At 67.2% G+C, this 56,434-nt stretch carries 50 protein-coding genes and 1 tRNA gene (2 of these 51 running past the window's edge); 27 read left to right on the forward strand and 24 right to left on the reverse strand.

What is annotated here, in order from left to right:
• Positions 1-28, forward strand: the end of a protein-coding gene (locus tag ACM2ZB_RS16400; RefSeq protein WP_416056236.1) for a LysR family transcriptional regulator. 884 nt of this gene lie to the left of the window's left edge; the window shows 28 of its 912 coding nt (coding positions 885-912); its start codon lies beyond the left edge, outside the window; its stop codon occupies positions 26-28.
• A 76-nt stretch (positions 29-104) separates the two neighbouring features.
• The gene (locus ACM2ZB_RS16405) at positions 105-278 is read left to right on the forward strand and encodes a hypothetical protein (protein ID WP_416056237.1); all 174 of its coding nucleotides are present in this window, start codon (positions 105-107) and stop codon (positions 276-278) included.
• Positions 279-296: 18 nt separating this feature from the next.
• Here ACM2ZB_RS16405 and ACM2ZB_RS16410 read toward each other — a convergent pair whose 3' ends face one another.
• Complete coding sequence (locus ACM2ZB_RS16410) at positions 297-707, reverse strand: hypothetical protein (protein ID WP_416056238.1); 411 nt, start codon at positions 705-707, stop codon at positions 297-299.
• Positions 708-1,036: 329 nt separating this feature from the next.
• Between ACM2ZB_RS16410 and ACM2ZB_RS16415 the strand changes: the two genes are divergently transcribed.
• The 4 genes from ACM2ZB_RS16415 (at position 1,037) to ACM2ZB_RS16430 (ending at position 3,375) form a co-directional block, all read left to right on the forward strand.
• On the forward strand, positions 1,037-1,459 hold the full coding sequence (locus tag ACM2ZB_RS16415; protein ID WP_416056239.1) for a hypothetical protein: 423 nt from the start codon (positions 1,037-1,039) through the stop codon (positions 1,457-1,459).
• A gap of 71 nt (positions 1,460-1,530) precedes the next feature.
• Positions 1,531-2,220, forward strand: coding sequence for a ComF family protein (locus tag ACM2ZB_RS16420; protein ID WP_416056240.1), 690 nt, complete (start codon positions 1,531-1,533; stop codon positions 2,218-2,220).
• Between the two features lie 103 nt (positions 2,221-2,323).
• A complete protein-coding gene (locus ACM2ZB_RS16425; protein ID WP_313436872.1) occupies positions 2,324-2,884 on the forward strand; it encodes an HdeD family acid-resistance protein in 561 nt (186 codons plus the stop codon).
• Entirely contained in the window at positions 2,884-3,375 is a 492-nt protein-coding gene (locus ACM2ZB_RS16430; RefSeq protein ID WP_416056241.1) for a SecDF P1 head subdomain-containing protein, read from the forward strand. Before ACM2ZB_RS16425 ends, ACM2ZB_RS16430 begins: the two co-directional genes overlap by 1 nt.
• Positions 3,376-3,404: 29 nt before the next feature.
• On the opposite strand, the gene ACM2ZB_RS16435 is transcribed toward ACM2ZB_RS16430, so the two are convergent.
• The 6 genes from ACM2ZB_RS16435 to ACM2ZB_RS16460 all read right to left on the reverse strand — a co-directional run bounded on the left by ACM2ZB_RS16435 (position 3,405) and on the right by ACM2ZB_RS16460 (position 10,722).
• Positions 3,405-5,183 carry an MFS transporter gene (locus tag ACM2ZB_RS16435; RefSeq protein WP_416056242.1) on the reverse strand — a complete coding sequence of 593 codons (1,779 nt, stop codon included), beginning with the start codon at positions 5,181-5,183 and terminating at the stop codon, positions 3,405-3,407.
• 154 nt (positions 5,184-5,337) lie between these two features.
• Positions 5,338-6,465: an N-acetylglucosamine-6-phosphate deacetylase gene (gene nagA, locus ACM2ZB_RS16440; RefSeq protein WP_416056243.1), complete on the reverse strand. Its 1,128-nt coding sequence runs from the start codon at positions 6,463-6,465 to the stop codon at positions 5,338-5,340.
• Complete coding sequence (locus ACM2ZB_RS16445; RefSeq protein ID WP_313143266.1) at positions 6,462-7,238, reverse strand: DeoR family transcriptional regulator; 777 nt, start codon at positions 7,236-7,238, stop codon at positions 6,462-6,464. Before ACM2ZB_RS16445 ends, nagA begins: the two co-directional genes overlap by 4 nt.
• Positions 7,239-7,272: 34 nt before the next feature.
• Positions 7,273-8,607, reverse strand: a complete 1,335-nt coding sequence (locus ACM2ZB_RS16450; protein ID WP_416056244.1) for a D-tagatose-bisphosphate aldolase, class II, non-catalytic subunit — start codon at positions 8,605-8,607, stop codon at positions 7,273-7,275.
• A gap of 17 nt (positions 8,608-8,624) precedes the next feature.
• Entirely contained in the window at positions 8,625-9,563 is a 939-nt protein-coding gene (locus ACM2ZB_RS16455; RefSeq protein WP_416056245.1) for an ROK family protein, read from the reverse strand.
• On the reverse strand, positions 9,556-10,722 hold the full coding sequence (locus ACM2ZB_RS16460) for an SIS domain-containing protein (protein ID WP_416056246.1): 1,167 nt from the start codon (positions 10,720-10,722) through the stop codon (positions 9,556-9,558). The genes ACM2ZB_RS16455 and ACM2ZB_RS16460 overlap by 8 nt, the downstream gene beginning before the upstream one ends.
• 323 nt (positions 10,723-11,045) lie before the next feature.
• Between ACM2ZB_RS16460 and ACM2ZB_RS16465 the strand changes: the two genes are divergently transcribed.
• From ACM2ZB_RS16465 to ACM2ZB_RS16475, 3 genes are all read left to right on the forward strand, one after another.
• A complete protein-coding gene (locus ACM2ZB_RS16465) occupies positions 11,046-14,405 on the forward strand; it encodes a TIM-barrel domain-containing protein (RefSeq protein WP_416056247.1) in 3,360 nt (1,119 codons plus the stop codon).
• Positions 14,406-14,536: 131 nt separating this feature from the next.
• Entirely contained in the window at positions 14,537-17,512 is a 2,976-nt protein-coding gene (locus tag ACM2ZB_RS16470) for a TonB-dependent receptor (RefSeq protein ID WP_416056248.1), read from the forward strand.
• A 64-nt stretch (positions 17,513-17,576) separates the two neighbouring features.
• Positions 17,577-18,932 carry a Gfo/Idh/MocA family protein gene (locus ACM2ZB_RS16475; RefSeq protein ID WP_416056249.1) on the forward strand — a complete coding sequence of 452 codons (1,356 nt, stop codon included), beginning with the start codon at positions 17,577-17,579 and terminating at the stop codon, positions 18,930-18,932.
• Between the two features lie 88 nt (positions 18,933-19,020).
• Here ACM2ZB_RS16475 and ACM2ZB_RS16480 read toward each other — a convergent pair whose 3' ends face one another.
• The 3 genes from ACM2ZB_RS16480 to ACM2ZB_RS16490 all read right to left on the reverse strand — a co-directional run bounded on the left by ACM2ZB_RS16480 (position 19,021) and on the right by ACM2ZB_RS16490 (position 20,349).
• Positions 19,021-19,434: a DUF5615 family PIN-like protein gene (locus ACM2ZB_RS16480; RefSeq protein ID WP_049431911.1), complete on the reverse strand. Its 414-nt coding sequence runs from the start codon at positions 19,432-19,434 to the stop codon at positions 19,021-19,023.
• Positions 19,431-20,135 (reverse strand): DUF433 domain-containing protein, encoded by a 705-nt coding sequence (locus ACM2ZB_RS16485; protein ID WP_049431914.1) that lies wholly within the window; start codon positions 20,133-20,135, stop codon positions 19,431-19,433. Before ACM2ZB_RS16485 ends, ACM2ZB_RS16480 begins: the two co-directional genes overlap by 4 nt.
• 137 nt (positions 20,136-20,272) lie before the next feature.
• A tRNA-Arg gene (locus tag ACM2ZB_RS16490) sits at positions 20,273-20,349 on the reverse strand.
• 149 nt (positions 20,350-20,498) lie between these two features.
• Here ACM2ZB_RS16490 and ubiA point away from each other — a divergent pair.
• Together ubiA and ACM2ZB_RS16500 are read left to right on the forward strand one after the other, a co-directional pair.
• Positions 20,499-21,392: a 4-hydroxybenzoate octaprenyltransferase gene (gene ubiA / locus ACM2ZB_RS16495; RefSeq protein WP_049461703.1), complete on the forward strand. Its 894-nt coding sequence runs from the start codon at positions 20,499-20,501 to the stop codon at positions 21,390-21,392.
• A gap of 171 nt (positions 21,393-21,563) precedes the next feature.
• Positions 21,564-22,988, forward strand: coding sequence for a short-chain fatty acid transporter (locus tag ACM2ZB_RS16500; RefSeq protein ID WP_416056250.1), 1,425 nt, complete (start codon positions 21,564-21,566; stop codon positions 22,986-22,988).
• A gap of 105 nt (positions 22,989-23,093) precedes the next feature.
• Here ACM2ZB_RS16500 and ACM2ZB_RS16505 read toward each other — a convergent pair whose 3' ends face one another.
• Positions 23,094-24,758, reverse strand: coding sequence for an AMP-binding protein (locus ACM2ZB_RS16505; protein ID WP_416056251.1), 1,665 nt, complete (start codon positions 24,756-24,758; stop codon positions 23,094-23,096).
• 304 nt (positions 24,759-25,062) lie between these two features.
• Here ACM2ZB_RS16505 and ACM2ZB_RS16510 point away from each other — a divergent pair, with 304 nt between their 5' ends.
• Positions 25,063-25,230 (forward strand): hypothetical protein, encoded by a 168-nt coding sequence (locus tag ACM2ZB_RS16510; RefSeq protein WP_416056252.1) that lies wholly within the window; start codon positions 25,063-25,065, stop codon positions 25,228-25,230.
• A 54-nt stretch (positions 25,231-25,284) separates the two neighbouring features.
• Here ACM2ZB_RS16510 and ACM2ZB_RS16515 read toward each other — a convergent pair whose 3' ends face one another.
• Positions 25,285-25,911, reverse strand: a complete 627-nt coding sequence (locus ACM2ZB_RS16515) for a YiiX/YebB-like N1pC/P60 family cysteine hydrolase (protein ID WP_313436921.1) — start codon at positions 25,909-25,911, stop codon at positions 25,285-25,287.
• Between the two features lie 207 nt (positions 25,912-26,118).
• On the opposite strand from ACM2ZB_RS16515, the gene ACM2ZB_RS16520 reads away from it, so the two are divergent.
• From ACM2ZB_RS16520 to ACM2ZB_RS16540, 5 genes are all read left to right on the forward strand, one after another.
• Entirely contained in the window at positions 26,119-26,652 is a 534-nt protein-coding gene (locus tag ACM2ZB_RS16520) for a hypothetical protein (RefSeq protein WP_416056253.1), read from the forward strand.
• Positions 26,653-26,890: 238 nt separating this feature from the next.
• On the forward strand, positions 26,891-27,289 hold the full coding sequence (locus tag ACM2ZB_RS16525; RefSeq protein ID WP_313436927.1) for a hypothetical protein: 399 nt from the start codon (positions 26,891-26,893) through the stop codon (positions 27,287-27,289).
• A gap of 122 nt (positions 27,290-27,411) precedes the next feature.
• Positions 27,412-29,127: a peptidoglycan-binding protein gene (locus ACM2ZB_RS16530; RefSeq protein ID WP_416056254.1), complete on the forward strand. Its 1,716-nt coding sequence runs from the start codon at positions 27,412-27,414 to the stop codon at positions 29,125-29,127.
• 117 nt (positions 29,128-29,244) lie between these two features.
• Positions 29,245-31,086, forward strand: coding sequence for a M3 family metallopeptidase (locus ACM2ZB_RS16535; protein WP_416056255.1), 1,842 nt, complete (start codon positions 29,245-29,247; stop codon positions 31,084-31,086).
• A 22-nt stretch (positions 31,087-31,108) separates the two neighbouring features.
• Positions 31,109-32,488, forward strand: a complete 1,380-nt coding sequence (locus ACM2ZB_RS16540; protein WP_416056256.1) for a TPM domain-containing protein — start codon at positions 31,109-31,111, stop codon at positions 32,486-32,488.
• Positions 32,489-32,497: 9 nt separating this feature from the next.
• On the opposite strand, the gene ACM2ZB_RS16545 is transcribed toward ACM2ZB_RS16540, so the two are convergent.
• The 3 genes from ACM2ZB_RS16545 to ACM2ZB_RS16555 form a co-directional block, all read right to left on the reverse strand.
• Complete coding sequence (locus tag ACM2ZB_RS16545; protein ID WP_416056257.1) at positions 32,498-33,166, reverse strand: VOC family protein; 669 nt, start codon at positions 33,164-33,166, stop codon at positions 32,498-32,500.
• A gap of 121 nt (positions 33,167-33,287) precedes the next feature.
• Positions 33,288-34,358: an alpha/beta hydrolase family protein gene (locus ACM2ZB_RS16550; RefSeq protein WP_416058567.1), complete on the reverse strand. Its 1,071-nt coding sequence runs from the start codon at positions 34,356-34,358 to the stop codon at positions 33,288-33,290.
• A 19-nt stretch (positions 34,359-34,377) separates the two neighbouring features.
• Complete coding sequence (locus tag ACM2ZB_RS16555; RefSeq protein WP_416056258.1) at positions 34,378-35,205, reverse strand: AraC family transcriptional regulator; 828 nt, start codon at positions 35,203-35,205, stop codon at positions 34,378-34,380.
• Positions 35,206-35,388: 183 nt separating this feature from the next.
• Here ACM2ZB_RS16555 and ACM2ZB_RS16560 point away from each other — a divergent pair, with 183 nt between their 5' ends.
• The 3 genes from ACM2ZB_RS16560 to ACM2ZB_RS16570 all read left to right on the forward strand — a co-directional run bounded on the left by ACM2ZB_RS16560 (position 35,389) and on the right by ACM2ZB_RS16570 (position 39,597).
• Complete coding sequence (locus ACM2ZB_RS16560; protein WP_416056259.1) at positions 35,389-35,754, forward strand: hypothetical protein; 366 nt, start codon at positions 35,389-35,391, stop codon at positions 35,752-35,754.
• Between the two features lie 136 nt (positions 35,755-35,890).
• On the forward strand, positions 35,891-38,296 hold the full coding sequence (locus ACM2ZB_RS16565; protein WP_416056260.1) for a TonB-dependent receptor plug domain-containing protein: 2,406 nt from the start codon (positions 35,891-35,893) through the stop codon (positions 38,294-38,296).
• Entirely contained in the window at positions 38,296-39,597 is a 1,302-nt protein-coding gene (locus ACM2ZB_RS16570) for an aminotransferase class V-fold PLP-dependent enzyme (RefSeq protein WP_416056261.1), read from the forward strand. Before ACM2ZB_RS16565 ends, ACM2ZB_RS16570 begins: the two co-directional genes overlap by 1 nt.
• 201 nt (positions 39,598-39,798) lie before the next feature.
• Here the strand turns inward: ACM2ZB_RS16570 and ACM2ZB_RS16575 are convergent, their stop codons facing one another.
• Together ACM2ZB_RS16575 and ACM2ZB_RS16580 are read right to left on the reverse strand one after the other, a co-directional pair.
• A complete protein-coding gene (locus tag ACM2ZB_RS16575; RefSeq protein ID WP_416056262.1) occupies positions 39,799-40,371 on the reverse strand; it encodes a S8 family serine peptidase in 573 nt (190 codons plus the stop codon).
• A complete protein-coding gene (locus tag ACM2ZB_RS16580; RefSeq protein WP_313436977.1) occupies positions 40,371-42,137 on the reverse strand; it encodes a S8 family serine peptidase in 1,767 nt (588 codons plus the stop codon). The genes ACM2ZB_RS16575 and ACM2ZB_RS16580 overlap by 1 nt, the downstream gene beginning before the upstream one ends.
• 308 nt (positions 42,138-42,445) lie before the next feature.
• On the opposite strand from ACM2ZB_RS16580, the gene ACM2ZB_RS16585 reads away from it, so the two are divergent.
• From ACM2ZB_RS16585 to ACM2ZB_RS16595, 3 genes are all read left to right on the forward strand, one after another.
• Entirely contained in the window at positions 42,446-42,622 is a 177-nt protein-coding gene (locus tag ACM2ZB_RS16585; RefSeq protein WP_416056263.1) for a hypothetical protein, read from the forward strand.
• Between the two features lie 210 nt (positions 42,623-42,832).
• Positions 42,833-43,273: a DUF2231 domain-containing protein gene (locus tag ACM2ZB_RS16590; protein ID WP_313436982.1), complete on the forward strand. Its 441-nt coding sequence runs from the start codon at positions 42,833-42,835 to the stop codon at positions 43,271-43,273.
• A complete protein-coding gene (locus ACM2ZB_RS16595; RefSeq protein WP_416056264.1) occupies positions 43,266-44,576 on the forward strand; it encodes a PQQ-dependent sugar dehydrogenase in 1,311 nt (436 codons plus the stop codon). The genes ACM2ZB_RS16590 and ACM2ZB_RS16595 overlap by 8 nt, the downstream gene beginning before the upstream one ends.
• A gap of 259 nt (positions 44,577-44,835) precedes the next feature.
• Here ACM2ZB_RS16595 and ACM2ZB_RS16600 read toward each other — a convergent pair whose 3' ends face one another.
• Positions 44,836-45,498, reverse strand: coding sequence for an exopolysaccharide biosynthesis protein (locus tag ACM2ZB_RS16600; RefSeq protein WP_416056265.1), 663 nt, complete (start codon positions 45,496-45,498; stop codon positions 44,836-44,838).
• 168 nt (positions 45,499-45,666) lie between these two features.
• Here ACM2ZB_RS16600 and yidA point away from each other — a divergent pair, with 168 nt between their 5' ends.
• Positions 45,667-46,500 carry a sugar-phosphatase gene (gene yidA, locus ACM2ZB_RS16605; protein ID WP_416056266.1) on the forward strand — a complete coding sequence of 278 codons (834 nt, stop codon included), beginning with the start codon at positions 45,667-45,669 and terminating at the stop codon, positions 46,498-46,500.
• Positions 46,501-46,553: 53 nt separating this feature from the next.
• Here yidA and ACM2ZB_RS16610 read toward each other — a convergent pair whose 3' ends face one another.
• Positions 46,554-46,985, reverse strand: a complete 432-nt coding sequence (locus ACM2ZB_RS16610) for a hypothetical protein (RefSeq protein ID WP_416056267.1) — start codon at positions 46,983-46,985, stop codon at positions 46,554-46,556.
• 304 nt (positions 46,986-47,289) lie between these two features.
• Positions 47,290-47,781, reverse strand: a complete 492-nt coding sequence (locus tag ACM2ZB_RS16615) for a hypothetical protein (protein ID WP_416056268.1) — start codon at positions 47,779-47,781, stop codon at positions 47,290-47,292.
• A 342-nt stretch (positions 47,782-48,123) separates the two neighbouring features.
• On the opposite strand from ACM2ZB_RS16615, the gene ACM2ZB_RS16620 reads away from it, so the two are divergent.
• From ACM2ZB_RS16620 to ACM2ZB_RS16630, 3 genes are all read left to right on the forward strand, one after another.
• Entirely contained in the window at positions 48,124-50,442 is a 2,319-nt protein-coding gene (locus ACM2ZB_RS16620; protein WP_416056269.1) for a TonB-dependent receptor, read from the forward strand.
• Between the two features lie 551 nt (positions 50,443-50,993).
• A complete protein-coding gene (locus tag ACM2ZB_RS16625; protein WP_416056270.1) occupies positions 50,994-51,398 on the forward strand; it encodes a hypothetical protein in 405 nt (134 codons plus the stop codon).
• A gap of 58 nt (positions 51,399-51,456) precedes the next feature.
• Entirely contained in the window at positions 51,457-52,728 is a 1,272-nt protein-coding gene (locus tag ACM2ZB_RS16630) for a serine hydrolase domain-containing protein (RefSeq protein WP_416056271.1), read from the forward strand.
• Between the two features lie 43 nt (positions 52,729-52,771).
• On the opposite strand, the gene ACM2ZB_RS16635 is transcribed toward ACM2ZB_RS16630, so the two are convergent.
• The 4 genes from ACM2ZB_RS16635 to ACM2ZB_RS16650 all read right to left on the reverse strand — a co-directional run.
• On the reverse strand, positions 52,772-54,538 hold the full coding sequence (locus ACM2ZB_RS16635; protein ID WP_416056272.1) for a phosphoethanolamine transferase: 1,767 nt from the start codon (positions 54,536-54,538) through the stop codon (positions 52,772-52,774).
• 101 nt (positions 54,539-54,639) lie between these two features.
• Positions 54,640-55,041, reverse strand: coding sequence for a diacylglycerol kinase (locus ACM2ZB_RS16640; RefSeq protein WP_416056273.1), 402 nt, complete (start codon positions 55,039-55,041; stop codon positions 54,640-54,642).
• Between the two features lie 60 nt (positions 55,042-55,101).
• The gene (locus ACM2ZB_RS16645; RefSeq protein ID WP_416056274.1) at positions 55,102-56,355 is read right to left on the reverse strand and encodes a sensor histidine kinase; all 1,254 of its coding nucleotides are present in this window, start codon (positions 56,353-56,355) and stop codon (positions 55,102-55,104) included.
• Positions 56,356-56,364: 9 nt separating this feature from the next.
• Positions 56,365-56,434 carry the end of a response regulator transcription factor gene (locus ACM2ZB_RS16650; protein ID WP_416056275.1) on the reverse strand. Its footprint extends 626 nt past the window's final position, so 70 of the gene's 696 nt are visible here — the last part of the coding sequence; the start codon falls outside the window, past its right edge; it ends in the stop codon at positions 56,365-56,367.

Below are 56,434 nucleotides of genomic sequence, written 5' to 3' on the forward strand. Positions count from 1 at the left end.
GCCGGGGTTGCTGGCCGCCGGGGGCTGAAGCCGGCCATCGATGCGACCGGCTTCACGCCGGCACTGCTACCGTCGCCCCCTGCCTGCTGGTGGAGGGAACGAAGATGAGCCTGACCGACGTTCAGATCGCCGTCCTGCGTGCCATCGCCGCAGCCAAGGTGATATCGCCCGTGGAAACGCACTGGGCATTGGGTGAGGGCTACGCCACCGATGGCGATGCAGGCGAAATCGCCCTGACGCCGGTTGGCCACAGCCTGCTGGCCGACGGCAGCTGTTGACCGCCGGCCCGGCGCCGCTCAGTCCGGTTGCAGCTGTGTGTTCACGTGCGCAGCCAGGGCACGGCTGGCCATCAGCAGGCCATTGACCACGCCATCGCCCACCGCAGGATCCAGTTCGCCGCTGGCGCGGGCGTGTTCGGCGGCGTGCAGGGCGTCCAGCACGGTCAGCAGGCCGGTGCTGGCGCGGTCGGCGCGGGCCAGGGCAGCGCGTCTTGCCGGTGGCAGGTCGGCATCCGCCCAAGGCTGTTCGCCGCCGGTCGTCTCGCTGCGGATACGCTTCAGTTCACCCAGCAGGGTCACCCTGCCCGGCGTTGGGTGCTCATGCGCTGCGCGCAGCGTGCCTTCAAGGCTGGCCGCCACGTGCGCAGGCAGCACGGCCAGGGCATCACCGACGGCGTCATGCAGATGGGGGTAGTCAGGATGGGTCATGCGGGCGTCCTTGAAGAGGGTGCAGCGCCACGGCGATGAAAGCCGCAGGCAGCACGGGCGGAAAGCCGGATCTTGCCGTGGTGATCTCTGGTTGCGGGCGGCCGGCGTGCGGGGGCCGGCGGCGACCCCCTGTATCCGCGCGCTTCGCCGGAGTCGGCGACCCGACGCATCCGGCAATGACTGCGCTGCAGCGTGCAGATCACGCCATTCTGCGCAGCCGCAGTTGCGGGCGGGCACGATTGCCCACACCATCGGCGTAGCAGCGCCCCGTGGACCGGGCGCAGGCCCAGGGCAGGCCCTGGGCCACAGGCGCAGGAGGGCGCACCGGCATGAGCAAGGCAACCACCCCCCACGTACGCGGACGCCAGCCACGCATCGGGCTGCGCATGCTGCTGGCCGCCGGCATCGTTGCCGTCCCCACCTGTCTGATCTCCTACCTGCTGTTCATCGGGGTGGCGGCGCAGGTGAACGTCGGGATCACCACCCACGACCTGGTCGCCGGCCTGATCGGTTTCGTCCTGTCCCTTCTGGGGGGCGTGGTGGTGCGGCGGTACGCATTCCTCGCGGTGGCGGCAGCGCTGCACGCCCTCTGGTGGTCGCTGGCCATCCATCACCTGCTGCGCGTCATGGCGATCGCGACATTGCTGGACGTGCTGCACTGGAACGCGGCGGCCATCCTCTACGGTCTGTTCGCGGTGGTGGCGGGCGCCTGGCTGGGCGTGACCTACGGGCGCCGGCTGCTGGGCGACTGAGAGACATCCACTGACACCTATGCGGGGGAAGGGCCGATGGCCTGCACCCGCAGCCGCCGCAATGCTGCGGCATGCGCCTTTCCCCATTCCTTGCGGGTCCGCTGCAGTCCGCCCTGCGTCTGCTGCTGCCACTGCGCTGCCTGGTCTGCAGCGAACCCGGGCACGATGGCCTGGACCTGTGCCGTGCCTGCATGGCTGAACTGCCATGGTCCGGCTATGCCTGCCATCGCTGCGCGCTGCCGCTGCCCAAGGGGGCGCTGCCCGTCTGCGGCATCTGCCGCGACGAGTCGCCGCCGCAGACTGCCACCCATGCCAGCCTGTTGTACCTGCCGCCGGTGGACGCGCTGCTGCGGCGCTACAAGTTCCACCACGATCTTGCGGCCGGGCGGCTGCTGGCGCAGTTGATGCAGCGCCACCCGCCGCCGTGGTCGTGCCCGCCGCTGGCACCGGTGCCGCTGCACCTGCGTCGCCTGCGCCAGCGTGGCTACAACCAGGCCGCCGAACTGTGCCGGCTGCTGGACCAGCCGGTGTGGCGTGGCCTGCGCCGCCGTCGCCATACCGACCCGCAGTCAGAGCGCACCGCCGAACAGCGCCGCGACAATCTGTTCGACGCCTTCGAGGTACGCGGCGCGGTGCCGCTGCGGCTGACCGTAGTGGACGATGTGATGACCACCGGCAGCACCGTGCTGGAGATCGCCGAGACGCTGCGCCTGGTGGGTGCGCGGGAAGTGCGGGTGTGGGTCTGCGCGCGGGTGCCGTGACCGCTGCCACCTGCTGCGGCGTGCGCGTCGGGTCGCGGGCCTTTCATCCGCCTGTGCGCGTTGAACGCTAGGATGGAATCGGATCCTGATCGAAGGAGTGGTCATGCTGTCTCCCGAATCTTCCCCCTCGCCCCTGTTGTCGGCCATCGGCCGCAGTTGGCCGATCCTGCTGCTGTACGGCGTGGTTGCGCTGGGCTTCGGCATCACCGCCATCGGTTGGCCGCTGGCAGCGGCCACCGCGCTGGCCTGGGTGCTGGGCGTGATGGCCATCGCCGAAGGGGTGATCAGCCTGCTCGCCCTGATACGCGGTGGCGGTGGCGCCCCGCGCGGCTGGCTGCTGCTGTATGCGGTGGCGTCGCTGGTGTTTGGTGCACTGGCGGTGATCAATCCGCTGGCCACGGCCGGTGTACTGGTGCTGCTGCTGGCCGCATGGCTGCTGGTGGCAGGCATCTACCGCATCGTCTTCGCCGTGCGTGTGCGCAGGCACATCCGCGGCGAGTGGCTGCTGGTACTCAGTGGCGCGCTGGCCATCGCGCTGGGCCTGCTGTTCGCGGCCAACCCGCTGGCCGGCGTAGCGGTCACCACGCTGTGGATCGGTATCGGCAGCCTGCTGTACGGGATACTGCAGATCCTGGTGGCGCTGAAGCTGCGGAGGCTGCGTTGATGCGTACCGCGTTGTTGAAGATTGCAGGGCTGGGCCTGGCGGCCATCCTGGTGCTGTCCGGCTGCGGAAAGCCCGAACCGGTCACCGCTGAAGACCATCCACCGCATGCCAGCGTGCAGATCAAGTTACGCGTGGTCTCACAGCACGGCACGCCCTCGTTGGAATTCAACGGGCGCAGGGTGGCGGTACGCGAGCCGCCGGTGTTCACCAATGCCGATATCCAGAACGTGGCGGCCAGCTTCGATGGCAACGGGGTTTCGGTGATCAGCATGACCTTCAAGCCGGAATCGGTGCCGCGCATCCTGCGCGCCACCGAGGCGGCGGTGGGCAAGGAAGTGGTGCTGAGCGCCAACGACCAGGCGCTCACCCTGGCCAACGTGGCCGGGGCGTTTGGCCAGAGCATGCAGGTCACCCTGCCGGGCAAGGAGCCCGAGCAGGTGCAGGCCTTCGCCCGCTACCTGACCGAAGGCGGCGAGCCCGTAACCCTGTAGCCGGCGCGGAGGTCGACCAAGGTCGACCGCTACCGCGCGAAGCGTGCCTCGATTTCCTCCAGCGACCTGCCCTTGGTTTCCGGCAGCCACAGGGCGGCCACCAGGAAGAACACGAAGGTGCAGCCGGCCCAGAACAGGAACATGCTGGCGTAGCCGTAGTGGCCCACCGTGGGCAGGAAGAGGGCGGCGATGGTGGTGGATACGAACTGGTTGATCAGCAGCGCGATGCTCATGCCGTTGGAGCGGATGCGGTTGGGCATCAGTTCGGACAGTGCCAGCCATACGCAGACGCCGGGACCCACCGCGAAGAAGGCCACGAACACCAGGATGCAGGTCGCTACCGCCCAGCCGTGGGCCGGCGGCGGCACCGGGCCGATGCGCGCCTGCTCGATGCGCAGCGGCGCCTGCGCGGCACTGGCCGGATCGGCGAAGGGGTTCAGGTGCAGCCGGCGGAAGAAGGCGCCGATCACGCTGTCCGGCTGCACGGTGCCGGCGCGCTCGATGCGCAGCTCGCGGTCGCCCAGGTTGTCGCTGCGCAGGGCGCGCACATTGGTGAAATCGCCATAGGCGTAGGAGACGGTCAGCTGCAGCGGCCGGCCTTCGCTGTCGGTGCTGCCGGCCAGGCGCTGCCACTGGCCATCGTCCAGCACCAGCTGCAGGCCATCACCGCGCACTGCCGCCTGCAGCTGCGGCTGCACATCGGCGCGGCCGCGTTCGGCCTGGAAGAACAGCGTGGCGGCTGCCAGCAGGGCCACGCAGATGCCGCCGCTGCCCAGCATCAGCAGGAACTTGCGGCCCTTGCGGTCGACCAGCAGCAGGGCAACCACGGTCATCACCGCGTTGAGCAGCTTGATGGCCACGTCCGCACCATTGGCCAGCGAACCGGACAGACCCGCCTGGTTGAGGATGTTCACCGCATAGGCCAGCACCGAATTGATGCCGGTGGCCTGGGTGCAGGCCAGCACCACGCAGGCCAGCAGGAAGGGCACCACATAGCGGCGGCTCAGCAGCGGGTCGCGGCGGCCATCCCGGCTGCTCGTTTCCGGCGCCTGGATCTGCGCCAGGGTGGCTTCGACCTGCTCGGCGGGCAGCACGCGCTGCAGGCTGCGGCGGGCATCCTCCACGCGGCCGCGCTGCACCAGCCAGCGCGGTGATTCGGACAGCCAGAAGAGGCCGGCGCAGAACAGCAGGCCCGGCCCCAGGCAGCTCCAGAAGATGGTGCGCCAGGCATGGTCCTTCACCGTGAACAGCTCCTGCGCCTGCTGCGCCAGCGGCAGCGAGCGCACCGCTTCGGCGGCGGCATCCACCGCGTGCGCGTGGTACAGGCCGATCAGCGCGGCCAGCACCAGGCCGATGGTCAGCAGCAGCTGGAACATGGCCGCACCGCGCCCGCGCCGTTCCGGGCTGAGCACTTCGGCCAGGTACAGCGGCACCACCACGCCGATCAGGCCGCCGCTGATGCCCTGTAGCAGGCGCCCCAGCAGCAGCGGTGTGTAGCCCGACGCCAGCGCCATGACCGGAATGGAGGCGGTGAACAGCAGGCCGGCCAGCAGCATGGCGCCGCGGCGGCCGATCAGGTCGGCCACCAGGCCGGCGAACAGCGAGGACAACACGCTGCCCAGCAGCACGGCGGCGACCACGAAGCCGAGCTGCTGGCTGCTGAGCTGCCAGGCATGGCTGGCGGTGGCCTCCAGATAGGGCAGGGCGCCGGCGATGATGCCGATGTCGATGCCGTACAGCAGGCCACCCAGGCCGCCGATGAAGAGCAGGTAGCGTACGGGCCAGCGCGGGGCGGTGCGTGCAGTCATCGACAGGTTCCCAGGAGGCGTTTCGGTGCGGATTGCTTTCGTAGCGTCGAGCTTGCTCGACTGAGCATGCACGGCATGGCAGAGCAGTCGAGCAAGCTCGACTCTACGAAAGGCGGTACGTCAGACGTTTTCGGTTGTTGCGAGCGGCGGTATGTCAGGCGTGTGCAGCGTTGAGGTCAACCAGGTGCCCGCCGACCACCACCTGCTGCAGGCGCAGCCCGGCATCGAGCACCACCAGGTCGGCGCGGGCGTCGGGCGCGATGCGGCCGCGATCGCCCAGGCCCAGGTAGTCGGCGGGGAAGGTGGAAACGCGTTGCGAGGCATCGGCCAGATCCAGGCCCACCTGCACCAGGTTGCGCAGTGCCTGGTCCATGGTCAGCGCACTGCCGGCCAGCGAACCGGTGGCCAGGCGCACGCAGCCGCCACACTTGTGCACGCGCTGTTCGCCCAGTGCGTATTCGCCATCGGGCATGCCGGTGGCAGCGGTGGCATCGGTCACTGCGTACAGGCGCGGAATCGCGCGCGCGGCCAGGCGGATCACACCGGGGTGGATGTGCTGCAGGTCGGGAATGATTTCGGCGTACTGCGCATGCGCCAGCGCGGCCGCGGCGATTCCCGGGCGATAGTGATCGACGCCGGTCATGCCGTTGAACAGATGGGTGAAGCCGGAGGCACCGGCCTGCAGTGCGGCCACGCCTTCTTCGTAGGTGCCGGCGCTGTGGCCCAGCTGCACGCGGATGCCCATCGCCGACAGCGCGGGAATCAGCGCGGTGTGCTCGCCGATTTCCGGCGCCAGCGTCATCACCCGGATCGGTGCCAGCGCGTGCAGCTGCTGCACCAGGGCCAGCGTCGCCTCGATCGTCCGGTTGGGCTGCGCGCCCAGCCGCTGCGGGCTGATGAAGGGGCCTTCCAGATGTACGCCGGCAATGCTGGCCGCGTCGGCATCGGGGGCGGCCATGGCGGCGGCTACGCCCTGCAGCGCATGCTCGATTTCATCCAGGCCGGCGGTCATGGTGGTCGCCAGCAGGGTGGTGGTGCCGAAACGCAGATGGGTGCGGGCGATGGTGCGGGCCACGTCGCCGCCCTGCATCAGGTCCACGCCGGCCGCGCCATGCACGTGCAGGTCGATGAAGCCGGGCAGGATCACCGGCAGCTGCAGGTCGTCGGCGCCGCTGTGGTCATCCACCTGCAGCTGGCGCACCTGCGCATCGAAATGGACGTGGCCACGGCGCCAGCCGAGCGGGGTGAGGATGCGGCCGTGCAGGCTGCGGGTGTCGGTCATGGCGGTGTCTCGGCGATGATCACTTCGATGCCCAGCCGCTGCAGCCCCTCGCGGGTGGCATCGTCGATGCCAGCGTCGGTGATGATGGCGTGGATCTGGTCCAAGCGGGCGATGCGGTGCAGGCTGACGCGGCCGAACTTGGAGGCGTCGGTGAGCACCACGATGCGGCGTGCGCGCTCGACCATGCGGTGGTTGAGGCGCGCTTCGGCTTCGTCATGGGTGGTCAGGCCGAACTGCAGGTCCAGGCCGTCCACGCCCAGGAACAGGGTGTCGAAGCTGTAGGAATTGAGGCTGGCTTCGGCCTGGCTGCCCTGCAGCGAGAGCGACTGCTGGCGCAGCAGGCCACCGGTCAGCAGTACGGTGATGCCCGGCGCGTTGGCCAGTTCCCAGGCGATGTTCAGGCCGTTGGTCATCACCGTCACGTCGCGATGGCCGCGCAGGTGGCGGGCCAGGGTCATCGTGGTCGAGCCGGAGTCGATGATGATGTTGTCGCCGGCCTGCACCAGGCGCGCGGCGGCGGTGCCGATGGATTCCTTCAGCGGCAGGTTCAGCGCATCCTTTTCGTGGATGTCCTGCTCCTGCGGCGGGGTGCGCACCAGGGTGGCGCCGCCGTGGGTGCGGGTGGCCAGGCCCTGCGCTTCGAAGTGGGTCAGGTCGGCCCGGATCGTCACCGCCGACACGCCGAAGCGCTCGACCAGATCGGCCACCTGCACCGAGCCATGCTCGATCAGCAGCTGCAGGATCTGTTGCCGGCGGGAGCGGGTGTTGCGCATGGCCATCTCTCGGTTTCGTCGGGAAAGGTAGAGATTAGCCGTTCGCAAGAACGGTGGCAGCCGAACTTTCGTTCTGCTTGCGGGTGCCGGCCTGGTTGGCGCTGCAGGCGCGGGCGTATTCGCCCAGGCACTGGCCGATGCGGTGCTGCACCAGCGCGCTGGGGGTATTGGCCAGGGCGCCTTCGCGCACGGCGCGGTACTGCTCGGGCAGGTACTGGCTGAGCAGCACCAGCGGCGGCGCCTGCTGTTCCAGGTTGGCGAACAGGGTCTGCACCGCCTGCAGCAATGCCGGCTCGCCCCAGTAGTAGCGGCAGCGGTCGCTGAAGGAGAAGCGGCGCAGCAGGCGCAGCTCGGCCTCGTCGCCCTGGTAATACGGCTGCCAGTACTTCGGCTGCGCCTGCATCACCTCGTCCAGCACCTGCGGCAGGCGCGAGCACTGCGCGTCCGGCAGCAGTTCGGCTTCGATGGCGGCCAGCGCGAACAGCGCCTCGCGGTAGGCGAACGTCGCCGCCGGGCCCACCTTGAGGATGGCGAAGTGGTCGCGCACCAGCGCGTGCAGGCCGCTTTCGCGCTGGTAATCGGTGGAATGCGCCTCGAACACGATGCGCGGCTGCTGTTCGAGGAAATCGGCCAGCGCACTGGCGGCGGCCGGGTCGTATTCGTGCACGCTGCTGTGGTCGAAATCCACGCCGGGCTGCACCACCATGGCGATCACGCGCTGCCAGGCATCGCGCAGCTGCGGCGTATCGAAGGCCTGCTGGTGGATGGCCAGGGTCTGCGCGGCGGCGGCCGGCGTGGTCACCTGCAGGCCGCCGGCCAGCGAGGCTTCGCCACCGGGCACCGGCACTTCGGTGCCGATGACATAGACCGGCGGCGGCAGGCCGTGTCCGGTGGCGGTGCGCTCGGCGATTTCGGCCAGCTCGGCCGAGCGCGCGGCAACGATGGCATCGGGCAGCGGCACCGGGTCATCGGCGCAGGACATGCTGCAGTCCAGGTGGATCTTGTGGAAGCCCGCAGCCACATAGGCCTCGATCAGCACGCGCGCATGGGCCATCGCCTCGGCGGCCGGGCGCTTCTGCCAGGCATTGGGGCCGAGGTGATCGCCACCGAGGATCAGCCGCTCGCGCGGGAAGCCTTCTTCATCGGCCAGCGCGCCGACGTAGTCGCGGTACTGCGGCGGGGTCATGCCGGTGTAACCGCCGAACTGGTCGACCTGGTTGGACGTCGCCTCGATCAACAGCACGGTGCCGTGCGCCAGCGCCAGGTGCATGGCTGCGCGCAGCACCTGTTCGTTGCTGCAGCAGACGCTGTACAGGCCAACATTGGCACCGGCGCGGTGGGAAGCAAGCAGGGTCTGCAGCGGGGACATGGTCAGGCTCCGGTCGATCAGGAAAACGAGGGTTGGCAGGCGAGCAGGGCGGCACCGCGTGCACCGCCGGCATCGCCGAAGCGCGGCGGCACGATGGGCGGTACCTGCACGCCGTTGAACAGATGCGCGGCGATGGCGGCCGGCAGTTGCTGGTACAGCGGCGCGTACTGCGACAGGCCACCGCCCAGCACGATCACGTGCGGGTCCAGCGCCAGCACCAGTGCGGCCAGGCTGTGGCCCAGCAGGTCGCGGTGGATGTCCAGCGCCTGCACGGCACGGGCATCACCCGCCTCGGCCAGGGCGATCACCGCGCTGGCATCGCGCGCGCTGCCGCCTAGGTGGCGTTCGATCATCGCCACGCCACTGCCGGACACGTAGCGCTCCACGCAGCCCTGCAGGCCGCAGCCGCAGTCCAGCAGGGGCAGGCCGTGGCGCTGCAGCAGGTGGCCAGGCACGCTCCAATGGCCCCATTCGCCAGCCAGGCCGTTGAAGCCGGACAGCAGGCGGCCCTGCAGGCAGAAGCCGCCACCGGCACCGGTGCCGAGGATGGCGCCGAACATGCTGGGGTAGCCGTCGGCAGCACCGCCGTGCGCCTCGGACAAGGCGAAGCACTGCAGGTCGTTGCCGAAGTGCAGCGGGCGCTGCAGGCGTGCCTGCAGATCCTGCGCCACGCACTGGCCGGTCAGGGCCGGCACGTTCGCGCTCAGCTGGCGGCCACTGCGGCGGTCACGCACGCCGGGCAGGGCGATGCCGATGGCCGCATCACTGCGACCCAGCGCAGCATCGGCCTCGGCCACCAGCGCCACCACCGCCTGCAGGAAGCCGTCGTAGTCACCTTGTGGGGTGGCCACGCGGCGGCGCCAGGTGACCTGCATCGCCGCATCGCACGCCACCAGCTCGATCTTGGTGCCGCCGATGTCGATGCCGTAGCAGGCGTGGGCGATCAGCTCAGCCATGGTGGATGGTGACGCCCTGGACGACGCGGTTGACGGTGCCGTCCGGGAACGGGTTGTCCGGGGTCAGGCCCAGTGCGGCCGAGCGCTGCAGCGCAAACAACTGCGCGAAGCCCAGCCACACCGGTGCCAGCCACGGATCGTCCAGTGCCGGTTCAAGCACCGGCACGCTGAGGGTATGGTCATCCTCGGCGCCGATATCTGCATGCGGGCCGATCGCCAGCACCTGCCCGGCCACGCCGTCGCGGCGCAGTTCTTCCAGCAGATCCTGTTCGTAGCGGCGCGCCAGCGGCTGCACGCTGCGCAGCACGACCACCAGGGTGTCGCTGTCCAGCGTGGATTTGGGGCCGTGGCGGAAGCCCAGCGGCGTATTGGCCAGGGCCAGCACGCGGCCGGCGGTCAGCTCCAGCACCTTCAATGCGCATTCGCGGGCCAGCGCTTCCAGCGGGCCACTGGCCAGATAGATCACCCGGTTGAACGGGCGCTGCGCCAGCGCGGCGACCGGGGCATCCCACTGCGCCAGGCCTTCGCGGGCCAGCGCGGCAATCTGCTTCAGGCGCGCCACGCGCGCATCCCACGGCGAACGGTCGAACACGGTCAGCGCGGCCAGCAGCATGCAGGTCAGGCTGCTGGTCATCGCGAACGCGCGGTCGCAGCTGGCCGAGGGCATCAGCAGGGTGCAGGTATCGCTGCGGCCGGCGCCACGGCGGGCCAGTTCGCCATCGGCGTTGCAGGTGATGTCCAGGAAGCGCGCATCAGCCACATCGGCGCGCACGCGGTCCACCGCGGCCACGCTTTCCGGGCTGGAACCGCTGCGGCCGAATGACACCAGCAGGGTGGGGCGGTCGCGCTGCAGGTACAGCGCCGGGTGGGTCAGCAGGCTGGTGGTATGCACCACGCGCACCTCGGCCGGCCACTGCGCATTGATCGCATCGGCCACCATTTCGGCGATGAAGCCGGAGCTGCCGGCGCCGGTGAACAGCACGCGCTGGTTGGGGTCGTTCAGGCTGTCGCCGAGGAAGGCCTGCAGGCGGTCGCGGGCACGCGACAGGTCCTGCGCCAAGGCTTCCCACAGCGCGGGTTGCTGGGCAATTTCGGTAGCGGTATCGGCTCCGCCCCGGCGCTGCCAGGCGGACACATCGGAAAGCAGGGTGACGTCCATTCGGAGGTTCCAGTTGGGCCAGCGCACCATCATCGTTTTCTTTCGAAATGTCAAACATCGAAAGTAAAAAGAAAGATATTGCTGGGCCGGCTTTCCCACGGATGAGCCCGTTCGCGAAACGCAAGAACGGAGCGAATGCCGTATCGCACAATGCTTAACAGGGGGTTGCAAGCGCTTACACAAAGTATTGCGCCGCAACAACTTTCGTTTTAATAAAATATATCTTCCTTTTTCCTTTCAGTTTATTGACATCTTTCGAATCACTGCCCTAGAGTCGGCCGCAACTGCTTTCGAAACGCCCGGTGAACGGGTTGGGAGTTCGTGTGGAGAACCGCATTCGTCGCTCGCCGCTGCTGCTGGCCCTGCTGCCGGCATTGATGCTGGTTGCGACATCGGCCCAGGCCGAGCCGGTCGGCAACCTGCGTTCGGTCAGCGCCAGCGACAGCCGTGACGGCGTGCAGGGCTGGGACCTGCAGACCGACAGCGGCGCGCGCATCCGCATCGAACTGCCCGCCACCGACATCATCCGTGTGCAGGCCGGCCGCAAGGGCACCCTGACCGGTGCCGGCGACAAGGCCGCGCCCATCGTGCTGCCGCAGCCCAAGACGAACGTGCAGGCGCAGCTGGAAGAAGACGCACAGGAGATCCGCGTGCGTACCGCTGCGCTGGTGCTGCACGTGCAGCGCCAGCCGCTGCGCCTGCGCCTGGAGCGGCTGGACAACGGCCAGCCCACCGCGCTGTGGCAGGAACTGCAGCCGCTGGATCTGGACGCCACGCAGAGCGTGCAGGTGCTTTCTTCGCAGGCTGATGAAGGCTACTTCGGCGGCGGGCAGCAGAACGGCCGCTACCAGTTCAAGGGCCGCGAGCTGGAGGTGTCCTACTCCGGCGGCTGGGAAGAGGGCGATCGCCCCAGCCCGGCGCCGATGCTGCTCAGCAGCCGCGGCTGGGGCATGCTGCGCAACACCTGGAGCGATGGCAGCTACGATCTGCGCCAGAGCGACCAGGCCACCCTGCTGCACCGCGAAGACCGTTTCGACGCCTACTACTTTGTCGGTGCCGATCTGCCCAAGCTGATCGAGCGCTACACCCAGCTGACCGGCCGCCCGAACATGGTCGCGCGCTGGGCGCTCTCCTACGGCGATGCCGACTGCTACAACGACGCTGACAACCGCAAGAAGCCCGGCACGGTGCCCGAAGGCTGGAGCGATGGCCCCACCGGCACCACGCCCGATGTGATCGACAGCGTGGCCAGGCAGTACCGCGAACACGACATGCCCGGCGGCTGGATCCTGCCCAACGATGGCTACGGCTGCGGCTACCAGAAGCTGCCGGAGACCGTGCAGGGCCTGGCGAAATATGGCTTCCGCACCGGCCTGTGGACCGAGAACGGCGTCGACAAGATCGCCTGGGAAGTGGGCAAGGCCGGCACCCGCGTGCAGAAACTGGACGTGGCCTGGACCGGCAAGGGCTATCAGTTCGCGATGGATGCCAACCGCCAGGCCTTCAACGGCATCCTCGACAATTCCGATTCGCGCCCGTTCCTGTGGACGGTGATGGGCTGGGCCGGCATCCAGCGCTATGCCGTGGCCTGGACCGGTGACCAGAGCAGCAGCTGGGATTACATCCGCTGGCACGTGCCGACCCTGGTCGGCTCCGGTCTGTCCGGCATGGCCTATGCCAGCGGCGATGTGGATGCGATCTTCGGCGGCAGCGCCGAGACCTTCACCCGCGACCTGCAGTGGAAGGCGTTCACCCCGGTGCTGATGGGCATGAGCGGCTGGTCGTCGAATGCGCGCAAGCACCCGTGGTGGTACGACGAGCCCTACCGCAGCATCAACCGCGATTACCTGAAGTTGAAGATGCGCCTGACCCCGTACATGTATGGGCTGGTGCATGAGGCCGCACAGACCGGTGCACCGCCGGTGCGTGGCCTGATGTGGGACAACCCGCGCGATCCGCACGCGCAGGATGAAACCTACAAGTACCAGTTCCTGCTCGGCCGCGACCTGCTGGTTGCACCGGTGTACCGCAGCCAGGCCGCCAGCCGTGGTTGGCGCCGCGACATCCACCTGCCCGCCGGCGGCTGGATCGACTACTGGGATGGCCGCCGCGTGCAGGCCGCCGCCGATGGCCGCCAGCTGGACCGCCAGGTGGACCTGGCCACGCTGCCGGTGTTCGTGCGTGCCGGTGCGATCCTGCCGATGTACCCGTCGATGCTGTTCGACGGCGAGAAACCTCTCGATGAAGTGACCTTCGACCTGTACCCGCAGGGTGATTCGCAGTACACGCTGTACGAAGATGATGGCAACACCCGCCGCTACCAGCAGGGCGAGTCGAGCACGCAGGTGATCCGTGTGCAGGCGCCGGCGCAGGGCACTGGCCCGGTGCAGGTGCAGATCGACGCGGTGCAGGGCAGCTACAACGGCCAGCTGGCGCAGCGACGCTACGGCCTGCGCGTGCTCAGCCGGCAGGCGCCGCGTGCGGTGCAGGCCGCTGGCCGCGCGCTGCCTGCGCTGGCCGATGCGGCGGCGTTCAACGCTGCCAGCGAAGGCTGGTACTTCGATGCCAAGGAGCGCCGCGGCACCCTGCATGTGCGCACGGCCACGCAGGACATCCGCCAGCCACTGCAGCTGCAGCTGGACTTCGCCGTGGCCGCCGCGGCCGCCGACGATGCCTTCCCGGCCGCACCGGTGCTGGGCCGCGAACTGCCGGCCGACAGCCTGCTGGTGGTCAACCGCCCGGCCGAAGAACCGGGCCACGCGCTGGAAAACGCCTTCGATGATGATCCCAACACCTGGTTCCGCAGCGTGCGCAACCAGGCCGTACGCACCGGCGCCCACGAGTGGGTGGTCGGGTTCGGCGAGCGGAAGATGATCGACAGTATCGAGATCGCACCGCGCAACGACAAGAACTGGAAGCACGGCCAGGTGCGCGACTATGAAATCTACCTGGGCGACAGCAACGGCGAATGGGGCGAACCGATCGCGCGTGGCCGCCTGCAGTTGAAAGAGGGCGTGCAGCGCATCGACTTCCCGGCCCATGCCGGGCGCCTGCTGCGCTTCCGCGTGCTGAGCGTGCAGAACCCCGAAGGCGACGGCGCCAGCAGCACCGACCCGATGGTCACCGCCGCACAGGGCAGTGCCCGCGCTTTCGATGCGCTGCAGCCGCGCGACGTGGGCCCGATTGCCCTGTCCACCTTCCACATTCTTGAACACCAGGAACCGGAGCGACCGGCCCGGCAGCAGTATCTCTCCGAGCTGCCGGTGCCGGCCGCGCTGGCCAGCCAGGTGCGCGCCGACCGGTCCTTCCGTGGCGACGCCGGCCTGCGCATGAACGGCCTGCAGTTCCGCCGTGGCCTGGGCGTGGGCGCCAGCAGCCGCATCGACCTGCGCCTGCAGGGCGGCTGGAACCTGCTGCGCGCGGATCTGGGCATCGATGATGCCTGCCGCAGCGCCGGGGGCCTGCAGTTCCAGGTCTGGGGTGATGGCCGCCTGCTGTACGACAGCGGCCTGGTGAAGGCACCCGGTGTGGTCAAGCCGGAGCTGGACATCCGCGGCCTTTCCACCCTGAGCCTGCGCACGCTGGGTGCGCAGGGCAGCCAACCCGCCCAGGTCTGCGCCAACTGGGCCAACGCCGTGCTGATCGGCCAGGAGGGCGACTCCGCCAGCATCGTCGCCCCATGACCCCTACGTAACACCGCTCCTCCCCCGCCCATTCCGACTACGGCTCCAGAGCCGTGGCCCGGGAGCGTTTTGCCCGCCAATCGCTTTCGCGCCGCCCACCCGCGCCGCACCCCTGCCAGGAGAGAACCCCGATGTTGCCCGCACGCCACCCCCGTCCGCCCTGTCGTTCCATCGCCCCGCTGTCGCTGGCCATCGCCGGCGTACTGCTGTCCATCGCCCTGCCTGCTGCCGCCCAGGACAGCAAGGACAAGGCCACCGATCTGGCCCGCATCGAGGTCACCGGTTCCAACATCCGCCGTACCGACGTTGAAACCGCCTCGCCGGTGCAGGTGATCAGCAAGCAGGACATCCAGAACATGGGTGCGCGCACGCTGCTGCAGGTGCTGGACAACCTGCCGGCCGCACGGCCGGCGCAGCAGGATTCGCGTTCGCTGTTCACTGGTTCGGACGGCGCATCGCAGGCCAACCTGCGTGGCCTGGGGGCGCAGGGCACGCTGGTGCTGTTGAACGGCCGCCGCCTGTCGTACTACGGCGCACCGGCGGGCTTCCAGACCCAGTTCGTCAACATCGATGCGATTCCGGCCGCGGCCATTGAACGTATGGAAGTGCTGACCGACGGCGCCTCGGCGGTGTACGGCACAGATGCGGTGGCCGGCGTGATCAACGTGATCACCAAGCGCAACTTCCAGGGCGCGGAGATCAACTTCACCAATGACACCTCCTCGCGCATCGATTCCTATGGCGAGCGCCAGGCCAGCATCACCGCCGGCTTCGGCGACCTGACCGAAAACCGCTTCAACATCTACGGCGCGGTGAACATGTACCGCCGCGATGCGATTCCGCTCAGCGATTTCTACGACAAGCGGCCCAGCCAGTACTACGTCAACAACCCCAACTACCTGACCAACCTGCGCCTGGGCGTGGGCAGCAAGCCGGGCCAGTTCAACCCGGGCAGCTACTTCGCCTTCGATCCGGTCACCGGCCGCCGCGTGCAGGAAGCCGCACCGGGGTGCCAGAACGTGCTGCAGGGCGAAGCGGCCGGCCCGCGTTGTGTCTGGGAAACCTGGATGAACAACGAGATCGATGCCGGCGCCAAGTCCGAGCGCAACACCGCCTACCTCAACGGCACCTTCCTGGTGGGCGACAGCACCGAGATCTTCGCCGAAGCCACCTACACCGACATCGACCTGCGTGCCAACGGCGGCACCCCGCGCACCTACGGCACCACCACCGGCAACCCCACCAGCTGGTTCTCGCGCAACACCGGCACCACGGTCAACCAGTTCCTGTACCCGTACCTGGGCCCGAACAACGAATACAACCATGCCAGCCCCGAACTGAAGGCCATGATGGGCGGCGTGGTGGGCCTGCAGTACCTGCTGCAGGATGCCGGCGCCAACTACTTCGGCCAGCGCAACACCGACAAGAGCTACCGCGTGCTGACCGGTGCGCGTGGCAATTTCGGTGACTGGAACTGGGAAACCGCCTTCGCCACCGCGGGCACGCACTCCACCACCTACCAGACCATCAACGTCAACCTGAAGGGCTTCGAGAAGGCCTTCGGTCCGTACACGGTGGATCCGGGCACCGGCCGGGTCATCATTTCCGACCACCCGGCGTACAAGTTCGGCCAGATCAGCGAAGCCAACGGTGCGCTGATCCGCGAAGCGTTCCCCACCTTCGACATCCAGTCCTGGACCCGCCTGCACACCCTGGACGGCAAGATCGAAGGCCCGCTGTTCCAGCTGCCCGCCGGCGAGATGCGCGCGGCCTTCGGCTTCAACGCCAGCCGCGAAACCTTCTATACCCCCGGCAACGCCGATGCCGCCGCCGGCCTGATCACCCAGCAGGGTGGTTCGTGGTTCGACGGTGCCCGCAACACCTATGCGCTGTTTGCAGAGACGGTGGCGCCGATCACCGACAAGCTGGAACTGGACGCCGCCGTGCGCGTGGACAAGTACCCGAACTTCAGCGCCAACGTCGCACCGAAGATCGGCTTCAAGTACCAGGCGTTCGACCAGCTGATGCTGCGCGGTACCTATTCCACCGGCTTCCGTGCGCCCAGCCTGGCCGAGTCCGGCAGCGGGGGTGTGTTCGCCCAGCTGGGCGGCTACCGCGACGAAGTACGCTGCGCCGAGACCAACGCCATTGCCGACCTGCTGCGGCAGTCGCGCCGTGCCGGTGATGTGGATCTGGGCAAGAGCCTGGCCAACGTGGACTGCAGCCGCACCGTGGCCCGCATGACCCAGCCCAACCAGGACCTGAAGCCGGAAAAGGCCAAGATCGCCACCCTGGGCTTCGTCTACGAGCCGGCCAGCTGGCTGTCGGTGTCGGCCGACTACTGGTTCATCTACCGTGACAACGAGATCGTCGCGCCCGACTTCACCAAGGACACCGACATCATCTCCTCCACCCGTTCGCCCATCACCGACAGCGACCGCGCCAACCTGGCCCAGCTGGCGGCGATGTGCGCCGACCCGGCCAGCGGCGTGAGCTGCCCCTCGGTGCTGCCCGGCTACAGCGTGGGCAATGTGGCCAGCGTGGTAGGCCAGTACAAGAACCGCGGCAAGACCCTGGTCGACGGCTTCGACGTGGACGCGCGCAGCCGCTTCTCGCTGGGTGAATGGGGCGGGCTGAACGTGGGCCTGGCCGCCACCATCGCCAACCGCAACCGCTACTACATGGATGCGGAAAACGGCTGGTACTACGGCGATGTGGTGGGCTACTACAACAACCCGCGCCTGCGCGCCACGCTCAACGCCGACTGGACCTACAAGCAGGTGACCACCAGCATGTTCGTCAACTACGTGGGGGGCACCAAGTGGGCCCGCGACCGCGTGGATGAAGTGGACAACAACAAGGAAACCTGCACCGCCGGCTACCTGGCGCTGGAAGAGAGCAAGTGCGATGGCGCCCCGTCGTGGTGGACGGCCAACCTGAGCGTCACCTGGCGCCCGGATGATGCCTGGAACCTCAGCTTCACCGTCAAGAACCTGTTCGACCGCCTGCCGTTCTACGATCCGAACAGCTTCCTGGGCGATTCCAGCGATTACGCCACCATCTTCGGCCGCGGCTACAGTGTGACTGTCGGCTACCGGTTCAAGTAATTCCGTTCGTGTGACCTGGCACGCCGGCTGCGGTCGGCGCGCCTTCGAGAGGAGAGTGTTTGCCATGAAGCGTAGGGAGTTCATCGCGGCCAGTGCCGCCGTCGCCGCCAGCAGCCTGCTGCCGCAGACCCCCGCCTGGGCGCGGGGCCGCAAGGTCCGCCTGGCCCTGATCGGCACCGGCATGCGTGGCCTGGTGCTGCTGAAGGAACTGGTGCGGCGCGACGACGTGGAGGTGGTCGCCCTGTGCGACATCGAACCGATCATGCTCGGCCGTGCCATGGACATGGTGGCCAAGGCCGGCAAGCCCGCGCCGAAGGCCTATGGCCAGGACCGCGACAGCAACGCCTGGAAGCGCCTGCTGGAACAGAAGGGCATCGATGGCGTGGTCATCGCCACGCCGTGGGAATACCACGCGCCGATGGCGATTGCCGCCATGCAGGCCGGCGTGGCGGTGGGCTGCGAAGTGGTGGCCGGCATCACCCTGCAGGACCACTGGGACGTGCTGAAGACCCAGCTCAACACCGGCACGCCGTACATGCTGCTGGAAAACGTCTGCTACCGCCGCGACGTGATGGCCGCACTGCAGATGGTGCGGCAGGGCCTGTTCGGCGAACTGGTGCACCTGCAGGCCGGCTACCAGCACGACCTGCGCGGGGTGAAGTTCAACTCCGGCGACCCCAACCAGCCCTACGACAGCGGCGTGGAATTCGGCCCCAAGGGCTGGAGCGAAGCACGCTGGCGCACCGAGCATTCGGTGCAGCGCAACGGCGAGCTGTACCCCAGCCACGGCATCGGCCCGTGCGCGATGTACACCGGCATCAACCGCGGCAACCGCTTCACCCACATCAACGCCTTCGCCACCAAGGCGCGTGGCCTGCACGATTACACCGTGGCCAAGAGCGGCGGCACCACGCACCCAAGCACCAAGGTGAAGTTCAAGCTGGGCGACATCGTAACCACCACCCTGGCCTGCGAGAACGGCGAAACCATCCTGCTGCAGCACGACACCTCGCTGCCGCGGCCGTACTCGATGGGCTTCCGCGTGCAGGGCACCAAGGGCCTGTGGATGGACGTGAACCATTCGATCCACATCGAAGGCCGCAGCCCGCCGCACCAGTGGGAAGAGTTCAAGACCTACCAGGACCAGTACGAACACCCGCTGTGGAAGCAGAATGCCGACACCGCCGCCAGTGCAGGCCACGGCGGCATGGACTGGTTCGTCATCCATGCCTTCGTGGAAGCACTGAAGGCCAAGGCGCCGATGCCGATCGACATCTACGACGCGGTGACGTGGAGCGCGATCACGCCGTTGAGCGAGCAGTCGATCGCCAACAGTTTCCAGACGCTGGAGTTCCCGGACTTTACTGCTGGTGCGTGGAAGCAGCGCAAGCCGATTTTTGCGTTTGACGGCAGGTATTGACCCGTACTTGTAGAGTCGAGCCATGCTCGACTGGTTTGAACACAACGCCGGGCACTGCCCGGCGTTTTTGCCCTGCAATGGCAAGCCGTTACCGCGACACCTTGATCTGCGTCAGCCGTCCCCCGGACGCCCTGGCATGCGGTACGCGGAACATTGCACCCGGTTGCACGAGTTCGGCCTGCTGCATCATCTTTGGCCACCACTCCAGAAGACGCGCTGCGCGCTCGTAGTGGTTGAACGTGCTCCAACCCTTGGCCAGCACGAATACAGTCAGGCCGAGGCGTGCGATGGCCTCGCGCTCTGCAGGCCTGCGATGATGATGATCCTGGGTAACATGCACGCGGATGCCACGCTGGGTGGCCGCTTCGAAGAGCTCGAGGTCGGTCGTGCCGGGCTTCACGAACTCCCTTACGTGGCAGACTTCGTGCTGGTACGTTCCTGCAATGGCGTCGATGGCCCGAGCCAGCGCGGGCGGAAGATTCTCATCGATCTGCGCCTTCAAGGCGCGGCTCGATTCTCGAACTGCAGTGCTTTCTTCACCGCAGTCAGAGGCAGGTCATACAGCTTGGCCACGCGACGCTCGTCGCCACCTTCGGCGCGCAGCGCCTCAACAATGGCGATGGTAGGAACGCCCGATTCGGAAAGGATGGGCTGACCAAAACTGCGCTGGGGATCAAACACCACCGCGCGGGAGCCCTTCAGTGGAAACCATCGTTCGGCACGATCATCGATGCCCAGTTCGATGCCGTCACGCAGTGAAGGTGCGATGACCTTGCGCATCACGTCCTGGCGCTTCACCACATCCACCAGGGCGGCATCGCCGCTGTCGCCCACGAGCTCCATGAAAATGCGGCGCCCATCGGTCTTGAAGCTGGTGCTGGTGAAGGGGTACTCCTTACCGAGCCGCTCGTTCAGCTCTACGATGGTTCGCCGTACCAGGTTGAGTGGCACGCCACATGCGACGAATGTGCGGACGAAGCGCAGCTCGATCAGATCGCGAAAGCCAATGCCATCGATCTCTGAATCGGCCCATTGCGACTTCCACAGGGGAGGGTGGGCTTCCGGATTCCCGTGCTTCCGGCCCTGGTAGCCCTTCAGCCACCGGCGCAGTTCCGATGAGCTGCCACCAATGAAGCGCGCGGCATCGGCGTAGGAATAGAGACCGACGCCGAGGCTGTCCCGTGCTGGCAAGGCGATACCCATGGCAGTGAGTCTACTCAATCCGAATGGAGCTGGAGTACAGAGCCACATTCTGCGCCCCGCAGGACTCATGAAATGAGAACGGGGACGTGCGTGGGCGAATCTGCCCGGTGATTGGCAGGCCGATGCCGACAAGGAAATGGCGCGCCCGGAGGGATTCGAACCCCCGACCAATGGCTTCGGAAGCCACTACTCTATCCGGCTGAGCTACGGGCGCGTTGTAGAACCGCCGCGCCGTCGGCCAGTGCCGGGGCGGGCATCGCAGCGCCATGAAGCGGTGCGGGACCGGCATTCTATCCAGTTTCGCCGAACAAATCTCCCCCCACGGGCAAAGCCCTGCCGGAGGGGCAGGAGTATCCTATCGCCATGGCTGATACCCCCCTCACTTCGCCGCAGTCGCCGGCGACGCCGCGTTGGCGGCATTACTGGAGTCTGATGCGCGCTGATCGCCCGATCGGCACGCTGCTGCTGCTGTGGCCCACGTGGTGGGCGTTGTGGCTGGCCGCAGGTGGCCTGCCGCCGCTGTGGACCCTGTTCGTATTCACCGCCGGCGTGTGGCTGACCCGCTCGGCCGGATGCGTCATCAACGACTACGCCGACCGCTGGCTCGACCCGCATGTGGAGCGGACCAAGGCGCGCCCGCTGGCCACCGGTGCGATCAGCGGCCGCGCCGCGCTCGCGCTGTTCGCCGTGCTGATGCTGGTGGCGTTCGGCCTCGTGCTGACCCTGAACGGCCTGACCATCGGCCTGAGCTTCATCGGCGTGTTCCTGGCCGCCAGCTACCCGTACCTGAAGCGCTACACCCACCTGCCGCAGGTCTACCTGGGCATGTCGTTCGGCTGGGGCATCCCGATGGCGTTCGCCGCTGTGCAGGGCGAGGTGCCGATGCTGGGTTGGCTGCTGTATGCCGGCAACATCCTGTGGTCCACCGCCTACGACACCTGGTATGCCATGGTCGACCGCGAGGACGACCTGAAGATGGGCTCGCACTCCACCGCGATCCTGTTCGGCGACCTCGATCTGGTGATCCAGGGCGTGCTGTACGCGCTGTTCCTGGCCACCATGGCCCTGGTGGGCGTGCGCGGTGGCCTGGGCGGGTACTACCTGGCTGGCGTGGCGGTGGCCACGGTGCTGGTGGTCTACGAATTCTGGATCTGCCGCAACCGCGAGCGCGGCCCGTGCTTCAAGGCCTTCCTGCACAACAACTGGGTGGGCGCGGCGCTGTTTGCCGGCATCGCCGTGGACCTGGCGCTGCGCTGAGAAGCGCAGCCGAGCGTGGGCTCGGCTCTACACGGATTATCCGTAGCGCCCGAGCCCATGCTCGGGCGGCGGCGCATAGCGCCGGGCATCCCGCCACCTACGACCAATAGGTGGCTGACAGCCCGCAGCCCACCGCCCAGAATCGGTCCATCGAACCTGGGAGGGTAGGCGATGGCCTCGACGGCAGCAGTACAGGACGGCTGGATGGCGCGCGCAGCGCTGCGCTCGGCCGCCTGGGCGGAAAAGTGGTTCCCCGACGCGTACGTGTTCGCGGTGCTGGGCGTGGTCATCGTCGCGCTGGCGGCGATGGGCTTCGGTTCCACCCCGCAGGCCACCGCCAGCGCTTTCGGCGATGGCTTCTGGAGTCTGATTCCTTTCACCATGCAGATGGCCTTCGTGGTCATCGGCGGCTATGCGCTGGCCACCGCGCCCATCGTCGCGCGCTTCATCGACTTCCTGGCACGCATGCCGCGCACCGGCCGGGGCGCCGTGGTCTACGTGGGCCTGGTCAGCATGCTGGCCTCGCTGCTCAGTTGGGGCTTCTCGCTGGTGTTCGGCGGCCTGCTGGTACGCGCGTTGGCGCGCCGCACCGAACTGCGCATGGACTACCGTGCTGCCGGTGCCTCGGCGTATCTCGGCCTGGGTGCGGTGTGGGCCATGGGGCTGAGCTCGTCGGCCGCACAGCTGCAGGCCAACCCGGCCAGCATGCCGCCCGGCCTGGTGGAAATCACCGGCGTGCTGCCGTTCACTGAAACCATCTTCCTATGGCAGTCGATCGCGCTCACCGCCGTGCTGATCCTGGTGTCGCTGCTGATCGCCTGGCTGACCGCACCGGCCGCCGGCAGCGCGCGCACCGCCGAGGACTTTCCGGGCGCCGCGCAGGCCGAACCGGAACCGCTGCAGCGGCGCACGCGCCCGGGCGAATGGCTGGAATACAGCCCGCTGCTGACCGTGCTGCTCTCGCTGCTGGCCTTCGGCTGGCTGTTCAACGAGTTCGCCAACAAGCCGGTGGTCACCGCCATCGCCAACCTCAATACCTACAATTTCCTGTTCATTTCGCTGGGCCTGCTGCTGCACTGGCGCCCGCGCAGCTTCCTCAATGCGGTGGCCAAGGCCGTGCCCAGCACCACCGGCGTGTTGATCCAGTTCCCGCTGTACGGCGGCATCGCGATGATCCTCACCCATGCCGCTGGCGGTGATGGACAGACCCTGGCGCACCGGTTGTCCAGCCTGTTCGTGCACGTGGCCAGCACCGATACCTTCGCCCTGGTGATGGGCGTCTATTCGGCGGTGCTGGGCTTCTTCGTGCCCTCCGGTGGCGGCAAGTGGATCATCGAAGCGCCGTACGTGATGCAGGCCGCCAACGAGCTGAAGGCCCACCTGGGCTGGGCCGTGCAGGTCTACAACGCGGCAGAAGCGCTGCCGAACCTGATCAATCCGTTCTGGATGCTGCCGTTGCTGGGCGTGTTGGGCCTGAAGGCGCGCGACATCGTGGGCTTCACTTTCATCCAGCTGCTGGTGCACATCCCGCTGGTGCTGGGCCTGCTGTGGCTGCTGGGCATGACCCTGGCCTACGTGCCGCCGGTGATGCCGTAACGCCTGCGCGGTTGTAGAGCCGAGCCCATGCTCGGCTGCTTGCAACGGCAGCCGAGCATGGGCTCGGCTCTACAGAAGCCAGCCGAGCATGGGCTCGGCTCTACTTCAGCCGCCCGCCGCCTGCTTCTCGATCTCCGCCTTGCGCAGCAGGAAGCGCTGCACCTTGCCGCTGGGCGTTTTCGGCACCTGCACCACGAACTCCACTTGGCGCGGGTAGGCATGTGCGGACAGGCGCCGGCGCACGTGCTGCTGCAGTTCGTGCGCCAGCGCATCGCTGCCTGTGAAACCATCGCGCAGGATGACGAAGGCTTTGACGATCTCGGTCCGCTCCGGATCGGGAACACCGATCACCGCCGTTTCCGCCACGGCCGGGTGTTCCATCAGCGCACTTTCCACATCGAAGGGACCGATGCGGTAACCGGACGAAGTGATCAGGTCATCCGAGCGGCCGATGAAGCTGATCGAGCCATCTTCTTCGCACTCCACCGAATCGCCGGTGCGGTAGTAGCCCCCGGCGATGGCCGGGGTATCGGCCTGGTAGTAGCCGGCGAACCACATGATGGGGGACTGCTGCAGGTCCACGGCCAGGATGCCCGGCGTGCGCGGCGGCAGCTCACGGCCCTGCTCATCCAGTACCGCCACCCGGTAGCCCGGCATCGCAAAGCCCGATGACCCGGGGCGCACGGCGTGCGCCAGCGCGTGGTGGTTGTTCACCACCATGCCGGTTTCGGTCTGGCCGTAGTGATCCAGCACGGTGGTCTGCAGGTGTTCGGTAAACCACCGTGCAATTTCCGGGTTCAGCGGTTCGCCGGCACTGCTGACCGCGCGCAGCTGGCCCTTGATGGCGGCACTGGCGGCGGGGCCGGCCGCGATGATCTGCCGGTAGGCGGTGGGCGAACCGGCCAGGTTGGTCACCCCCAGCTGGCCGATGATCGTGTTCAGGCCCTGCACGCTGAAGCCGGCTTCGCTGAAGGTGGTGGCGTGGCCCAGCAGCAACGGGCCGATGACAGCGTAGTACAGGCCGTAGGCCCAGCCGGGATCGGCGATGTTCCAGAACACGTCGTCCGCGCGCAGGTCCACGGCCAGGTCCATGTAGCTGGCGAAGGCCATCATCGCGCGCAGCGGCACCGGCACGCCCTTGGGGCTGCCGGTGGTGCCGGAGGTGGACAGCAGGGCCATCAGCGCATCGCCGGGCAGCAGCACCGGCTGCAGGTCCGCTGCTGCCGCGGCAATGCCGGCATGCCAGTCGATGTCCCCGCTGCGCAGTGCATGGCCGGGCGCCGCCAGCGTGGCCACCTGCGGGCAGGCATCCACCTCGTCCAGCTTGCTGCGGTGGGCGCCGTCGGTCACTACCAGGCGGGTACGGCCAGTCTTCAGGCGGCTTTCGATGGCCTTCGGGCCGAAGGCGGTGAACAGCGGCTGGTAGACCGCACCGATGCGCCAGGTGCCGAGAATGGTGGCCAGCAGATCCGGTGTGCGCGGCAGCAGGCTGGCCACCACATCGCCGGGACCGACGCCGGCCGCGCGCAGGACCTGCGCCGCACGGGCCGCGGCATCGCGCAGATCCTCGAAGGTGTAGCGGTGCAGCGCACCGTGCGCATCCACCCAGCGCAGCGCCAGCCGCCCCTGCCCGCAGTGGCGGTCGCAGCACTCCACGCAGGCGTTGATGCCGCTGTCCAGGTCACCGTGGAAGCGCGCCTGCTCCTGCGCGATGTCGAAACGCGCATGGGCGTTGTCGTAGGAAGGGCGTGCTGCGGTGTGCGGGGCCATGCGCGTCTCCGGCGGGTGTCCGCCTGACCATAACGGCGGCGCCGGTGGCTGCAAATGGGACCATCGGCGTAGGTTGCATGCGCGTGACGGGGCCCGGCGGCCTGCTGAATGCGGCTGTTGCCAGCACGGCATGAGCACATACAAAAGCCGCATGAATCCTTCAGGGGCTTGCGCTGCAACGGGCTCGGGGCACTTTCGGCCTGCCGTGCACGCCAGCCTAGCTGGGTTGCAACGCATGGTTAACCTTCGGCTGCAGACGATGGCCCCGTCCACCGCATTCCGCGAGTGGCTTCGGAGAACGGACATGGCACAGCAGAACCAGCAGAACCAGAAGGGTCAGCAGAACCAGCAAGGTCAGCAGAACCAGCAGGATCAGCAGCAGGGTCGCGGTCGTGACCAGCAGCAGCAACAGCAGCAGGACCAGCAGCAGCGCAAGAACCAGCAGCAGGGCGGGCAGGACGAAGAAGAGTGACCCTGGCCCCCGCCAGGCATGAACACTGAAGCCCCGCCCCGTGCGGGGCTTCGCTTATTCCAGCACGCCGATGCGCTGCAGTACCGGCGCGGCCGACATGTCGTTGGGGTTGGTGCCCGGCTGGTCCTGCGGCACGTCCATGCCCATGCCGCGGTACAGGTCGATCCAGTGCTGGGCGATCTGTCCGGTCTGCGGGTTGCGGAAGTTCATCGGCTGCAGCGCGAACACGTGGTGTGCGCGGAACGCGCGTTCGATGAAGTCCGAACAGTAGTAGCTGTCTTCGTTCAACACGTAACGGGTGTTGTACGGCTTGCCGAGCAGGGTGCGCGCGGTGGCCACGGCATCGGCAATGGCGCCCTGCGGCGGCGCGCGCAGCCGGTAGACCACGATCTGCCGCTGCTTGGCCTTGGCATCGTGGCGGAACGCCGCCAGGGTCTGCTGGCGCGACCCCTTTTCATCGGCATGCAGCACCTGCCAGCCCTCGCTGCCATGGGCGACCAGAGCTACATGGTCGTAGCTGGTGGTGCCCTGGGTGGCGGTGGCATCGTCGATGGCGGCGCTCAGGCCACTGTGGCCGGCGGTGACGAACAGCAGATCGCCTTCGCGCACCTCCACCCCGGCCGCCAGGGCGGACCCGAACGGGGCGAACAGCAGGCCGAGGACCAGCAGGAAAGTGCGCATGAGGGGCCAATGGGGGCAAGAGGCGGGCTAGTCTAACCCTGCCGGAAGTGGTGCCAAGCGGCCTTGAAGTGTGACGGGCCTCTCATATCTGCATGTCAGGATATTCCTGACAGCGGATGTCGAAACTGAATTAACCAGGGGATGGCTATCCTTGCCTGCCCCTCGCGCCGGCACCGTGCGCGACCGACCCGGAATCAGGAGGATCCCGTGATCCAGCTTCGCCCCGTTGCCCTGCTTGCCCTTGCCCTGGGGCTTGCGCTGTCGGGCTGCAAGCCCGCCCCGCAGGCGGCCCCTGCCGAGGCTGCAGCGCCGGCACCCGCCAGCACGGCGGCCACGGCCAGTGCACCCACCGCACCTGCCGCCCCCAATGTAGACGTCGCCGCGGCCGGCACCCAGTGCCCGCACCCGGTGTTCGATGATTTCCTCGCGCATTTCGGCAACGAGATCACCCTGCAGGAAAAGGCCACGGCCGACCCGCTGCTGGACAGCTTCATCGATCCCGAAGCGCAGCCGGAACCGGCCAAGGTTGAAAAATCCGTGGCCCTGGCCGATGTCGAATGGCCGGTGATGCCCGACCCCGCAACGCTGAAGGGACGCGGCCGCGAAATGCAGGTCACCGCGCTGGCCGATGGCCAGATGCAGGTGCAGATGCGCACGCCCGACAGCAGTGACCAGCAGACCTACACCTTTGCCCAGAAGCCGTGCTGGCAGCTGGTCAAGCGTGAGGACGAATCGATCTGAACCGCCCGTGCGGCGGCCTGCACGGCCGCCGCGCGCTCCACTGAAGGAGCCCTGCATGCGTCTGTCTCCCCTTGCCCCTGTGCTGGCCCTGCTGCTCGCTGCGTGTGGCGGGCAGGAGACGGCTGCACCCGCAGCGGGCACGTCCCCGGATCCGGCGGCGACGCCGGCAACCCCTGCTGCCGTACCCGCCGCCACGGCTGCGGCAGCTTCCACACACCTCACGCGCGACGAGAACGGCATGCATATCGATTGCAAAGGTACCCGCCTGCACCTGGCGGCCTTGCCTGCACAGGACACGGACGCTTCCCAGCGCACCACGCTGGAAATCGAAAAGGATGGCGCACGCCAAGCCATTGCTGCACCCACGGAAATGGACGGCTACACCGCCGTGGGCATGGCCTGCGTGCAGGACAGCAGCGGCACCCCGTACTTCGTGGTCCAGTACGGTGAACTTCCCTTCGGCTGCAGCTTCTGCGAGTGGTACTACCTGTACGACGCCAGCGGCCGCCAGCTGACCCACAGCACCCCGCCGCTGCGTGGTGAAGGCGAAGAGCAGGAACCGAACAACGACGAATACGAACAGATGCTGGAAAAGCACGGCATCAAGCACCCGGAGGTGAACTACATCGAAGCCTGAGCGCAGCGGCAGGATGTCGCACACGCGCTGTCGTTGCAGTACCCGCAGCACGCAGTACCTGCAGTACCAGGAGCAGTACCCCTTAAGGAAATCCCCTTTTTCATAGAATGGATAGCACAGACATGGCAGATATCTACACCGACATGGTCCAGCCGACCGGCGCGGCCTACAAGAGTTCCCAGATCAAATCGTGGAGCCACTACCGCGAGCCGATCGACCACAGCGATGGCCGCCTGCATGGCGACTCGCGCCGTTGGGGCGATGCGTCCGACGAAGTCCAGTCCCGGGTGATCGACACGATCATCGAATCGGCCCGCGACAAGGGTCTGAGCCCGCGCGAAACCGCACACGTGCTGGCCATCGCCCGCGTTGAATCGGGCTTCAACCCCGATGCCGCCGCCGGCACCACCTCGGCCTCCGGCCTGGGCCAGTTCATCGACAAGACCGGTGCCCATTACGATCTGAACGGCCGCAACCGTTTCGACGTGGGCGCGCAGGCCGATGCACTGGTTGACCACTACATCGACAACCGCACCCTGGCGCACAAGCGTGGGCAGGGTGAGGAATACATCTACAAGTACCACCACGACGGCCCGAGCCGTGACTACGGTGGCCTGGGCCTGTCTGAAAAGAAGGTCATGCCGTACGTGGACAAGTACGAGCAGTTCGTGGAACAGCGCCTGTCGCACACCCAGGGCCACACCCAGGGCGGCCACGCGGCAGCACCCGCGGCCCCGGCCGCTGCGGCCGCCGCCAAGCCGCACGCCGAAGGGCAGACCCGCAGCTTCGACCAGACCATGCAGGTGATGCTGCCGCAGCAGAACGGCGTCAAGCCGCATGTCACCGGTGAATTCGGCGAACACCGCGCGCACAAGCCGCACGGCGGCACCGACTTCAACTATGTCGGTGGCCAGACCGGCCGGAACCTGCAGCACCCGACCGTGAACGCGCCGATTTCCGGCACCGTCACCTTCGTCGGTGGCGACTACGGCACGGTGAAGATCCGCGATGCCCAGGGCAATTCGCACGAGATCCTGCACCTGCAGTCGACCAAGGTGAAGCAGGGCGACCCGATCACCGCCGGCGAGCCGATCGGCACCATGGGGGGCCGCGGCCCGAAGGGCGCCAACCAGTACGCACAGCACGTGCACTACCAGTTGAAGGACCCGGCCGGAAAGCTGGTCAGCCCGCAGGAGTACTGGGACCACGGCAAGCTGAAGGAAACCGGCCAGCCGGGCCACGATCACGACCATGATCATGGCGGCGTGCTGCGCAAGGGCAGCAAGGGTGAAGAGGTCACCGCCCTGCAGAAGGAGCTCAACCGCCTGGGCGTGCGTGACAGCCATGGCAACCGCCTGAGCGAGGATGGCAACTTCGGTGCCAACACCCACGATGCGCTGTCGGCCTACCAGAAGCAGAACGGCCTGAAGGCCGACGGCGTTGCCGGCCCGGCCACGCTGGGCAAGCTGGGCGAAGGCCGCAGCCACGCCGAGGCCGCACCGAAGGGCCCGCTGCTGGGCGAGAAGGGCCACCCGGATACGCCGCTGCACGATGCCATCCGTGGCCACCTGCCCACCCCGTTCTCCAACGAGATGGCGGCCAACATCACCGCCCAGGCCAAGGCTGCCGGCATCGATGCACCGGAAAAGCTGCAGGGCGTGAACGTGCAGGCTGACAAGGTCTTCGTGATGGGCAACACCCCCGGCTTCCGTGCCGCGGTGGACCTGAGCCAGCCGGCGCCCAGCGTGCAGGAAACCAGCGCGGCCCTGCTGGCCAAGCACGACCCGTCCCAGCAGCACGTGCAGGAAGAACAGCAGCGCGTGGCCCTGGGCCGCTGATCGCTGACAACGCGTGTGTGGTACTGAAAGGCCAGCCGGGGCAACCCGGTTGGCCTTTCTTCTGTCGTAGAGTCGAACCTGCCCGACTCCACCCATGTTGCTGAAAGGGACGTCACCATGAATACCCGCAGGATGCGATGGCTCACTTGCGCAGCGCTGGTGCTGCTGGCTGCCGGTCAGGCCGACACCGCCCATGCACAGTCGCTGCAGGCCGATGATTCCGGCTACTTCGCCAACGCCGCTGCCGAACAGGCCGCGCGCGCACGGCTGCAGGCCCAGGTGCGCGCGCTTGCCGATGGCGGCCCAACCGACCCTGCCGCCCGCGTGCACCAGGCCGAGCAACTGCTGGGTGACTGCCTGCGCCACCACGCCTATCTGCACCTGCAGGCCGCGCGCAACGCGCGTGACCCGCGGCCTGCGCAGGCCCAGGATGCTGTCGAGGGCCTGTGCGGCACCACTGCCAGCATCGCCCGCAAGACCCTGGCGGGCGTACCGGCCGATACGCCCTGGGTCGCGCCTTACGCTTGGCTGCGCCTGCGCGGGCTGGCCACTGCCACGCCTTCTTCGCGCGCGCCCGGCCTGGATGATGCCGTGGACGAGGTCGCAACCCCATCACTGGACGCCTTCGCGCGCCTGCAGCGGCAGCTGCTGCAGCACGCCGACTACCCGCGCATCCCGCACGACGGGCACAGCTTCGACAGCCGCCGTGACCGCACCCTGCTGGCCCGCCACGCCGATCGCGCGCTGCGCGAAGCCGGCTGGAAGGGCTACTGGCAGGGCGTGGCCTCGCAGCGCGAGGCGATGGCCACGGTGCTGCTGGGGCTGGTGCAGGTGAACGAACGTGCCTCGGGCCTGCAGGGCGATGGTACGGCGGCCGAGCGCAGCTATCGGCACATGGGCCTGGACGCGGCGGCGGTGGACGCCACCTTGGCCGCAGTGCAGCGCCACGCCCCACAGCGGCGTGCCTACCAGCAGATGCTGCTGGCGCACGCCGAGCGCATGGGCATTCCATCGGCGCAGGTGTGGGACGTGGGCATGCCCGATGCCGGCTTCGTCCCGCCGGTGCTGAGCCTGGAACAGGTGCGCGATGCGGCCGCCGGTGCCATGCAGGGGCTTGGCCCCGACTACGCCGGCGAAGTGCGCGCGCTGCTCGACCCCGCGCAGCGGCGCATGGACCTGGCCGCCACGCTGGGGCCGCGCAGTGCCGATGCCTTCCCGGTCACCGCGCCGGGCGTTCCCGCACTGCTGTTCGTCGGCCAGCGCAGCGGCACCCTGGAAAGCGATGTGGAGGCCGTGCACGAGGCCGGGCACGCGGTGCATGGCCAATGGATGCACCGCGGGCAGGTGTCGGCGTTCTATCGCAACGGCACGCCGTGGCTGTCCGAAGCCTTCGCGATCTTCAACGAACTCCAGTTCCGTGACCAGCTCTACCGGCAGGCCAGCGACCCGAGCGCGAAGGCCTACTACCTGCAGTCACTGCGGGATGACATCGTGCTGCAGCTGTTCGTTTCGTCCGAAGAAGCGCAGCTTGAACGGTCGGTCTACCAGGGCGTGGCTGCCGGCACGCTGGGCACCGCCGACGATCTGGATACGCTCACCCTGGATGTGCTGTCCCGTTACGGACTGTGGGCCGAGCAGCAGCCGGCACTGGCCGCGACCTGGGAAACCAAGCGGCTGATGTACGAAGACCCGTACTATCTGGCCAACTACCTGTTCGCCGGCCTGGTGGCGGTGCAGCTGTACGTGCAGTCGCAGCAGGATCCGCAAGGTTTCCGCCAGCGCTACCTGACCGTGCTGTCCGAAGGCTTCGACCGCGCGCCGCAGGAACAGGTGGCACAGCTGCTGGGCCACGCGCCGGACTGGTCGGCGCTGGTCGATGCGGATCTGCAGGTATTCGACGCGCAGGTGGCACGTCTGCAGGCGCTGCATGCCCGGATCGAAGCCGCGCAGGGCGGCTGAAGGAACGACCATGGAGAGCGTGATGGCACGACCGCGACGTCTGCACCGGCCTCTGCTGGCTGGGCTGTGGTGCATGCTGCTGTTCGCACTGCCGTGGCTGGCGGTGGCACAGATGCAGGTGCCGCCGCTGGATGGACCGGTGGTCGACCCCACCGGTGTACTGAAGGCCAGTACCCGCGACCACCTGCAGCAACAGTCACGCGCGTTGTTCGAGCGCAGTGGCGGCGCACAGCTGCAGGTGCTGGTGGTGGGCAGCACCGGCGATGAAGGCATCGAAAGCTACGCCCAGCGCGTGTTCGACGAATGGAAGCTGGGCCGCAAGGGCGTGGACGATGGCGTACTGCTGCTGGTGGCGGTGCAGGACCGGCGTGTGCGCATCCAGCCGGGTTACGGCCTGGAAGGGGCCATTCCCGATGCCTACGCCAAGCGCATCATTGAAGAGACGATCCTGCCGCCGTTCCGCCACGGTGATATCGACCAGGGCGTGATCGACGGCAGTGCGCAGCTGGCCAGGCTCATCGACGGCGAGCCGCTGCCGCCGCCGCCCAGCAACAACCTGCTGGATATGGCCTGGCAGGACTACGACACGATCCTGTTCACCAGCGGCGCGCTCGCGTTTCTGGTGGGGCTGTGGCGGTCGCCGCGCATGCGGCCGCCACCGCCGCTGCGGCGGCCGGGCGGGCCGCGCAGGAAGCGCAAGCCGGCCGCCGCAGCGGCCTCTCCCGTGCAGGCAGCCGATGGCCCGGCCCCGCGGCGCTGGTGGTACGGGCCGCTGCAGTGGCTGTGCGTGATCAGTGCCGGCCTGGCGCTGACCCTGGTCATGCGGCCGCACACGGTGCTGGGCGTGGGCATGCTGCTGTGCCTGGTAGTGCCCATTGCCTGGGCGTGCGGGCGCTATTGGCGGCGCAGCCCGGGCATGCGTCGCAACCTGTGGGTGATGCTGGCCATCAGCACGGTGCTGGCACTCACCCTGCAGCTCACCCGTGGCGTGTTCCCCGGCCTGTTCGTGCATGTGGCCGCCTACTTCCTGCTGGCCGTGCTCGCGTTCCTGGTCGCATTGCCGTGGATGGTCGCGCGCGAATGCTGGAAGCGCAGCCGCGTTGATTTCGCGGTGCGCCTGCTGGTGTACCTGGTGATCGCAGGCGTTGCCGCGCTGTGGATTGTTGATAAGGCCGGCGGCAGTGATGGCGCCATCGTGGCGTGGTCGCTGGGCGGGTTTGCCGCCTACGTCGGCTGGATCCTGCTGATGGCCAACGGCAGTGGTGGCGACGACGAAGATCGTGGCTCGGGCGGGGGCTCGCGTTCCTCGTCCCGTTCTTCCTCGTCGTCGTCTTCCTCCTCGTCCAGCTGGTCGGGGGGCGGTGGCCGCAGCGGGGGAGGGGGAGCGTCGGGCAGCTGGTGAGGGGTGGGTCTACGCCATCACTTGCCAACCCTGCTGCGCATCGGCAATCTCGCCGCTGCCCTGCACATCGCTGATGCGCAGCTGCAGGCCCTGCGCGTTGGGCAGGTCCTTCTGTTCGGGGAACCAGCGGCGGTCGGCGGCCACCACGATCAGCAGGCCTTCGTCATCGCCCATCGGCGCGAACTGCGGCGAGGGCGGGCTGAGTGCCTGCAGGCCGAAGCGCGCGCTGGCGGCGGCACGCACCGCATCCACATCGGCGCTGGGCAGGCCAACCTCGCTCAGGCAGGCCAGCTCGCTGCCGTGGAACGGGCCGCTGTGTGTACTGGCCGGCAGGCGCTGGCGGCCGATCAGTTCCAGGATCAGGCCATCAGGCCCGGTGAAGTACACCGACTGCGACTTCCAGTTGCTCTCCAGCGCGAAGTAGTCGATGCCTTCGGGATTGCGCTGCAGCGGCGTGCGCTCGCGCAGCCACGCCATCGCTTCGGGGAAGCGGTTGTCGGGCACGTTGAAGGCCAGGTGCACACCGCCCAGCGGCCGTCCGTTGGCGGGCACCAGCGCAAGGGTGCTCCAGCCGATATGCACGTGGCCGGCGACCACGCGCAGCTGCAGCACGTCGTGGAACCACGCGGCAACGGTATCCACATCCGATACCGGCAGGGTGAGATGCAGCAGGCGCATGATGAGGTCTCCGGGCGTGCGCGATGCATGGATTCTACCGCGCAGTCGAGCAAGCTCGACTCTACTTCAACTCAGTCGAGCAAGCTCGACTCTACTTCAACTCAGGCGAGCAAGCTCGACTCTACTTCAACGCTCGGCCGAAGAACGCGACGGCCCCCGCTTCAACCTCGCGATGGGTACGCGCGCGCGGCACCGGGCTGCTGCACAACGGCCCAACCCGTTGTTCGCCCAACGCCGTGCACGTGGCCAGGAAATCATAGTGACCCACGCCCGCCAGCCGCTGCAGCGTCGCGCCCGGTATCTGCGCCGCCAGCACCTCGCCATTGGTCGCAGGCGGCGCCACCGTATCGCCATCGCCCAGCACAACGGACACCGGTTGCCGCAGCGCCTGCAGCTGCGCGGGCGCGAAGGCCTGCACGATGGCCGGTGCCAGCAGATACACGGCACGCACGCCGCTGATCGCGCGCGACTGACCCGCCGCCGCCATGTACGGCTGCAGCTGTGGGGATGCAGCCGCCTGCTGCCGTGCCTGCAGCGTATGCGCCGTGGCTTCCTGCTGCGGCCGGCACACGCCATCGTCTGGATGGGCCGTGCAGAAATCCAGCAGGCGCTGCAGCTCGGGCCGTGCACCGGCGGCAAGCAGGGCCGTATAGCCGCCGGCCGAGAAACCGACCACGCCCAGGCGCTGCGCATCCACATGCGGGCCCAGGCGCGGATCCGCCTGCACGGCCGTCAATGCAGCCTGCAGATCCTCGGCGCGCAACCAGGTCAGCAGGCTGCCGGCCAGGGTCATTTCGTCGGCGCCGTTGTTGCCGGGGTGGTCTACCGCAATCACCAGATAGCCCGCGCGTGCCAGTGCCGTACCCAGCCATCCCATCATGCGCGCGCTGCCACCGTTGCCATGCGACAGCAGCAGGGTAGGCAGCCGGTCACCCGCGATGGGCGCGCCGACGGCAGATCGGCCAACGTCAAACAGCGGGGCATCCGGCGGGCCAATGGTCAGCGCGGTCTCGTTGCTGGCTGCAGGTGCGGGGTACCACACCGTGAAGCGCAGCGTGTCGCGCTGCTGCGCATCACGCACCACCGCACTGGGCAGCGTGGTGCGGCCCTGCTGTTCGCCGGCCTTCCAGCCCTGCGCCAGTGCCGCCGACGAAAACACGCTGCACAACAGTACCAACAGCATTCCCTTCATCTGCATTGCCTGTGTCCTTTCAGTGGGAGCGTTCGTTTACCGGCAGCCAGATCTCCATGCCGCCATGGCCGCTGTGCTCATCGAAGCGCGCGTCGTAGCGCTCCAGTTCGGGGGCGTTGGCCAGATCCAGCCCGGCCGAGGGCAGGTAGGTATCCAGCAGCCAGAACCATGTCGAGCGGATGGCCGAAATGTGGCCGCCGTGCCACGCCACCAGGTAGCGCTGCGCTGGCACCGACACGCGCTGCCAGTGCGCGGGCACCGAAGGCAGCACGCTGGCCGGAAGTGCGGCTACGTAATCGAAGCCGCCGTCATCATCGTGGTTGCAGCAGACGCCGAAACTGACCGGCATCGGTGATGGCCACGCGCGGTTCAATCGCGCCCACTGGCTGGGGATGGCGCCGCTGCCTTCGCGCCCGTGGCGTTGGCCGATGCCCGCCAGATCCAGGGCCGGCGCGTCCAGCAGGCGCGGTGCCTGGCTGCAGGGGGAGGGGGCATCGTCCAGCCGTAGCGCGTGTACCAGTGGCAGGCCGTCCAGACCGCTGGCACGAACCCGCTCGGGGGTCTGCCCGAACTGCTCGCAGAACGCGCGGGTGAAGGCCGCATGGGTGGTATAGCCCGCGTCCAGCGCGACCGGCAGGATGTCCGTGGCACCGGCGGCCAGGTGCTGGGCCGCGGCGGTCAGGCGCCGCCCGCGCAGGTAGCGCACCACCGAGGTGCCGGTGCGCGCCAGGAACAGGCGGGACAGATGGAAGGGCGAAACGCCGGCGGCCGCCGCGATATCAGCCAGCGTCAGCGGCAGGGCAGCGTGCGTTTCGATGTACCACAGTGCCTGGCTTGCCGCGCTCATTGCGCCCCCCGGTTGCATGCCTGGCAGCGTAGCGGATCACCGCGCGCCACGTTTAGCAGTTCTTGCGCTGCAGCCGATTCCCGTGCGCGCCCGCGCAGGCGACAATGCTGGCCTACGCACACGCAGGGATGCACCGGCCATGGCAGGCAAAGCAACAGCTTCGGCTGGAACGGGAGTGGCCGCATGGGCCTGATCCTGGCGATCGGCCTGCTGTCGATCCTCGCGCCACTGGCCCTGCTGGTACTGATGTGGCGCAGGGCGCCCCGTTGGCACGGCAATCCCTACCTGTATCGCCTCGTCTTCGCGATCATGGCCGCGCTGCTGGCGCCCACCCTGCTGATGGCCGGCCACGGTGGCCTGCCGTGCCCCACCCTGGGGGGCGTCCTGCTGGTGCTGAAGGATCTTGAGCGCGTAAGCGATCTGAAGCTGAACCTGATCGGCTTCGGTACCGACCACAGCGCCATCCTGTCGGCGCCGTTCATGGTGGTCTTCGTCATCGCCTTGTTCGTTCCGGTACCCACGGCGAAGTCGGTCGCCTTCAACGACTGAGCTGCGGGCACTGCCGCGACAACTGTCGTCTTCACGTCATGCCTGCTTCACACATCGCGCCGAGACTGCGCGGCTTGTCTAGGTCGGCCTTTCACAGGCGCGGCCCGGCCCTGTCGTGTATTCCTGGAGTCCTGCCGTGCATCGTTCCATGCTGTCGCGTTCCATCCTCCTCGCCCTTTCCATGGTCAGCGCAGGAGGCGCGATCGCAGCAGATGCCAGTCCGGCAGACACCACCGGTGGCGGTGCGCATGCCGCGCCCACCCAGCTGGATGCCATGCTGGTCACCGGCACCCGTGCGTCCAACCGCACCCAGTTCGAAACGCTGGCGCCGGTGGATGTGTTCACCAAGGAAGACATCACGTCCGTTGATTCCACCGATCTGAAGGATGTGCTGGCGCAGCTGGTGCCGTCGTTCGTGGTGCAGCGCCTGCCGATGGCCGATGGCCAGGTGTTCGTGCGCCCGGCCACCCTGCGTGGCCTGTCGCCGGACCAGACCCTGGTGCTGGTCAACGGCCGCCGCTTCCACCGCAGCGCACTGCTGGGCAACCGTGGCGCGCAGGCGGCGGACCTTGCGCAGATTCCCACCAGCGCCATCAAGCGCATCGAAGTGCTGCGCGATGGCGCTTCGGCGCAGTACGGTTCGGACGCCATCGCCGGCGTCATCAACATCATCCTGGAAGACAGCCCCGGCACCGAGATCACCGCGGGCTATTCGCAGTACGCGCAGGGCGATGGTGCCTCGCGTGATTTCAGCGCCCGCACCGGTTGGGCGCTGGGTGACTACGGCAGCCTGGCGCTGTTCGCCGAATCGTCCAATTCCGATGCCACCTCGCGCACCCGCCAGCGCCCCGATGCCATCGCCTTCCAGGCCGCGCACCCGGATCTGGACGTGCCCAACCCCGTGCAGCGCTGGGGCCAACCGGATCTGGAAAGCCGTCGCGTGGGCTTCAACCTGAAGGCCAATGCCAGCGACACGCTGGAGGTCTATGCCTTCGGCCTGTACAGCCACAGTGATGGCGTCAGCGATTTCAACTGGCGCAACCCGGATACCACCAGCGGTGCGTACCGCACCACCAGCATCTTCCCCGGCTGGAACCTGCGTTCGCTCTATCCGGTGGGTTTCAGCCCGCAGTACGGCAACGTGCAGAACGACCTGCAGCTGGTGGGCGGCGTGCGCGGTGAGATCACCCCCAAGCTGCGCTGGGATCTGAGCGCGTCGTACGGCCGCAACGCCATCGATTACAGCCTGGACAATTCCATCAACGCCTCGCTGGGCCCGCAGAGCCCCACCTCGTTCGACCTCGGCCGCCTGACCCAGACCGAGAAGAACGCCAACGTCGATTTCAACTACGAATGGGATGTGGCCGCGCTGGCCAAGCCGGTCAACATCGCCTTTGGTGCCGAGTTCCGCCAGGAAACCTACGAAGTGCGCGCGGGCGATCCCGCCTCGTACGCGGTCGGCCCCGGCGCAGCGGCGGGCCTGGAAGCCAATGCCAACGGCGCGCCGGGCTTCTCGGCCAGCCAGGCCGGCAAGTGGGACCAGCGCAGCCACGCCGCCTATGTGGATATGGAAGTGCCGCTGGGCGAGCGCTGGAGCATCGGTGCCGCCGGTCGCTATGAAGACTTCTCCAGCTTCGGCAACACGGTGGACGGCAAGCTGTCGGCACGTTTTGCCATCACCCCGGATCTGGCCCTGCGCGGCACGTTCTCCACCGGCTTCCGCGCGCCCACGCCGGCGCAGTTGAACACCACCAGCACCACCCAGGGCCTGGACACGCGCACCCTGCAGATCTTCACCAGCGGCCGCCTGTCGCCGAACGATCCGCTGGCGCAGCTGCTGGGCGCCAAGCCGCTCACCCCGGAAGAATCGCGTACCGCCTCGCTGGGCCTGACCTGGCGCACTGATGTGGGCCTGTCCGGCTCGGTGGATGTGTACCGCATCAAGCTCAGCGACCGCTTCAGCCAGTCGGCCAGCTTCGCCATTCCGGCCGGTACGCCCAATCCGCTGGGCTACACCTCGGTGAACTACTTCACCAACGATTTCGACACCACCACCAGCGGCGTGGACGTGGTCGGCAACTACCTGCGCGATCTTGGTACCGGCCGCATGACGCTCACCCTGGCCTACAACTACAACCGCACCCGCGTGGACAACGGCAGCACGTCGGTGGCCACCAACGAAACCCAGCGCGTGCTGTTCGAAGACCGCCTGCCGGAGCACAAGGGCAGCTTCACCGGCAACTGGGATGTGGGCGCGTGGTCGCTGATGGCGCGCGTGCGCTACTACGGCGCCTGGACCGATTCCACCGGCAATGCCACTGGCGATATCTACCAGCGCTTCGGCAGCATGACCTTCCTCGACCTGGCCGTGGGCTACCGCATCAACGAGCACCACAGCCTGCGCGTGGGCGTGGACAACGTGTTCGACCGCTACCCGGACGAGGCGACCTTCCAGGCCAGCCGCGGCCTGATCTACTCGCGCAACGCGCCGTACGACACCGATGGTTCCAATGTGTACGCACAGTACCGGCTGACCTTCTGATGGACAGCCGCCGCCGTAACCTGCTGCGCGCCGGCACGCTGCTGCCGGCCGCCGCCGCGCTGTCTTCACTGCCCGCCATGGCCGCCGCGCGTTACGCTGCACCCATGCAGATTCCCGCAACGACCGTGGCGCCGGACGTGCTGGCCCGCGATGAAGGCTACTGGGCCGCCGTGGCCAGCCACTTCGACATCACCGAGGAAGTGAACCATCTGGAAAACGGCTACTGGGGCGCGATGGGCCGCGAGACCCTGGCCAGCTACCAGCGCCACACGGCGGAAGTAAACCGCGGCAATGCCTGGTATGGCCGCCAGGCGTTTCCCGCGCAGTACATGGATGCACTGCGCAAGGTGGCCGAAATGCTGGGCGTGGGCGCCGATGAGATCGCCCTGACCCGCGGGGCCACCGAAGCGATGCTGGCGCTGATCGGCGGCTACAACCGCCTGTCGCCGGGCAACCAGGTGCTGTACGCCGATGTGGACTACGACAGCATGATCGGCGCCATGCGCTGGCTGCAGCAGCGCCGGGGCGTGCAGGTGGAGCGCATTGCCCTGCCGGCCGTGCCGGACCACGCGCAGATCCTGCAGGCCTACGATGCCGCCTTCGCGCGCCTGCCCAGACTGAAGCTGGTGCTGCTGACCCAGGTCAGCCACCGCCATGGGCTGGTGCTGCCGGTAGCCGAAATCGCCCAGCGCGCGCGCGCGCGCGGCATTGATGTGATCGTTGATGCCGCCCATGGCTTCGGCCAGATCGCGTATGCGGTGCCGGATCTGAAGGCCGATTTCGTGGGCATCAACCTGCACAAGTGGATCGGTGCACCGGTGGGCGTGGGCGCGATGTACGTGCGCCAGGGCCGCGTGGCCGACCTGGACCCGTACATGGGCGAGGCCGACGATGGCCGCGTGGGCAGCCGCGTGCACACCGGAACGGTGAACTTCGCCGCCTACCTGGCGCTGCCCGATGCGATTGCCCTGCACCAGCGCATCGGCGCGGCCAACAAGCAGGCGCGCCTGCGCTATCTGCGCGAGCGCTGGACGGTGCCTGCGCGGCAGATGGCACATATCGAAGTGCTGTCCTCGCCGGACCCGGTACTGGCCAGCGCCCTGGCCAGCTTCCGCCTGCGCGGGCGTACAAGCGTGGCCGACAACATGGCGCTGCAGAAGCGGCTGCTGGATGAGCACCGGGTATTCACCACCCATCGTGATGGCCTGGAATCCGGCGCCTGCGTGCGCGTGACCCCGTCGGTGTTCACCCGCCCGCAGCAGATGGATGCGCTGGTGGAAGCGCTGGCCGCGCTGGCCTGAGGCGCAGCCCTGATGTGGGGTCAGATCCCTTTGCGCCGCAAAGGGCTCTGACCCCGACCGTCGCCTTGCTGGGTGCCAACCTTGGTTGGCACATTCCCGGCCGCGCCCTGAACCCTGGCACCGCGCATCCACGCACGCAGATCAAAAACCCTGGCCGGCCGGGAGAGGCATGCCGGCCGGGGCACCACACAACGCGCTAGATCACTTCTTCTCTTCCCACTGCACCAGATCCGGCTCGGCCGCGCGGATACCCGCGGTCGACAGCAGCTTGGTCGTGGCATCCAGCGCCGCGTTCACCGACGGGTATTCCACAATCGCCCGCCCCGAAGCCTTCGACACCTTCACCACCGTACCGCCGGTGGCGGCCGCCGCCTTCTGTGCCGCCGCAGCATCGGTGAAGAACACCTTGACCCGCGACGTGGCCACCACCGGCGCGCCATCGCTGGATACCGCCGCCGCGAACTTGCTGGCGCCCGCATCGACGCGGCCGCTGCCCAGCGAACGCTTGCTGCGCGAGCCGCTGGTCACCGCCGCCGCCGACGGCGTGATCTGGAACTGGCCGCTGGCCGCCTGCTGCACGGCCGCCGCAGGCGCCAGCTGGAAGCGGTTGCCGCCCACATCGAACGAGCGGCCGGTCGCCTCCGCCTTCAACGCCTGCACATCCACGGTGGACAGCGTGCGCGCGGCCGGCGTGGCGCCCGTGCTCTGCGCCCAGGCCGGGCCGGTCATCGCCGCCAGGGCGAGGGTGCTCAACAGAATGGTCGTCTTCATCATCAGTGCCCCAGAACGCGGATCTTGAAGAATTCGAGGCTGCCACGCGATGCAGCATTCGCGGCCTGCCCCATGTCGGTCACTTCCAGGGTCCACGTACCGGCGCCGCCTTCATCCAGGAAGGCGTTACTGGACAGCAGGTCCCAGTTGGTGAAATTGCGCTGCACGCCGCCCGTGCCCGAACCGATGGCGGTGAAGGCCGGCTGCACCACGCTGCGCGTACCGCTGGGCGACACCAGCACGAACTGCAGCTGGCGCGTATTGCTGTGGTTGACCCGGAAGCCCAGCTGCACGCTTTCGATGGCGCGTGCACCGTTGGCCACCTGCACGGTCAACCGCGCCGCCGTGGCCGAGGTGTTGCCGATGGTCGCGCGCTGGGTGGTGCTGCGCCAGGTGCTGTCCAGCAGCGGCCCGAGCGACTGGAAGGTATCGGCCACCTGCACCGCGCGAGCGGCATTGACCACGCCGAAGCCATACCAGTTGCTGAAGGCGCGGCCAGCGGCGTTCACCGTCCAGCCCGGCACCAGCGTGCGCCCATCGGCCAGGGTCACTGCCGGCTGGTTGGGATGGGTGCGGGTGGCGGTGGTGGCCAGGATGTACTTCACATCGCGGTAGCTCAGGCGCGGGTTGGCTTCCAGCACCAGCGCGGCCACGCCGGACACCATCGGCGCCGAGGCGGACGTGCCGTTCATCTTGGCCGTGTAGTTGCACGTGCTGTCGATGGCCGACAGGTTGCTGTCCAGCGTGTTCTGCCGGTTGCTGTTCTTGTTGCTGCCCTGGGTGCAGCTGGTCACGTCGGTGGTGATGATGGCCGGATCGTAGGCGCGTGCCACCAGTCCCGGCGCGTACTGCGCCTGCAGCCCGTACTCGCCACCGAAGGCCGATACCCACAGTGCCGAGCCGGTGGACGAGTACGACGAACGCACGCCATCGGCGCGCACTGCACCCACGGTGATCACGTTGAACAGGTTGTTGCGCGGGTCACGCCCGGCCGGCACGCAGCCGGTGTTGCGGTTCTTGGTGTCGGTGGTGCAGACATCCTGGGTCTGGCTGACCGATGCATTGTTGAAGTTGTTGCCTGCCGATTTCACGTAGATGCCGCCGCGGCCACCGCGCGTGCCCGACAGCGCCTGCTCGTAGGACGCCACATCGTTCTGGCTGAAGGCCAAGGGCAGGTTGGGGTTGCCCGGGCCGGCGCCCCAGCTGTTGTTGAACACCTGCACGTCGGCCGATTCGGCACCGTCCCACCAGGCGTATTCGATGTTGGCCAGCTGGCTGCCCTGCGCATTGGACGCCAGCACGTTGAAGCCCTTCAGCGTGGCCGCCGACGCCACACCGCGCACGCCCACGCCATTGGCGCCCACCGCGCCGGCAATGCCGCCCACCATCGTGCCGTGGTTGTCGGCATCGGGGTTGGACGGGGAGGGGTTGTTGGAACCGTTGGCGAAGTTCTTGCCGGCCACCGCCGCCACGTTGGCGGCCAGGTCCGGGTGGGCGATCTGCAGGCCGTCATCGACGATGCCGATCACTACGCCCTGGCCACGGATGCCGTTGCGGTACAGGCCATCCACGTTGAGATCGTTGCCGGCCACCGGCAGGGTATCGGCCGGTACGGTCTGCCCGGTGTTGAGCAGATGCCATTGCAGGTTGGCCAGCGGATCGGCCTGCTGCGCCTGGGCCGTGGCGGCCAGGCTGCCCAGCACCAGGGCGGTGGCCAGGGCCAGCCGCGCAGAACGCGGTGGCGCGGAGCGTTGCGTGTGTCGCTTCATACACGAATCCTTCTGTTGTGAATCGGCATGGCAGGACGGCGGGGCGGAACTGCCCCATCGCAACAAGCCAAACGCGACACAACGAAGAACCCCCTACCTGTGCTCCGCGCGAATATCCGGATGTGCAAAGCACGTCACAAACACTTATTCCGGCAAGGAATAACGACCCCACTCTGGTAGGTGCCAACCTTGGTTGGCACATCCGCCCGAGCCATGAACCCCGGCGAGTGCGCCCCATCCACGCATGGCGTGGATCTACTGAGCCGCTCTGGCACCGCCGCGCGCTGCTGCAGGAGGAACGGACAAAGATGCCGCGGGCGCAGACGCTGGACCTGCTGGGCGAATGGAACCGGCGTGGCACCGATGCACATGCCAACACCAGCTACTACGCCGTGGGTGGCATGGTCCGCATCAGCATGGAACACGAATTCGGCTTCGAAACGATGCTGCCCTTCCATGAGGTGCGGGTAGACGAATCCGCGTAGCGGCGCCTGCCCACGGCCCGAACGCTGTGCCGACCTTGGCGGGTGGGTGGGGTTGCTCATCCACCCATGGCGTGGATCCAACGGCAGGCGCCAATCCTGGCGGGCACATCCATCCAAGCGCCGCCACGGACCGGTCCGCCATCATCGCGCGACGTCCCGGCCGGCTGTGCTACTACGGCCGTGTACCCCCTTCCTCTTCGGAGCACGACCATGGTCAACCCCGTCGCCCAGGCCCATCGCGGCCCGGGCACCACGCTTTTCAGCCTGTTGAACCCGATACCCTTCGGCTTCTTCGTGGCCGCCCTCATCTTCGACATCCTCTACCTCAACACCGCCGAGGTGATGTGGGGCAAGTCCGCCGCCTGGCTGATCACCTTCGGTCTGCTGATCGCCATCATCCCGCGGCTGATCAACCTGTTCGCGGTCTGGCGCCGCAACGGCACCGCCACCGGCGTGGACCGCGTGGATTTCCTGCTGAACCTGGTGGCCGTGGTGCTGGCCATCTGGAACGCCTTCGTGCACAGCCGCGATGCCTACGCGGTGGCCGTACCGGGCACCATCCTGTCCGCACTGACCGTGGCCCTGATCGCGATCGGTTTCATCCTGTTGTCGCTGCAGACGCCGGTGCTGCACGGAGGTCGTCATGGCTGATCGCATCCTGCCCGTGCTGGGCGCCCTGTCCCTGGCCGTCATGCTGTCCGCCTGCGCGGGCAAGGCCGAATACCGCCCGGCCGACCAGTCCGGCGCGCAGCCGCCGCTGCCCAAGCCGGCCAACTTCCTCATGCCGCCCATGCAGGTGCCCAAGGGCGTGGGCTGGGCCGATGGCCAGGCCCCGGCCGTGGCCGAGGGCCTGAAGATCGAACGCATCGCCGCCAACCTGCAGCACCCGCGCCGCCTGCTCACCCTGCCCAACGGCGATGTGCTGGTGGTGGAGGGCAACGGCCCCGGCGAAGAGCCGGTCACCACCCCCAAGCAGTGGATTGCCGGCAAGGTGAAGGCGCGCTCGGGCAAGGCCGGCAAGGGCGGCAACCGGGTAACCCTGCTGCGCCGCACGCCGGGCACCGATACCTGGACCCAGCACGTCTACATCGAAGGCCTGCATTCGCCATTCGGCATCCAGCTCATTGGTGACACGCTGTACGTGGCCAACACCGGCAACATCATGCAGTACCACTACGTGCCCGGCGAAATCCGCATGACCGACAAGGGCCGCGAGTTCACCGACCTGCCCAGCACCATCAACCACCACTGGACCAAGGAACTGCTGGCCAGCCCTGATGGCAGCAAGCTGTACGTGGGCGTGGGCTCCAACAGCAACATCACCGAAAACGGCCTTGCCGTGGAATACCGCCGCGCGGTGGTGCTGGAAGTAGACGTGGCCACCCGTGGCAGCCGCATCTTCGCCTCCGGCATCCGCAACCCCACCGGCCTGGACTGGGAGCCGAGCACCGGCAAGCTGTGGGCGGTGGCCAACGAGCGCGATGAGATCGGTGCCGACCTGGTGCCCGATTACCTGACCTCGGTGAAGGAAGACGGCTTCTACGGCTGGCCCTACAGCTACTACGGCCAGCACGTGGACGAGCGCGTGCAGCCGCAGCGGCCGGACCTGGTGGCCAAGGCCATCACGCCCGACTACGCCATCGGCTCGCACGTGGCGCCGCTGGGCCTGATGTTCTACACCGGCCAGTCGCTGCCGGCGAAGTACCACGGTGGTGCGTTCATCGGCGAACACGGCAGCTGGGACCGTTCACCGCTGAGTGGCTACGAAGTGGTGTACGTGCAGTTCAAGGACGGCAAGCCCACCGGCCGCCCGGAACCGGTGGTGACAGGGTTTACCTCGAAGGATGAGAAGACGCTGATGGGCGCGCCGGTCGGCATGGCCATGGACGCCGAAGGCGCGCTGCTGGTGGCAGACGACGTAGGCGATGTCGTGTGGCGGGTGTCGGCGAAGTAAGGACCGATTGTAGAGCCGAGCCCATGCTCGGCTGCTTTGGCTTCCGCTTTTGTAGAGTCGAGCCATGCTCGACTGCTGTTGGTGGGAGCAGTCGAGCATGGCTCGACTCTACAAAAAGCGAGGAGCAGCCGAGCATAGGCTCGGCTCTACAGAATGCGAGAAGCAGCCGAGCATGGGCTCGGCTCTACAAAAAGCGAGAAGCAGTCGAGCATGGGCTCGACTCTACAGAAAGCGGGAAGCAGCCGAGCACGGCTCGGCTCTACACAGACGCGCTTCCACCACGCAGGCCGCTGAACACCGATTCGGCGGCGAAACCCACGCCCCCCAGCAGTACGCCGAAGTACACCAGGGTGGCCACCACGAACGCATAACCGGCCGCCACCGCGGCGCCATCGCGCTGGATGAAACCGATGGCGAACGACATCAGCGCCAGCGCGGGCAGGGTGTTGCTGAAAGGAATCGGCCCGGCCGGTGCCATCAGCAGCAGCGTGGCCAGCACCAGCGCCAGGTTGTTCACCCGCATCATCTTCTTCGAACGCACCATCACCGCCAGCCGCATCGGCTGGGACAGGCGCTCCATGCGGTGCACCCACTTCAGTGCCCGGCCCAGGTTGGCCTTCAGCTTTTCGGTGGCCACTTCGCGGTCGGCCAGGCGGCGCGGTACCCACAGCGGCCGGTTGCGCACGCGGCTCAGCCCGATCAGCAGGATGGATGCACCAAACACCGTGCTCAGCCCGGGTATGGAGACCGGAATCAGGAAGATGGCCGACAGCAGGATCACGATCAGCATCAGCCCCTCGTCGCCCAGCGCCTGCAGCAGCGTGCCCACGCGTATCTGCTCGCCGGGCAGGCCGTGGATCAGGTCTTCGATCTGCTCGGCCAGCGGCGCGGTATCGGTGGCGTCGGGGGCGCGGTAGGTCATGCGTCTGGATCTCCAGGGTAGGGCGGTCATGGGGGGCCGTCCTGCGGTGGGGGGCGCACAGGCTCCCGCAGTATCCCCGCAGCGGCGCCACGCGGTATGAACCGCGCATGAGGCGGGCCGGTGCGCGACTGGCCTAAAATGGTCGGCCCGCATGAAGGTAGTACGCTGATGGACATGGGTCGCAGGCAATCGACCATCGAACTGGTCGCCATCGATATGGATGGCACCCTGCTGGACCCGGCCCACCGGCTTACCCAGCGGGCCAAGGCGGCCATCGCCCAGGCCCGCGCGCTGGGCGTGCACATCGTGCTGACCAGCGGCCGCCCGGTGTCCGGCCTGGCCCCGTTCCTGGCCGAACTGGGCATCGGGGGCAACGATGACTACTGCATCGCCTGCAACGGCGGCCTGGTGCGGCGCATCGGCACGGGCGAAAACGTGGCCGAATTCCCGCTCAGCTTCGACGATTTCCTGTACTGCGAACAGGTCGCGCGCGATATCGGCGTGCACTTCCAGGCCCTCGATGGCCAGCGCCTGTACACGCCCAACCAGGACATCAGCCGCTACACCGTCATCGACTCGCACCTTTCGCACGTGCCGCTGTCGTACCGCCGCGTGGAAGACATGGACCGCTCGATGTCCTTCATCAAGCTGATGATGATCGACGAACCCGAGGTGCTGGACGCCGCCATCGCGCACCTGCCGGCCGAACTGACCGAACGCTTCGCCGTGCTGAAAAGTGCGCCGTTCTTCCTGGAAGTGTTCGACCGCCGTGCGGGCAAGGGGCCCAGCCTGCAGAAGCTGGCCGAACACCTGGGCATCGACCGCGCCAACGTGATGGCCATTGGTGACCAGGAAAACGACCTGACCATGCTGCAGTTCGCGGGCACCAGCGTGGCCATGGGCAACGCCATCGACGCAGTGAAGGCGGCGGCGCGCTTTGAAACCACGACCAATGCCGAGGAAGGCGTGGCGCGGGCGATCGAGCAGTTCGTGCTGCAGTAGGCCGCCACCATCAGGAACGCCGCCGCGCAGGGCGGCGGCGTTCTACGAACGGTTTACTGGCAGATGTACTCGCGCCCGGAATCCACGGCTTCCATATCGAGCTCGTGGTTCTGGATCTCGATGGTTTCCAGACGGGTCGAAACGACCACCGCGCGGGCACCCACGCTGCAGGTGGCCGGCAAGCCACCTTCGGCTGCGTGGCCGTTGATCGCATACGCCAGGCCGTAGCAGGCCGAGCCGAGCTTCTGCGAATCGAAATGGCAGGCGTTCATCTGCCCATAGGCCAATGACCTGGCGGCGTTGTAGTTCGTGGTCCAGCCACTGAACGCATCGTTGGGGCAGGTGCCCGGGAAATCCTGGATCGGCGCACCGCCGTTCGTGCAGGTGTGTTCCCATGCACTGTTGACGGGGCTTTGCTTGAAGTACGCCGTGCGGCCGCTGTCGACCCATTGCGCGGCGGTGGCGGTTTCGGCGAAGGCAGACATGCCGAGCAGGCACAGTGCAGTTGCGGCGAGCGGTTTCAATCCATTCAACATGACGTTCGTCCTTTGAAGTGTCGAGTTAACGCGTCGGAGCCTTGCATGGCAGCGCGTGCGGAAGGCTTCGCAAATGTCCGCGCGGCCGCCGCAGGCATAATCATCCAGCACCCGGGCAGGCGCAAGGCACGTGGCGCATGGATATTCGAAAGCCGGACGCAGCGCACATACATCAATCTGCAACGTGCAGGTGATACTGCAGGCGGCGCATCTCCATCCAGCACACGCCCACAACGGGCGCGGCGTGCGGTGTTCAGCGGGTCAGCCCCAGCACGCAGTTCGGGGCATCGCGCTGGCTGCGAATGATGATCTGAAGTGCACCCGCGTCCAGCGAATGGAATTGCTCGCGCTTCTGCGCGGCGGTGGTCGGGGCATGGCTGGGTGGGTAGATATACGGTTGCAGCGCGTAGCGCGTCGTCAGCCGCTGCAGCGGAAAGCAAGGCGCTTCTGCAAGCCGGGCGAACAGAACCAGAATGTCATCTTCTTTCCCGCGGCGTACACGGTATTCAACGTTGTCGATGGTGTAGCCATCGGCGGTCCGCATTGGCTGCGATCGGTAGATGCGCAGCCCGGTATCGTGTTCCAGGTAGAACGACCCGACCACGCCCATGTCATACAGCTGGCCCGGGCTGATCGGCCCGGGCGTGGTCACCAGTGCATCGATCAACGCATCCAGGCGTTGCGGTGAACGCGCCTGCACCTCATCCCGCGCCTGCGCAGCGCCCATGCATGCCAGCAGCAGCATCCACGCCAAGGCAGATCTCTTCCATGCGGTGCAGCGGATCATCGGCCCTCCTGCCAACGCGATATCAGGAATCTGAAGATACCCCACCAGACGATACCTGCGTATAGCCGCGCTTTCCCACGGTGCAATGGCGGATGCTGCGGTGCGATGCAACACTTTCGCCCGTCGAAATCAGCCCATCGAACCGTTCGGCAGCGGATCGTCTTCCCCTGCCGTTGACCCGCGCACACCGCGCCGTCGCATCTTCAACGCAATCGCATCGTCAGCCCGCGCATCGCCACCCGGTGCGGCATCGCGCTGGGCGTGCGCCTGCGCCACCTTCCCCCGCACCTGGATCTGGCCATGAACCCCCCACCCACGACCCTGCTTGCCCTGGCGATCGGCACCGCCACCGCCGCCCCTGCCTACGCCGCTGAAGCTGTCGACAGCGCCCACGACAGCCCCACCACCCTCAACGCCCTGCAGGTGATCGCCACGCGGCACAGCGCCGCCACCGCGCCCACCCAGGTGGTGGGCCCCAACCGTTACGTCATCAACGCCGCCGATCTGGATGGCATGGTGACCGGTAACAACGGCCTGGCCATGCTCAAGCAGGTGCCCGGCGCCAGCTACACCGCCACCGATGGCCTGGGCCTGGATATTTCCGCCACCAGTCTGTTCGTGCGCGGCTTCCGCATGAATGAAATGGGCATCACCTTCGAAGGCGTGCCGTTGAACGACAACGGCTTCCTGTCGCTTACCGGCACCAGCGTGGTGAACGTGGGCGTGCCCGATGGCATCGGCGCGATCACCGTCAGCCCCGGCGGTGCACCGGTCAGCGTGTTTTCCAGCAGCGCCAACGGCGGCAGCCTGGAATACCGCCTGCGCGATCTGCAGGACACGCCCAGCCTGCGGGTGAAGCAGGGCGTGGGCAGCAACCGCACCCTGGTCACCACCGTGTCCGCGCAGAGCGGCCAGCTGGGCGATCACGGCCCCAAGGTGCTGGTGGACCTGCAGCGCGTATCTGCCGATAAATATCAGGGCGAGGGCACCCAGCACTTCCTGCGTGGCGATCTGAAGCTGCAGCAGGATGTAGCCTGGGGCGACTTCACCGTGTTCCTGTCCGACAGCAAGGCGCAAGTCTGGGGTTACAACAACATCTCCTTCGACATGATCCGCAAGCTCGGCTGGAAGGCCGATATCTTCTACCCCGATTACGCCTCGGCCTGGTACGTGGCATCGCCGGAAAACGCCGATAAATCCTGCGGCGCCTACACCTGCGGCGAGCTGTCCGAACTGATTCCCTACGACACCGGCCAGATCACCCGCGACCGCATTGCCTTCATCAACCATCGTTTCCAGATAACGCCCGCGCTCAGTGGCAACGTGCAGCTGTACAACGCCAACAGCCATACCCAGGCCACGCTGACCGACCCCACCGTGCCATCGCCCAATGGCGCCCCGTTTTCCGAACAGGTGCAGACCCCGCGTGTGAACCGCCTGGGCGGCATGGCCAACCTGCAGTTCGAAGCCGGTGCGCATACCGTTACCGCCGGCCTGTGGCAGGAAAAGAGCAAGGCTGCCGCGAAGACCGAGTGGTACCAGCAGCCGTTGCTGGGGCAGGGCGCGCCGCTGAAGGCCACCGGCCCGTTCGATGTGTATGGCCCGGCGTTCCAGACCGACAACGCCTCGCACTGGGTCACCCGCTCGCGCCAGTTCTACCTGCAGGACGACATCGCCCTGAGTGACACCCTGAAGCTGGGCGTCGGCTTCAAGGCCGTGGATTTCCGCACCGAGGGCGGTGGCCTGGGCGATGCCGAAGACCGCCCGGTGTATGGCGCGCTGCGTGCGAAAAGCAACTTCCTGCCGCATGTATCGCTGTTCTGGAGCCCCACCGCCGCCACCGATGCCTTCATCGATCTGGCCAACACCATGAACGGCTACCGCGTGGCCCAGCGCGGCAACATCGGCTACACGGCCTCGGCCTGGACCATTACCGACCAGGACGAGTTCGACCGTATTGCCGGCAGCCTGCGGCCAGAGAAGAACTGGAACCTGACCGTGGGCGCCAGCCACCGCTTCGAGCGGCTGACCATCACCGGCGATGTGTTCTACAACGATATCCGCAACCGTCTGCTGTCGGCCGCCATCGGCACCCAGTTCGCGCAGATCAACACCGTGCGGCTCATGCCGAAGATGCACGTGATTGGCGCCGACCTTGGCATAACCGCCGATATCACCGACCACCTGCAGTTCTACCAAGGCGTGGCCGTGGCCCGTTCGTACTACGACAGCGATTTCGTGGTGGGCGATACCGTGTACCCCATCAAGGGCAACGCCCAGCCCGGCTACCCGCAGGTATCGCTGGTGAGCGACCTGTCCGCGCACTTTGGGGATTGGCGCTTTGGCGCCACCAGCACCTCGTACCTGCGCCAGCCGTTTACCTATGAAAACGACATCCGCGTGCCCACGTTCTGGCAGGTGAATACCTATGCCGCCTACCGGCTGGGGGAAGGCAGCGTACTGCCCGGGCTGGAACTGCGGCTGGATGTCAGCAACCTGTTCAACCGGAAGAACATAGGCACCGCCACGATTGCCGGTTCCTCGTTTTCGGGCGATTACCAGACCCTGCAGCGCAGCGCCCCCCGGCAGGTGATGTTCAGTACCTCGATGCAGTTCTAAGGCGGGCAGGGCGGGAACCCGGATGGGGTCGGATCCCTCCGCGAACGCGGAGGGCTCTGACCCCACACCGCACGCATCACCCGGGGTCGGATCCCTCCGTGAATGCGAATGGCTATGACCCCAGTAGAGCCACGCCATGCGTGGATGCTCTTCGCAACCGGGGTCAGAGCCCTTTGCTTCGCAAAGGGATCCGACCCCTCTCCATGCGCATCACCCGGGGTCGGATCCCTCCGCGAACGCGGAGGGCTCTGACCCCAGTAGAGCCACGCCATGCGTGGATGCTCTTCGCAACCGGGGTCAGAGCCCTTTGCTTCGCAAAGGGATCCGACCCCTCTCCATGCGCATCACCCGGGGTCGGATCCCGCCGCGAACGCGGAGGGCTCTGACCCCAGTAGAGCCACGCCATGCGTGGATGCTCTCCGCAACCGGGGTCAGAGCCCTTTGCTTCGCAAAGGGATCCGCCCCCTCACCCTGCGCCCGCCATCCAGGCCCGGCGGCCGCAGCTTGCACAGCCCGCACTGATTTTCCGGCACCAACGCAAGGTTCCCACAATGTTGCTGGTGCATGCTGTACCCATGGCACAGCAGACGTCCCTGGCTTCCCCGTTCCCTCCGCTTCGCCGCCGTGCGAACGGACGCGCGCGTCCGGTGCCCTATGCGGCCCCCCAGGTGGATCTGCAGACCGAATACCAGTTCTGGCAGGCCTACGAACGCCTGGTGCGGCCGCTGCCCGGTGGCGGCCTGCGCCTGGCTTGGCTGGTATTCCAGAACGTCTACCGCGCCCGCGAGCGCTTTCCCAACAGTTCCCACGAAGCGGCGCTGGCGCGCATCCTCTACGGCAGCAACATGACGGCCGAACGCGCCGCCGAACTGCAGGATCTCTATGCCCTTGTCAGCCGGCGCCTGGTAACGGTCGCCGCGCGCAGCCAGTCCGTCATCAGCAAACAAGGCGCCTGAGCCCGCCGGCGCAGGCCATGACTTCAGGCACTGCAGTGTGCCTACACCTGTAGTCATCATGACCCGTCCCCGCATGGAGAGGCTCATGAAGGCGAAATGGACCGTACTTGCCCTGTCGCTGCTGCTGGGCTGCCCGTGGCCGGCCATGGCCACCACCGCAGACGCACTGGCCACCCTGAAGCGCAACGCCGGTGCCGCCCACTCCGATGCGGTCTGGGTGCAGAAGGACGGCGATGTGCTGTTGCAGGGTGGCAGCATCGGCGCCGGCCAGCCCATACACCTGATGTCGGCAACCAAATCGGTCGTCGCCATTGCCATTGGTATGCTTCTGGATGATGGCCGCCTTGCCTCCCTTGACACGCCGGTCAGCGCGATCTACCCCGAATGGCGACAGGGAAAGAAGCGTGACATCACGGTCCGCATGTTGCTGGACCACACTTCGGGCCTGCAGAACGTGGCCAATGCGGGCATGGAACTGGAAGGGGCGCCGGATCTGGTCAAGCTGGCACTTGCCGCAGAACTGGTAGCCGACCCCGGAACAACCTTCTCCTACAACAACAAGGCGACCAACCTGCTGTCCGGCATCGTCCAGCGCCTTTCTGGCATGCCCGTGGATGAGTACCTGGATGCACGCCTGTTCAAGCCGTTGGGCATCACCACCCACGCATGGATGAAAGACGAGCGTGGAACCCCCATGGCCATGGCAGGGCTCTCACTGGCTGCCAGGGATCTGGCCGCCATCGGCCAGTTCATGCTCGATGGTGGCCTCGCGCCAGGTGGGCAGCGGCTGATGAGCGAACGCTCCGTGGCCCTGCTTACCGCAGAAAGCGCGCGATCGCCGGAGGTAGGCCTGCTGTGGTGGCGCATACCGCAATGGGAACGCTACCGTCTGGCGGACCAGGCGGAGGCGCGCATGGCAGAACGCGGTGTCCAGGCCCATGTCAGCCAAGCGCTGCTGGCCGCCGGCGGGCGCAGCTTTGGCAGCAAGACCGATCTACTGGCGTTTCTGGCCGAACAGTTGGGGCCGAACTGGCCACAGCAGTATGGTGAGCAGATCACCGGCCGCGGCCTGAAACTGAGCGACCTGTTCGATGTGCAGCGCGGGCCGACCGCGGCATACGCCGCCAACGGCTATCTGGGCCAGCACCTGGTCATCGTGCCGGAGCAGCGGCTGGTCGCCGTCAGGCTCATCCAGCGCCGCGACACCCACGCCTCGCCCCAGGATGACTACGCCTTGTTCCCTGCGGATGTCCTGCGCCTGGCCGGAACCTTCGAAACATCGCCAACAGCAGCGACGGTTGGCACACCGGCAGGCGCACACGCACACTGACCGTGCGTGCCCCGGCGGTGGGGCACGCACCTGCCCGGTGTCCTCAGCGCTTCACCACGGCGCCCATGCACTGCGTAACGCGCTTGTTCGCCCTCTGCACCAGACTGAAGCGGGCAGACCTGCGCAGGCAGCGGCCAGGGCCGGGCTCGGCTCTGCTTGATGGCTTGCCCCCGGCAAGGGACGCCGTTGGGGCCGAATCCACCGTAGGCCGCGCACGGCAGCCGGCAAAGACATCCAGCCCGCGCTGGTACTCCGCCGTGCGTACCTGGAACAGGCCCAGCAGCGAATGGAACACGTTGTCATGGCTGAAGGCTTCGGCGGCGGCATCCCGGCGCAGGCACGACAGATCCAGCCCGGCATGGCGGACAAACTCCGGTGAGAACCACATGACCATCGGCACCTGGGTCTGTTCGCGCGGCGCGATCAGGTAGGGCGTGCCGTGCAGGTAGAGGCCGCGTTCACCCAGGGATTCGCCATGGTCGGACACGTAGATCAGCGCTACATCGCGCTCGGCTGCATAGGTTTCCAACAGATCGATGGCCTTGCCCAGCATGCGGTCTGTATACACCAGGGTGTTGTCATAGGTGTTGACCAGCGCCTCGTTGCTGCACTTCTGTATCTGGTTGCTGTCGCAGGTCGGGCTGAACGCCCGCGCATCGGCCGGGTAGCGCTGGAAATACGTCGGCCCATGGCTGCCCAGCGGGTGCAGCACGATAAGGCTGTCGCCACGTGCCGCCTCGATGCGCGCCGACAACTGGTGTAGCAGAATCTCATCCAGGCAGGTTCCATCGTCGTTGACGCACAGCCCGTCCACCTTCATTGCTGCCATTTCATCGGTCGGCACGCGTGCGCACACACCCTTGCAGCCGCCGTTGTTGTTGTCACGCCAGGCCACGGCAACTCCGGTCTTCTTCAACACGTCCAGCACGTTCTCCTGCGATGCCGCCCGTTCGGTGTCGAACTGTGCGCGGGCCAGGGAAGAGAACATGCAGGGCAGCGAGATTGCGGTGGCAGTGCCGCAGGACGACACCTTCTGGAAGCTGACAACGTTGCTTCTGGACGCCAGCACCGGGTTGGTCGCCCGCGGGTAGCCATTGAGCTGGAAGTTCTGTGACCGCGCGGTTTCGCCGGCAACGAAGATCACCAGCCTGGGGCGCGTACCGGGCGCACGCACCGCATCGTCTGCCAACGTGCGCAGCGGCTGGGCGCGGGCACGGTGGCTGCTACCCAGATAGCCATAGGTATGCCGCACGATGTTCAACGGCAGCACCTCCTCGCGCAGGTAGCGGTTGTTGCGCAGCAGCGATGAGTAATCCTTGTAGAACACCAGGGCGACCGTCAGCAGTACCATCATCGTTGCCAGCGCGTTGGCCAGCCACACCAGTGAAGAGCGCAAGGGCCGGCCGCGTTGGCCCGTCCGCATGACCAGCACAATGCAGGAAGGCAGAACGCCCAGCAGGAACACGGTCAGCAGCAAGGGCAGTGAGAAGTAAGAGACCATCTCGGCCTGGTTGGTTTCGAAGACGTTCTGCACCATGCTTCTGTCAATCAGTACGTTGTAATGCAGCATGAAGTAGCTGGCGGCGCTGCTGGCCATCAACAGCAGCACCAGCAGCGGCTTGCGCAGTAAAGGCAGCATGCCGATGGGCGTCAGCAACAGATTGAACAGGCAGAACAGCAGCAGCGGCAGCGAGCCCACGAACAGCAGGCTGCGAAGGCCATGCACCTCCACGATGGACCACAGGCTCTTCCACAGGGCCATGTTGCCCGCGGTTGCAAAAAAGGCGGCCGACAGCCAGACCAAGATCACCGGATGTGGCCGGGGCCACCTGATGCAGAAGCGCACGTGCGTTTTCCCGCGTTGCCAGAGAGGCGCGCAGTGTCGGCATCTATCTATCAGGAAGTTGTCAGCTACCTGCCCGGGCCAAGCAGAATCACCGCCCACACCACGGCCACCATCAGCAACGCCACCGTCTGCGCCGCGCTGCCCATATCCTTCGCGTTCCTGGAAAGCGGATGGTGTTCCAGCGAAATACGATCAACCACTGCTTCAATGGCCGAGTTCAGCAGCTCAACCACCAGGCTGAACATGCAGACCGCCAGCATCAGCGCGCGTTCCACCGGGCTGACGTCCAGCAGGAATGTGCCTGCCATCAGCAGGCCGTGCAGTACCAGCAGCTGGCGGAATGCCGCTTCGCCCTTGAAGGTGGCGACCAGGCCATCGCGGGAATGGACGAAGGTATGCAGCACGCGGCCGATGCCGGTCCTGCCGTGGCGATACTTGCCGTTGCCTGGGGGCGCCTGGTTCTGCATCCGTGCACTGCCATTGTCTGGAAGGGCGGCCAGAATGCGCGCGGCGTTGTCAGTAATCTGTCAGCCGTGCAGCGGCGCGTTCATGCGCAGCAGGAACCGGCAGCCTTGGTCCGACGTCGCCACGGTCATCTGCCAGCCCAGGTGTTCCACCACGCGCTGCACGATGGACAAGCCCAGGCCCTCGCCATCCTGGCGTGCACTGGGCAGGAAACGGCTGAACTGCAGCGGGTCGATACTGGAAGGCAGCCCGGGGCCGGTATCGGCGATGGCCAGCTCGCCCTCCCGCAGGGTCACGCGCACCTCGCCCTGGTCGGTGTACTGGCAGGCATTGCGCAGCAGGTTCCAGACCACGCAGCGGACCAGCTCGGCATGGCTGACTGCAGTCACCTCCCCGGGTGCATCCAGGTGCAGCATCACCGGTTTGCCGGCAAGCCAGGGCCCGCACCGCGCAATGCAATCTTCGGTAATGGCGCGCAGCGGCACCGGGCCCATGGAAAGGCTGGCCGGCGATCGGGACAGCAGCAGCAGGCACGCCAGTTGGCGTTCCATTTCCTGTGTGGTGCGAAGGATACGGTCGGCGCTGGGCAGCAAGTGGCTGCCGGCGGGTAGCTGGTGCAGCAGCGTCTCTGCGGCACCGGCAATGATTGCCAGCGGCGTGCGCAGTTCATGGCTGGCATCGCCGGCAAAGCACTGTTCGCGGTGCAGGAACTGCTCCAGTTCATCACTGTGCTGCGCAAAGGCACGCGCCAGCACGCCTATTTCATCGCGCGCCTGCTGGTAGGGGAAAGGCTTGGCCGCGTTCTGTACCGCATCGGACAACCGGGTGATTGGCGCGATAACGTGCGCCGAAGTCAGCCGCCCGATCCAGAACGCGCACAGCACGCAGGTCAGGATCACCAGCGCCGCAAACACGTTTATCAACAGATCCAGGTAGGCGAAGTACTCACCCTCCTGCAGCAGGTAGTAGCGCTTGCCCTGCGCATCGAACACCCGCAGATGCCATTCGTTGGGCGCCGGCTCGCCGTGGTAGCCGCGGCCGTACTGGCGGAGCACGGCAGGTACATCGTGTTCGCCATAGAGGTGGCTGCCCGGTGGCAGTGCGGGCAGCTGGCCATCGCGCAAGGCCTCCTGCAGCCTGCTGACCTCCTGATCCTGCTCAGCGGAAATGACCGAGGCCCGTACCTGGTCGTAGTCCACCAGTTCCACCAGCGCAATGAAGCCCATCGCCCCGGCCATCAGCAGGACAAAGGACACGGTGATGCGCGTCCGCAGCGACAAACGCTGGTAGATCGATCTGAGCGCGTGCAGACCCATGTGCAGGCGCTACCGTGCCTGCACGGCGTCTGGACTGGAAAGCCGCCAGCCCACACTGTGCACGGTGGTGATGAGCGGA

This window comes from Stenotrophomonas maltophilia (genome assembly GCF_047782825.1).
GTDB lineage: Bacteria > Pseudomonadota > Gammaproteobacteria > Xanthomonadales > Xanthomonadaceae > Stenotrophomonas.

Bases quoted from the DNA above. Each gene is read 5' to 3' on its own strand.
- ACM2ZB_RS16575 (WP_416056262.1), bottom strand. From the start codon at position 40,371: ATGATGAAGACGACCATTCTGTTGAGCACCCTCGCCCTGGCGGCGATG.
- ACM2ZB_RS16560 (WP_416056259.1), top strand. From the start codon at position 35,389: ATGGGCCTGATCCTGGCGATCGGCCTGCTGTCGATCCTCGCGCCACTG.
- ACM2ZB_RS16460 (WP_416056246.1), bottom strand. From the start codon at position 10,722: ATGGACGTCACCCTGCTTTCCGATGTGTCCGCCTGGCAGCGCCGGGGC.
- ACM2ZB_RS16640 (WP_416056273.1), bottom strand. From the start codon at position 55,041: ATGCAGAACCAGGCGCCCCCAGGCAACGGCAAGTATCGCCACGGCAGG.
- ACM2ZB_RS16410 (WP_416056238.1), bottom strand. From the start codon at position 707: ATGACCCATCCTGACTACCCCCATCTGCATGACGCCGTCGGTGATGCC.
- ACM2ZB_RS16415 (WP_416056239.1), top strand. From the start codon at position 1,037: ATGAGCAAGGCAACCACCCCCCACGTACGCGGACGCCAGCCACGCATC.
- ACM2ZB_RS16475 (WP_416056249.1), top strand. From the start codon at position 17,577: ATGAAGCGTAGGGAGTTCATCGCGGCCAGTGCCGCCGTCGCCGCCAGC.
- ACM2ZB_RS16405 (WP_416056237.1), top strand. From the start codon at position 105: ATGAGCCTGACCGACGTTCAGATCGCCGTCCTGCGTGCCATCGCCGCA.
- ACM2ZB_RS16500 (WP_416056250.1), top strand. From the start codon at position 21,564: ATGGCCTCGACGGCAGCAGTACAGGACGGCTGGATGGCGCGCGCAGCG.
- ACM2ZB_RS16455 (WP_416056245.1), bottom strand. From the start codon at position 9,563: ATGGCTGAGCTGATCGCCCACGCCTGCTACGGCATCGACATCGGCGGC.
- ACM2ZB_RS16450 (WP_416056244.1), bottom strand. From the start codon at position 8,607: ATGTCCCCGCTGCAGACCCTGCTTGCTTCCCACCGCGCCGGTGCCAAT.
- ACM2ZB_RS16470 (WP_416056248.1), top strand. From the start codon at position 14,537: ATGTTGCCCGCACGCCACCCCCGTCCGCCCTGTCGTTCCATCGCCCCG.
- ACM2ZB_RS16550 (WP_416058567.1), bottom strand. From the start codon at position 34,358: ATGAAGGGAATGCTGTTGGTACTGTTGTGCAGCGTGTTTTCGTCGGCG.
- ACM2ZB_RS16435 (WP_416056242.1), bottom strand. From the start codon at position 5,183: ATGACTGCACGCACCGCCCCGCGCTGGCCCGTACGCTACCTGCTCTTC.
- ACM2ZB_RS16545 (WP_416056257.1), bottom strand. From the start codon at position 33,166: ATGCGCCTGCTGCATCTCACCCTGCCGGTATCGGATGTGGATACCGTT.
- ACM2ZB_RS16530 (WP_416056254.1), top strand. From the start codon at position 27,412: ATGGCAGATATCTACACCGACATGGTCCAGCCGACCGGCGCGGCCTAC.
- ACM2ZB_RS16595 (WP_416056264.1), top strand. From the start codon at position 43,266: ATGGCTGATCGCATCCTGCCCGTGCTGGGCGCCCTGTCCCTGGCCGTC.
- ACM2ZB_RS16510 (WP_416056252.1), top strand. From the start codon at position 25,063: ATGGCACAGCAGAACCAGCAGAACCAGAAGGGTCAGCAGAACCAGCAA.
- ACM2ZB_RS16615 (WP_416056268.1), bottom strand. From the start codon at position 47,781: ATGCTGCTGCTGGCATGCATGGGCGCTGCGCAGGCGCGGGATGAGGTG.
- ACM2ZB_RS16620 (WP_416056269.1), top strand. From the start codon at position 48,124: ATGAACCCCCCACCCACGACCCTGCTTGCCCTGGCGATCGGCACCGCC.
- ACM2ZB_RS16570 (WP_416056261.1), top strand. From the start codon at position 38,296: ATGGACAGCCGCCGCCGTAACCTGCTGCGCGCCGGCACGCTGCTGCCG.
- ACM2ZB_RS16645 (WP_416056274.1), bottom strand. From the start codon at position 56,355: ATGGGTCTGCACGCGCTCAGATCGATCTACCAGCGTTTGTCGCTGCGG.
- ACM2ZB_RS16485 (WP_049431914.1), bottom strand. From the start codon at position 20,135: ATGGGTATCGCCTTGCCAGCACGGGACAGCCTCGGCGTCGGTCTCTAT.
- ACM2ZB_RS16580 (WP_313436977.1), bottom strand. From the start codon at position 42,137: ATGAAGCGACACACGCAACGCTCCGCGCCACCGCGTTCTGCGCGGCTG.
- ACM2ZB_RS16540 (WP_416056256.1), top strand. From the start codon at position 31,109: ATGGCACGACCGCGACGTCTGCACCGGCCTCTGCTGGCTGGGCTGTGG.
- ACM2ZB_RS16600 (WP_416056265.1), bottom strand. From the start codon at position 45,498: ATGACCTACCGCGCCCCCGACGCCACCGATACCGCGCCGCTGGCCGAG.
- ACM2ZB_RS16610 (WP_416056267.1), bottom strand. From the start codon at position 46,985: ATGTCTGCCTTCGCCGAAACCGCCACCGCCGCGCAATGGGTCGACAGC.
- ACM2ZB_RS16525 (WP_313436927.1), top strand. From the start codon at position 26,891: ATGCATATCGATTGCAAAGGTACCCGCCTGCACCTGGCGGCCTTGCCT.
- ACM2ZB_RS16585 (WP_416056263.1), top strand. From the start codon at position 42,446: ATGCCGCGGGCGCAGACGCTGGACCTGCTGGGCGAATGGAACCGGCGT.
- ubiA (WP_049461703.1), top strand. From the start codon at position 20,499: ATGGCTGATACCCCCCTCACTTCGCCGCAGTCGCCGGCGACGCCGCGT.
- ACM2ZB_RS16625 (WP_416056270.1), top strand. From the start codon at position 50,994: ATGTTGCTGGTGCATGCTGTACCCATGGCACAGCAGACGTCCCTGGCT.
- ACM2ZB_RS16445 (WP_313143266.1), bottom strand. From the start codon at position 7,238: ATGCGCAACACCCGCTCCCGCCGGCAACAGATCCTGCAGCTGCTGATC.
- ACM2ZB_RS16555 (WP_416056258.1), bottom strand. From the start codon at position 35,205: ATGAGCGCGGCAAGCCAGGCACTGTGGTACATCGAAACGCACGCTGCC.
- ACM2ZB_RS16515 (WP_313436921.1), bottom strand. From the start codon at position 25,911: ATGCGCACTTTCCTGCTGGTCCTCGGCCTGCTGTTCGCCCCGTTCGGG.
- ACM2ZB_RS16425 (WP_313436872.1), top strand. From the start codon at position 2,324: ATGCTGTCTCCCGAATCTTCCCCCTCGCCCCTGTTGTCGGCCATCGGC.
- ACM2ZB_RS16535 (WP_416056255.1), top strand. From the start codon at position 29,245: ATGAATACCCGCAGGATGCGATGGCTCACTTGCGCAGCGCTGGTGCTG.
- ACM2ZB_RS16590 (WP_313436982.1), top strand. From the start codon at position 42,833: ATGGTCAACCCCGTCGCCCAGGCCCATCGCGGCCCGGGCACCACGCTT.
- ACM2ZB_RS16630 (WP_416056271.1), top strand. From the start codon at position 51,457: ATGACCCGTCCCCGCATGGAGAGGCTCATGAAGGCGAAATGGACCGTA.
- ACM2ZB_RS16420 (WP_416056240.1), top strand. From the start codon at position 1,531: ATGCGCCTTTCCCCATTCCTTGCGGGTCCGCTGCAGTCCGCCCTGCGT.
- ACM2ZB_RS16505 (WP_416056251.1), bottom strand. From the start codon at position 24,758: ATGGCCCCGCACACCGCAGCACGCCCTTCCTACGACAACGCCCATGCG.
- yidA (WP_416056266.1), top strand. From the start codon at position 45,667: ATGGACATGGGTCGCAGGCAATCGACCATCGAACTGGTCGCCATCGAT.
- ACM2ZB_RS16430 (WP_416056241.1), top strand. From the start codon at position 2,884: ATGCGTACCGCGTTGTTGAAGATTGCAGGGCTGGGCCTGGCGGCCATC.
- nagA (WP_416056243.1), bottom strand. From the start codon at position 6,465: ATGACCGACACCCGCAGCCTGCACGGCCGCATCCTCACCCCGCTCGGC.